This is a genomic window from Kocuria rhizosphaerae, assembly GCF_044462265.1.
Lineage (GTDB): Bacteria > Actinomycetota > Actinomycetes > Actinomycetales > Micrococcaceae > Kocuria > Kocuria rhizosphaerae.
Window position 1 is genome coordinate 1 of the sequence record NZ_JBISWL010000145.1, and the last position, 54,883, is coordinate 54,883.

Genomic DNA, 54,883 nt, shown 5'->3' on the forward strand with positions numbered 1-54,883 from the left:
TTCGCGCCCCTGCCGCCGGGCGGCCTCGCGGTGGCCGCCCGGCGTCCCGGGGTGAGCGTGGCCGGGTGCGGAACCCGGTCGGCCCGCCTCAGACGCGTGAGAGGTCCGCGTCCTCGTAGCGGACCATGCGGCTGCCCGTCACGATCCGGTGTCCGGCCCACAGGGCCAGGAAGATCGGCAGGCCGATGTAGGCGGACAGGGCGGCCAGCAGGTCCATGTCCCCGACGAACGCCTGGTAGTTCTGCCCCAGGATCACCACGGCGCACAGCGCCAGGGCGATCATCGGTCCGAGCGGGTAGAGCCCGGCGCGGTAGGGGAGGTCGGCCAGGTCGTGCCCCTGGGCCGTGTACGCCCGGCGGAACCGGTAGTGGCTCCAGGCGATGCCCATCCACACGATGAACCCGGCGAGCCCGGAGGCGCTGACCAGCCAGACGTAGGCGGCGCCGTCGCCGATCAACGTGGTGAGGAAGCAGGCGGCGCCGACCGTGGTGGTGGCCAGCAGCGCGTTCATGGGCACGCCCCGGCGGTCGACCTTCGCCAGGAAGCGCGGGGCCTTGCCGCTCTCGGCCAGGGCCCAGAGCATGCGGGTGGAGGCGTAGAGCCCGGAGTTGCCGGCGGAGAGGATCGCCGTGAGGATCACCGCGTTCATCACCGAGGCCGCGGCCAGGACCCCGGCGTTCTCGAAGACCAGGGTGAACGGGGAGATGGAGATGTCCTCGACGCCGCTGCCCAGGAGGTGCGGGCTGGTGTAGGGGATGAGGAAGCCGATCACGGTGATGGCGCCCACGTAGAAGAGCAGGATGCGCACGAACACGGTGCGGATCGCCCGCGGCACGGTCTTCTCCGGGTTCTCGGCCTCACCGGCGGCGACGCCGACGAGTTCGGTGCCCTGGAAGGAGAAGCCCGCCACCATGAAGATCGCCAGGATCCCGGCCCCGCCGCCGACGAAGGGCGCCTCCCCGGTGGTCCAGTTCTCGAAGCCGGGGGACTCCCCGCCGAGGATGCCGACGATCATCAGGATGCCGAGCACCAGGAAGAGCACGATGGTGACGACCTTCACCAGCGAGAACCAGAACTCGCTCTCGCCGTAGGCGCGGGTGCTCAGCGCGTTGAGCGCGAACAGGATGGCCAGGAACAGCCCCGACCAGATCCAGGAGGGGGCGTCGGGGAACCAGTAGCGCATGATCAGGGCGGCGGCCACGAGTTCGGCGGCCACGGTGATCGCCCAGTTGTACCAGTAGTTCCAGCCGATGGCGAAGCCGAAGGACGGGCTGACGAAGCGGGTCGAGTACTCCTCGAACGCGCCGGAGACGGGCAGGTAGGTGGCCATCTCGCCCAGGCTCTGCATGAGCAGGAAGACCATGAAGCCGATGGCCACGTAGGCCAGCAGCGCGCCCCCCGGTCCGGCGGTGGCGATCGTGTTGCCGGAGGCCACGAACAGGCCGGTGCCGATGGCGCCGCCCATCGCGATCATGGTCAGGTGCCGGGGCTTGAGGGTGCGCCGGAGCCCGTGCTGGGCCTCAGGGGTGGGCAGGTCGGCTCTGGTCGGTGCGATGGTAGCCATGGGTACCTTTCCTAGGAGGTGGCGGGTCTGCACGCTGGGAGGAGGCCGGGCGGGCCGCCGTGTGGGGGGGTCTTACCCCGCTCCGGCTTGGCTCAGTCGTTGACGTAGAGCAGGCGCTTGTTGACGAACTCGTCCATGCCCAGGGGGCCGAGTTCGCGGCCGTAGCCGGAGCGCTTGACCCCGCCGAAGGGCATCTCGGCGCCCTCGGCCTCGGCGGCGTTGACGTTGGCCATGCCGGCCTCCAGGCCCTCGGCGATCCGCCGGGCCCGGTCGGGGTCGGTGCTGAACACGGCCCCGCCGAGCCCGTAGGGGGTGTCGTTGGCCAGGGCGAGGGCCTCCTCGTCGGTGTGCACCCGGTAGACCACGGCCACGGGGCCGAACAGTTCCTGGTGGTGGGCGGCCATCTCCGGGGTGATCCCGGTGAGCACGGCCGGGGCCAGGTAGGCCCCGGGACCCTCGTCCAGGGTTCCGCCGGTGTGCAGGGTGGCCCCGGCGGCCACGGCGGCCTGGATCTGGGCGGCCAGTGTCTCGGCCGCGGCACGGGAGGACATCGGGGCGTAGGTGCCCGGGGCGCAGGCGGCCGGATTCCCGGGCGTCAGGCTGCGGGCCCGGCGGGCGAGCTCGGCCACGAATTCGTCGTAGATGTCGTCGGTGACGATCATCCGCTTGTTGGAGTTGCAGGACTGCCCGGTGTTGGCCATCCGGGTGGTGAAGGCGGCCCGGGCGGACTCCTGCACGTCGTCGGTGTCGAGCACGATGTAGGGGTCGGAGCCGCCCAGTTCCAGGACGACCTTCTTCAGGTGGCGTCCGGCGATCTCGGCGACCTTCGCCCCGGCCCGCTCGGAGCCGGTCAGGGACACCCCCTGGATCCGGGGGTCGGCGATGATGTCCGCGACCTGGGCGTGGGAGACGAAGACATTGACGTAGGCCCCGGCCGGGACCCCGGCCTCGTCCATGAGGCCCTGGAGGGCCAGGGCGGCCCGGGGGCAGGACTCGGCGTGCTTGAGCACGATGGTGTTGCCCAGGACCAGGTTGGGGGCGGCGAAGCGGGCGACCTGGTAGTAGGGGAAGTTCCAGGGCATGATGCCCAGCAGCACCCCGACGGGGCGTTTCTGGATCACCGCCCGGCCCCCACCGGAGGCGGTGATGGGCTGGTCGGCGGCCAGGGCCGGGCCCTGGTCGGCGAAGTAGCCGAAGATCTCCGCGCAGAAGGCCACCTCGTCGCGGGCCTCGGCGATGGGCTTGCCCATCTCCTCGGTGATGATCGCGGCCAGCTCCTCGGCCCGTTCCGCGAACAGGGCTCCGACGCGGGCGGCGACGGCCGCCCGCTCCTCGATGGGCACCTCCCGCCAGGACCGGTAGGCGGCGTCGGCGGCGGAGAGGGCCTCCTGGACCTGGGCGTCGGAGGCCGTGGGGTACTCGGCCACGATCTCGCCCGTGGCGGGGTTGGTCGAGCGGTAGGCGGGAGGGTCGGTGGCCGGCCGGGTGGGCAGGGACGGTGCAGCAGTCACGGTGGTTCTCCTTCGTAGATGTGGACGGGCTCGTGCCGGGAGCCGTGGTGGTGATGAGCCGCGGCGGGTGGGTGGACGAAGGGCAAGAGCGCGCGCGGTCAGCCGGTGAGCTCGATCAGGGCCCTGCCCCGACCGGGCTCGCCGTCGTCGGCCGGACGACCGAACTCTCGCTCGCGGAGGTCAGGTCACCGGGGCGAGCTCGGACCGCATGGCCGCCAGGAACGCGTCGACGTCCTCGGCGGTCGTGTCGAAACTGCACACCCAGCGGACCTCACCCTTCGCGGAGTCCCAGTCGTAGAACCGGAACCGCTGACGGAGGCGGTCCGCGACACCGCCGGGCAGGGCGGCGAAGACGGCGTTCACCTGGGTCTCCTGCGTGAAGGTGACGTCTTCCATCGAACCGTCGGCGATGCCCGCTTCGATGCCCTCGCGCAGGCGCCGGGCCATCGCATTCGCATGGCCGGCAGTGCGCAGGTACAGGTCCCCGTCCAGGAGCGCCAGCAGCTGGGCGGAGACGAATCTCATCTTCGACGCCAGCTGCATCTGGTGCTTGCGCAGATAGACCAGGCCCTCCGAGGCGGCGTCGTTCAGGACCACCACCGCCTCGGCACCGAGGGCCCCGTTCTTGGTCCCGCCCAGGGAGAGCACGTCGACGCCGGCGTCGGTGGTGAAGGCGCGCAGGGGCAGGCCCAGAGCGGCCGCCGCGTTCGAGAGCCGGGCCCCGTCCAGGTAGACGGACATGCCGTTCGCGTGGGCGTAGTCGGCAAGGGCACGAATCTCCCCCGGCCTGTAGAGGGTGCCGAGTTCGGTGGACTGGGTGATGTGGACGACGAGGGGTTGGGCGCGGTGCTCGTCGCCCCAGCCCCATGCCTCCGCGGCGATCAGTTCCGGCGTGAGCTTGCCGTTGCCCGCAGGGACGGGGAGGAGCTTGATGCCCGCGGACTTCTCGGGCGCGCCGCCCTCGTCGACATGGATGTGCGCCGTGTCCGCGCAGATCACGGCGCCCCAGCGCGGGAGCATCGACTGCAGTCCGACGACGTTGGCGCCCGTGCCGTTGAACACCGGCCACACCGAAGCGCCCCGGCCGAAGTGCTGCACGATCACGTCCTGCAGACGTGCCGTGTACTCGTCCTCCCCGTACGCGGTCTGATGGCCACCGTTCGCCTCGGCCAGCGCGTCCAGGACCTCCGGGTGGACCCCGGAGTAGTTGTCCGAGGCGAATCCCCGCAGCTGCGCGTCATGGAATCTCTTCATGAGGGGCCTCATCCTTCCTGCTGGAGGTCGAGAATCGAGTCGTTGAGGTCGGAGGCTTCGGCATCCCACAGCCGCGTGTAGGCAGCCCCGAGCCGGTCCTCCAGGCCGGCCAGGGACTTCACCCGGAAGATCACGGCCGCGGCGCGCAGCGGTTCGCCGGCGTCGCGGGCGGCCTTCGCATATCCCTGGGCCACCGCCCGGGTCCAGGCCTCGCTCGCCGCCTTGACGGCGGCGTAGTTGGCGCCACCCGCCAGCGGGCGGTCGACGGCGGTCGAGGAGACGATGGCCAGCCGGCCCGCGGGCGAGGCCCGCAGGTCGTCGTCGAAGGCGCGGCTCAGGTGCCGCAGCGCGGTGAAGGGGGCTTCCAGCGCGCGGTAGTCCTCCTCCGTCTGGCCTGCGAGCCCACCGCCGCCGCGCCAGCCGCCGACGAGGTGGAGGAGGCCGTCGATCGACAGACCGTCGCCGCGCAGCCTCCGGCCGAGTTCGACCACGGCGGACTCGTCCGCGAGGTCCAGGGTTTCCACGCGGGCCCCCAGCGCTGCCAGGGGAGCGAGCTTCTCCGCGCTGCGGCCCGTGGCGACGACGCGCGCCCCGGCCGCGGTCAGAGCACGCGTCGCCGCCAGACCGGAGGCGCTGGTGGCGCCCGCGATCAGCACGGTGCGGCCGGTCAGATCGGTCATGGCTCAGTCCTCCGTGGCACGGATGCCGGTGGTCGATGCGATGACGCTCTTCATCTTCTGGTGGAGCGCTTCGAAGAACATGGAGAGCGGGAACTCATCATCCATCACCAGGTCCGTATACCCCCTCGGCGGCCCGGCCAGCACCTCAGCCGGGAGCCCCTCCGCCCAGACCGACGCGGGGTGGGGGGTGACGACGGAGGCGACGAGCTCGTACGCCTTGAGCCAGTGCGCCGTCTTCGGCCGGTCGATCGACTCCCAGTACAGCTGGTCGATGGCATCGCCGAGCTCGACCACCGAGTCGGCGACCCGGTCCCAGTCGAAGCTGAGCTCGACGTCGCGCCATTCCAGGACGCGCTGCTGATGGAGCCATGCGAACAGCAGCTGCCCGCCCAGCCCGTCGTAGTTGCGGACGCGCGAACCGGTGATGGCGAAACGGAAGATCCGGTCGAAGATCACGGCGTACTGCACGAGTCTCCCGTGCCGGCAGGTCTGCTCCTCGAGCTCGGTGAGCACGTCGCCGGCCGCCTTGCGCGCCTCGAGCGCACGCTCGATCCTGACCGATTCACGGAACGCCGTCAGGTCGCAGCGCAGTTCCTCCAGGGAGTACAGGAAGAACGGCATCCGCTGCTTGATCATGAACGGATCGAACGGCAGGTCGCCTCGCATGTGCGTGCGGTCGTGAATGATGTCCCACATCACGAAGGTCTTCTCGGCGAGGTCCTGGTCGGCGAGAAGTGCGGCAGCTTCGTCGGGCAGGTGCAGCTTCGTGATCTCGGCGGCCGCGGCGACCACGCGGCGGTAGCGCGCCGCCTCGCGGTCCTGGAAGATGGCGCCCCAGGTGAACGGCGGGACCTCCCGCACGGCGACCGTCTCGGGGAACAGCACCGCCGAGTTCGAGTCGTATCCCGGAGTGAAGTCGACCAGCCGCAGGGACACGAACGCCGTGTTGCCGTAGTTCCCGGCCTCGAGCTCGGCGATGAACTCCGGCCAGATCGCCTCGACGATCAGAGCCTCGACATGCCGGTTCGCCGAACCGTTCTGGGTGTACATCGGGAACACGACGAGGTGCCGGATGCCGTCGACCCGGTGCTGCTGAGGCTGGAACTCGACGAGGGAGTCGAGGAAGTCCGGCTCCCTGAAGCCGCTGTCCGCCCAGCGCGCGAAGTCGCCGGGCAGGGCCGCCAGGTACGCGGAGTCGTGCGGGAACAGCGGAGCGAGTTCCGCGATCGATGCCACGATCACCCCGACATGCGCGCGCGCCGCCGGGTGATCGGCGGGCTCGGGGATCGAACCGTCCTTGACCTGCAGAGCCTGCAGAGCTGTGGCCGCCGACTTGAGCCGGAGCCAGGCAGCGCTGGACTCCACGGCGCGGGCGTCCTCGACGACCTCAGGTTCGCCGATGATGGTCTGCGCCGTCTGCAGTGTCGTGGACATTAAAACCCTCCCGCCATGGTATCTACGTAAATTTTATGGTGATCGTGCTGATGCACAGGAAGATTTACACGACACTGGGGGTCTGTCAAGCCCTCGGCGGGGCCAGCTGATAGCCTTCGGCCCATGACCGACCCTGTGGACGTACGGCTGGCAACGGAGGTTTCCCATGACGCGCGCGCCACTCTCGCCCAGCTCTCCGAACGGGTCGGCCTCTCCACGTCGGCCGTGCAGGCACGGCTGCGGAAGCTCGAGAGCAGCGGTGTGATCGTCGGATACCAGGCGATTCTCGACCCCGAGGCCATCGGCAAGCCGCTGGCGGCGTTCATCGAGATCACGCCGCTCGATCCGCGTCAGCCGGACAACGCCCCCGAACTCCTGGAGCCGCTCACGGCGATCGAGGCCTGCCACTCGGTGGCCGGCGACTCCGCGTACATGCTGTTCGTCAGGGTCGGCTCGCCGAAGGAGCTCGAGGAACTGGTCAACACGGTCCGCCATACGGCGTCGGTCAACACCCGCACGACCGTGGTGCTGCAGAGCTTCTACGAGCATCGGCCGATGCTTCCCGCCACTGAGGCCTGAGGCGCAGGTCGGCGCCCCTGTCCGAGGCCGGGGTCACCCCCGCTCTTGGAGTCGATGTGGCCGGGGCCGGCGCGAGCAACCGCCGAGCCCTGTGACTCCGTGTCTGAGTGAACCGGCACGATCGTGCCGCTTCTGTCTCTTGCGGTACCTTCAGGGGTCACCAGGAACGGAAGCGGCAATATATTGCCGATTGTCGCTCTTCTCGACCACAATGAGGTGGAATCGGAGAACATCGGCAGGATCCTGCCGCATGAGGAGGGCCATGAACGACGTCGAGTCGGTGGGCCGGGAGATTCGTACTGCCCGCAAGGCGGCTGGGCTGACCCAGAAGGACCTGGCCGACCTGGCCGGCATCTCCGAGCGCACGGTCCGGGCGATCGAGACCGGCACCGGCAATCCCGCGCTGGCCGCCGTGGCCGCCGCGGCCGGCGTGCTCGGCCTGCGCCTGGTGGCCCAGTGATGGCCGACCTGCACCGGCTGCGGTTCGTGGCCGTGGCCGACGTCTACAAGGCCGGCCGGCTGGCCGGACGGCTCGAGCGGACCTCGGACGCGGGCACGGCCTTCACCTACGACCAGGCCTACCGGGCCGCCGGTCACCCGCCGGTGGCCGTCACGCTGCCCCTGAGTGCAGACCCTGTCATCGTCCCCTCGGGCGGGGTGCCGCCGTTCTTCGCCGGGCTGCTGCCCGAGGGCCACCGCCTGACCGTCCTGAAGAACGCGGTCAAGACCAGCCTGGACGACGAACTCTCGCTGCTGCTCGCCGTCGGCGCCGACGCCCCCGGGGACGTCCAGGTCGTTCCCGCCGGCGAGCTGCCGGTCGAGCCCGAGCCCCTGGTCGATTCCGCAAGGGCGCAGGAGCTGGACTTCACGGTGCTGGCGGAAGCGGTGGACCTGCACGCCCTGCCGGGGGTGCAGGACAAGGCCAGTGCTTCCATGCTCACCGCGCCCCTGGCCACCCGGGGCAGCCGGCTGATCCTGAAGCTGGATCCGCCCCGGCATCCGCACCTTGTCGAGAACGAGGCCTTGCACCTGGCCGCGGCCAAGGGTCTGAGGATCCCGGTGGCCCGGGGAGCCGTCGTCGTCGACCGTCACGGGCGGTCCGGTCTGCTGGTGGAGCGCTTCGACCGGGTCCGCGACGGAGAGGACTGGGTGCGGCTGCCACTGGAGGACGCCGCCCAGGTCATGGGACTGTCCCCGGCCGCCAAGTACAACGTGGCTTCCGAGGACGTGGTGCAGGCCCTGGCCGCCGTGTGCAAGGCCCCGGTGGTCGCGGTGCGGAACCTGTACCTGCAGTTCGTCTTCGCCTGGCTGACCGGCAATGGTGACCTGCACGCCAAGAACGTCTCCGTCCTGGGCGGCCGGCACAGCGGGTTCGTCGTCGCGCCGGTCTACGACGTGCCCTGCACCCTGTTGTACGACGACGACAGCATGGCCCTGCCGGTGGACGGGAAGGTGAAGAACCTGCGGGCACGGCACTGGGCCGCCTTCGCCCGGGCGATCGGGCTGCCGGAACGCGCCGCCCTGGCAGCCAATGCCCTCGCCCTGAAGGCGGCCTCGGCCGTGGACCTGACGGCACTGCCGTTCGAAGGCTCCCCGCTGACGCGCACGGAGCGGGAACTGCGCCACCGCCGCGGCCGGCTCGAGGTGTGATGCCTGCAGCTCTACGAGACTGTCAGCGGTCGGTGAGACTTCCTGGTCGGTGGCGCGTTCGTCGGGCTCCAGGGTGGTTCAGCGCTGGCTCCCTGACGCGGTGGCCTCCTTGTCGGTGGCGGCCAGCATGTCCGTGAAGGTCGCCTTCAGCATCTTGTCGATCAGCGGGCCCGTGATCCGGCCGAGCGGGCCGCCCCGGGGCACATACCGGTAGTCGAACGCGACCAACGTCCCGCCGTCGGCGGGCTCGAGCGTGAGCGTGGACTCGGCCTGCTTGAACGGCACCGACCAGTTCGGCTTGTTCTGAGTGTCGATCCTGCGACCCTCGTCCCACGTGGTGACGGTCTCTTCCATGCTGCCGACCGGCTTCAACTCGACGCGGCGGCGAGCGCCCACACCGCCGGTCCGGTCGCCGATGGCTCTCGTGGCCCTGAGGCCGTTCCAATGGTCCGCGAGATTCGGGAAGTCGGCGTACAGGTCCCACACGGAACCCGGGGATGCAGACATTCGACGTTGCACCGCGATGTGACGTGCGGACATGACAACCACTCCAAGCATTCAGCCGGCGGCAGGGCAATGCGGTATCCCCGTCTCCAGGGTCCCATAAGGCGGCGGGACGACGTCATGGGCCGGACGGAGAAGTACGGGCTCTTCGTCCTGGTACGAGGTAGTCCCGAGGTAGTCCCGAGGTAGTCCCGAGGGGGTCCCGGGCTGACCGCTGGAGGCAGCCGGCCGGTGGTCCCTCCGTGGGGGCAGCCCGGTGGTTCAGGTCGCCGCGCTCAGACGACGGCGCAATTCGGTGACGGCACTGCTGTCCGCAGAGCCCTCCGGAAGAGGGCCGCGTCCCCACAGCCACAGGATGACGTCGTCGGCGCCGCCGGTGACCCTGCCGGCCGGTGAGGCGCAGCGCTCCCGCGTGACCCGGGCCGCCGGCGGCTCAAGGGTGACGCACCAGGCCTTCCCGTCGCTCTCCACGGACACGGCGGCGCCGTTGGCGGCGTCGTCCGGCCCCCCTCGCCCGAGCATCACCGTCAGGACCTCGTCGATCCCGTCGACCGCCAGCTCCGCATCGATCGGGGTGGGCGTCCCCAGAGCTGCTTCGAGGTCGTAGCGGTGGATCGCGGTCTCGTGGGCGAGGCGGCGGATCCAGAAGCCCACCGTCTGGTCCTCCGCCACCCAGGACTCCGCAGGGTCGGCCGGTTCGTGCTCGTCGAACTGTTCGGTGAGCCGCTCGTAGCCGAGGGCGAGCAGGTCGGCCACGTCCATGCGCCGCAGCTCCTCCGGCAGCCACTGTCCCCGTGGGTTCCTGCCGGTCCGCACGGTCTCGGCCTTCCGCAGGTAGAGCAGGGCGGTGTGGCGCACCAGCTCTGCACCGTCCCAGCCGGGACAGGCGGGAACGGCGGCGGTGCGGGCCGGACCCGCCAGTTCTCGCATGCGTGCGTGGTCCCCGGCCATCAACTCCCGGTATCGGGGGAGGGGCAGGGCGTAGGGGTAGGTCGCGGTCATCCAGCGATTATAGGAAGGCGCCGTGGGTCGCACGTCTGCTCCGGGCTGCGGCTGAACCAGAACGCGCGGCGTCCATCCGAGGGGAGCGAGGAGGTCGAGCGGCTCCGACGCTCGACCCGAGAGTCGCAGGCGCTCGACGCGACCCCGGGGCGTCGCCCGGAGCCTCCCGGACGCGTCGTCGCCCGAGACCCATACTTGGGCCANCCAGGGCGACGACGGGTCCTGGTTCCCCCACCGGTGCCCGCCCCGGGAGACGAGGTGAGCAGATGACCGCCGTGATCGTGCGGGGCGTGCTGATGATCATGGTGCCGGTCGCGGTGTACCTCGTGGTGTCCGCGGCCGCCACCGGGAGGCTGCCCCGGAACAGATGGGTGGGCTTGCGCACCACCGCCAGCCTCTCCTCGGAGATGGCATGGCGTGCCGGGCATCAGGTGGCGTTGCGCAGGCTCCGGTGGTCCGTGGTCGCCGGGGTCGCGGGAGGGGGGCTCATCTTCGGGAACCTGTTGCTCTCCGACGACGACAGCGCGGGGCTCCTCCCTCTGGGGCTGCTGATCATGATGCTCGTGACGATCTTCCAGGCGGCCGGCCGGGGCATCCGGGCGGCGGAGATGGTCGCCGCAGCCCAGCGCTGAGCGCCCTGTCATCGGCTCCCGGCAGCCGATGCGCTCGAGCGGTCCGGGTTCCGGGGAAGGTGGCCCACCGCAGCGTGGGCTGCTGGTCGGGGCGTTCGTCGGGACTCATCGTCCACCCCGAACCCGCCTGGGCGCCAATACCACGATGCTAAAATTTGGGTCAACCCCTTGATCTTGTGCGCCCCATCACGCAGACTCGCTGAGTACAAAGTATCTTAGTGCCAAGGTATCTACCCGGCACTCTGACCAAGGAGTACAGATGGAATTGTCTCGATCTGCCGCTGTCGTGCTGGCTGTGGGTGCTGCCCTGTCCGTGACCGCCTGTGGGGGCGGCGGGGGCGTGTCCGCCTCCGCGAGCGACGGCGAGCTGGAGAAGACCGAGGTCACGGTGGGGGCCTTGCCGCTGGCCGACTACGCAGCCGTCTACTGGGCCAAGGAGCAGGGCTTCTTCGAGGACGAGGGCCTGACGGTCACGCTCGAACCCCTCCAGGGCGGGAGCATCGGTGCCCAGCGGGTCGCCTCGGGGGAGCTGGACTTCAGCTTCTCGAACACGATCTCCACCGCTCTGGCCACCCAGTCCGGAATGCCGATCAAGACGGTGGCGCTGACCAGTGCCCTGGGGGACGACACCCTGTCCGTGTACGTGAAGCCGGATTCTCCGATCCGGTCCATGGAGGATCTCGACGGCAAGAACATCGGCATCAACACCACCAACAACATCGGTGACGTGACCTTCCGTGCCCTGGCCGCCAGCGAGGGGGTGGATGTCGAGCCGACGTTCGTGGAGGTGCCCTTCAACGAGATGCTCGCCGGCGTGGAGGCCGGCTCGATCGATGCCGGCTACGCCCCGGAGCCCTTCGCCTCCGCGGCCGAGGAGGCCGGGATGCGCGAAGTCGTGGACCTGTCCAGCGGCCCCAACGCCGGTCTGGCCGTCTCCAACTTCGTGACCAGCGACTCCTTCATCAACGAGAACCCCGACACCACCGACGCCTTCATCCGGGCCGTGTACGCCGCCGGCGCGGACATCGAGGCGAACAAGGACGAGTTCAGGACGTGGCTGCCGGAGATCGCCAACGTCCCCGCGGAGACCGCCTCCTCCATGGCCCTGCCCACGTTCCTCGAGGAGACCGACGTGGACGAGATCCAGAAGGTCGCCGAGATGATGATCGACCAGGGCATCCTCGAGGAAGGCTACGACGCGGCGGAGCACACCTATGTCCCCGCGGAGTCCTGAGCACGGTCCTGCAGAGCAGCCGAAGGAAATCCTGTGAAACTTACGCACGAACCACTGAGCCGCCGGCAGAACGTGCTGTACGGCGCCGTCGGGGTCCTCGGAACGGCCGCCGTCGCAGAGCTGATCCTGCGCAGCGGGCTGATCGACACGCCGGGGCTGCCGGTGCCCAGCGGGGTCCTCGAAGGCGTCGGGTCTCTTCTGGCGGACACGACGTTCTGGAACGAGTTGCTCTTCACGCTCGGGGAATGGATGCTCGCCCTGCTGATGGCTGTCGTCGTCGGGGTCGTGGTGGGGGCGCTGATGGGTGCCTTCCGCCCGGTCTTCACCGCTCTGGAGATCCCCGTGGAGGTCTTCCGCGTCCTTCCGTCGATCGCCGTGGGGCCGATCCTCGTGATCATGCTGGGCTCCGGCGTGCTGCCGCTGTCCGTGACGATCGCGCTGTCCTGCGTGTGGCCCATCCTCCTCAACACCATGTACGGGGTCCGCGCCACCGACGTCACGGCGGTGCAGACGGCTCGGACGTTCGGCAAGGGGCCGTTGGAGATCGTCCGTCAGATCAAGATCCCCAGTGCGCTGCCCTTCGCCTTCACGGGGATCCGCACCGCGGCCTCCATCGGACTCATCGTCGCGGTCAGCGCCGAACTGCTGATCGGCAACGGCCGGGGCATCGGGGGATACATCCTGCTCAACAGCACCAACGCCTCGAACCTGAACCTCGTGTACGCCGCGACCCTGGTCGCGGGCATCCTCGGCGTGCTCGTGAACGCTCTCCTGTCCATGGTCGACCACAAGTTCTTTGCCTGGAAGAAGGGGCTCGCGCAGTGATGACCACGACCACCCAGTCCTCTGTGACACCCACAGCCGCCCTGCGGAGCCGCACGCACCGCGAGGAGCGCGCCCGCGGCCGCCGCTCGACCTCCGTTCCGGCCGGCGATCAGTACCGATCCCGGCTCCGCCCTTTCCTGCGGCAGCTGGCCCTCCGGCTGATCGTTCCCGTGCTCCTGCTCGCCGCCTGGTGGGCGGCCTCGCAGTCCGCGGTGGCGGGAATGGTCGTGGCCGACCCGGCGAGCTCGTTCGGCCGGTTCGTCGAGGAGTTCGTGGTGGGTTCCTCCACCGCGGAGCACCTGCTGCCCAGCGTGGGCCGCGCCCTCAGCGGGCTCCTCCTGGCCGTGGTCGCCGGCGTGCTGATCGGTGTCCTGCTGGGCAGCTCCAGGATCCTGGCCGCCCTCTTCCAGCCCCTGGTGCACCTGGGGCGCTCGCTGCCCAGCGCGGCGCTGATCGGGGTCTTCTTCTTCGTCTTCGGGATCGGGGACTACCCCAAGATCTTCCTGATCGCCTTCACGGTCGTGTGGCCCATCCTGCTCAACACCATGGACGGTGTGTCCTCGATCGGCGAGGTCCGCAGCCAGGCCGCCCGCGTCTTCCGCATCCCGGCCCGGGACGTGTTCACCCACATCGTGCTTCCGGGGGCCGCGCCCAAGATCTTCGCGGGCGTGCGCACCTCCATGTCCCTGGCGCTCATCATCATGATCATCTCCGAGCTGCAGAAGTCGGACAACGGCCTCGGCTACCAGCTCGTCTCGTACCAGCGGATCTTCGACTTCGAGGGCTTCTGGTCCGTCCTCATCGTCCTGGCCATCGTCGGCGTCCTGTTCAACGTCGTCTTCACCACCATCGAACGCCGCATCCTGGCGTGGCACCGAGGAGCAACTGCCCAAAATGACTGACACCCTGAACACCCAGTACGCAGAAGGACAGGCCCCGGAGCTCGTGCTCGAGCACGTCTCCCGTTCCTACGGGCAGAACCTGGCCGTCCGCGACATCACCGCCGGCGTCCCGGCCCACAAGGTCAGTGTCATCGTGGGCCCGTCCGGGTGCGGCAAGTCCACCCTGCTGAGGATGATCAGCGGACTGGACCTGCCCACCAGCGGGGTGGTCACCTTCGAGGGCCAGAAGGTCACCGGTGTCCCCGAAGGCCTGGCCATGGTCTTCCAGGACTACTCACGATCCCTCTACCCGTGGATGCGGGTGGACAAGAACGTGGCGTTCCCCCTGCGCCACCTGCCCCGGCAGGAGCGCGACCGGCGAGTGCGTGAGTCCATCGACGCCGTGGGGCTGAGCGGCCGGGAGAAGCTGTATCCCTGGCAGATGTCCGGCGGCATGCAGCAGCGCGTGGCGATCGCCCGGGCGCTGGCCTCCCAGCCGAAGCTGCTGCTCATGGACGAGCCCTACGCGTCGGTGGACGCCCAGACCCGCGCCGAGCTCGAAGACCTGCTGCTGGAGATCCAGGCCGAGCTGGGCATCACCGTGCTGGTGGTCACCCACGACATCGACGAGAGCGTGTACCTGGCCGACCACATCATCGTCCTGTCCAAGCCTCCGAGCGTGGTGGCGGAGACCATCGAGGTCGACCTGCCCCGGCCCCGGGACCAGATCACGACCAAGAACGACCCCCGGTTCGTGGAGCTGCGCACGCACGTCACCCGCCTGCTGCGCGGCGTGGAGGAGCCGGCGGCGACCGCACGGAGCACGGCTTGACCGTGCCGGCGCAGACGGCGGGCCGGGACCGGGTCCGGGTGGGCGTGGTCGGCTTCGGGGCCTTGGGCCGCGGCGTGGTCGACCGGCTGTGGCACGGGGTGGTTCCACGGGCCGAGCTCGTCGGTGTGGTCAACCGCAGTCCCGTCTCGGGGTCGCCGGTGCCGCGATGGAGCCTGGCGCAGGCGGTGGAGTCCTGCGACCTCCTGATCGAGTGCGCGGGCCAGGACGCCGTCCGCGAGACGCTGGAGGCCGTGGCAGGGCTGGAGCGCACCGTGGTGGTGACCTCGGTGGGGGCCCTGCTGGATCCGGAGCTGCGGGACCGGCGCGGGAGCGCCGAGCGGGTCGTGCCGACCCATGGCGCGATCGGCGGGCTGGACATCCTGCAGTCCGCGGCCCTGGCCCATCCCTTCGACCGCGTTCAGGTCAGCTCGAGCAAGCTCCCGGCATCGGTGCTGCGCCCGTGGATGAGCCCGCGCCGGCAGGAGGCCATCAGGCAGTGCGCGGAACCCGTGCTCGTCTTCGAGGGCGGAGTGGACGAGGCGGCCCGGCTCTTCCCCGCCTCGCTCAATGTGGCGGCCGCGGTGGCGCTGGCCGTGCAGGACCCGGACGTCGTGGAGGTCCGGCTGTGGGCCGACCCCGGGGCCGTTCGTACGGTGCACCGCATCGTGGCGAGCGGACCCGTGGGCGACTACGACGTGCGGTGCGAGAACGTCCCCAGCGCGGACAATCCCCGCTCGAGCGCAGTGGTGGTGCACTCGGTGCTGCGCACGGTGAGCACCCTGGTCTGAGCCCCACGAGACTCCCAAATATTTTTAGGCTAAGACTCTTGCGCTGAAACATCTTATAGCTCAGAGTCTTGTATAGAAGATGAACTCGACGACGAAGGCGGCAACGCAGTGAACACTCCAACAGGGGCGGTGGCACTCTCCGAAGAGGGTCTGGGGCAGTTCAGCCCGGTCCCGGAGCGCGGGGGCGTGACGGTGACCGGCGAGCTGCTGCGCGACGAGATCTGCGTGGCCGGCCGGTGGCGCACCGGGACCGGGGCTCGCATCGACAGCGTCGACCCGTCCAACGGGCAGATCTTCGCGACGCTGCGGGGAGCCACGGTGGCGGACGTGGAGGAAGCCGTGACCACCGCGGCCCTCCGGGTCCAGGACTCCGGATGGGCGGAGCTGATGCCCCACGAGCGGGCCCGGGTGCTCCACCGCATCGGTGAGCTGATCGAGGCCAGTGCCGGACGCATCTCCCGGCTGCAGACCCTCGACACCGGCAAGACCCTGGCCGAGACGGAGGCCCTGGCGCGCAGCGCCGCGGGCACCTTCCGCTTCATGGCCGCCGCGCTGGAGACCATGCAGGACGTCCTGACGCCCCCTCGCGGCCCGTACCTCACGGTGGCGACCTACGAGCCCATGGGCGTGGTGGGGGCCGTCACCCCGTGGAACTCGCCCATCGCCAGCGACGCGCAGAAGATCGCCCCGGCCCTGGCCGCCGGCAACGCCGTGGTGGTCAAGCCCCCCGTGTGGGCGCCGTGGGTCACGCTGTTCCTGGCGCGGCTGTGCGAGGAGGCCGGCCTGCCCGAGGGGCTGCTCTCCGTCCTCCCGGGACCCGGCCGCACGGTGGGGGAGGCGCTCGTCGCCCATCCGCTGATCCGCAAGGTCTCCTTCACCGGGGGCACGAGCACGGGGCGGCACCTGGCCCACGTCGCGGCGGAGAAGCTCATGCCCATCACGCTCGAGCTCGGGGGGAAGTCCCCGACCATGGTCTTCCCGGACGCCGATCTGGACCAGGCCCTGGCCGGCGTCCTGTACGGCATCTTCTCCTCCAGCGGCCAGAGCTGCGTCGCCGGGTCCCGTGTCTTCGTGCACCGCTCCGTGTACACCGAGTTCGTGGGCCGGCTGGTCTCCGCCGCCCGGCAGCTGCGGGTGGGGCCGGGGGAGGACCCCGCCACCCAGGTGGCCCCGATGATCACCCACGAGCACCGGGACCAGGTGGCCGCCGTGGTCGAGGCGGCGCGCGCCGCAGGCGCCACCGTCCTGTGCGGCGGCACGGCGCCGGAGGACCCCGAGCTGAGGGCGGGCGCCTACTACCTGCCCACCGTCATCACCGGCGTGCGGAACACCGACCCGATCTGCCAGGAGGAGATCTTCGGACCCGTGGCCGTCGTCCTCCCGTTCGACGACGAGGACGAGCTGGTCGAGCAGGCCAACGACACGGTCTACGGGCTCGCCTGCGGCATCTGGACGAGCGACTTCCCCACCGCCTGGCGGACGGCGAAGCGGGTCCAGGCCGGGACCGTGTGGATCAACACCTACAAGCAGTTCAGCATCTCGACCCCCTTCAGCGGGGTCAAGGACAGCGGTCTGGGCACGGAGAAGGGGCGGGACGGCATCCGCTCCTACATGCACCAGAAGAGCATCTACGTCGACACCTCCGGCACCCCGCTGCCGTGGGCCGGCGCACGGAAGGACCAGCCATGAACCCGCACCCCTACAGCCCCGCCTACCTCGCCGGCGGTTTCGGCTTCGTCTCCGGCGCCCTGTCGGTGGACGAGGACGGGCGGGCCGTCAGCGGCCGCCTCGAGGCCGTGGAAGCGGCCACCGCCCGGCTGGCCGAGCGCCTGCAGACCGTGGGCCTGGACCTGACCCACGTGGTCAAGACCACCTATTTCGTCACGGACGTGAGCCTGCGAGAAGAAGCCAACCGGCACTACGAGCTGGCCTACTCCGATCCCCGCCCGGCCCGGTCCTTCGTCGAGGTCGCCGCCCTGCCCTACGGGGCGACGGTCGAGATCGAGGCCGTCGCCCACCAAGACCCGGCGCGCAGCATCCCCTCCGGATCCTGACCCGCCACCGTGCGGATCCTCCCGATCCGCGACCACCCAGAAAGGCAACGACCATGACCGAGCAGCAGACCAAGAACGACGTCGACCTCGATGCCCTGATCGACTCCTGCATCGCCTCCCGCGAGAGCCGCCTCGAGGACTGGAACGCCCTGGGCTTCCAGGCCGAGGCCGGCGGCGACCGTTTCCGCCGGGCCCAGATCCGGTACATCGGCTCGGGCGCCACCGGCAACCACGACACCGACCAGCGCATCCTCCCGGCCGAGCACTTCACGCTCTCCAACATGCGCCTCCCGGCCGGTGCCGTGGGCCCCGAGCACACCCACCACGACGTGGAGGAGGTCTTCTTCGTCCTCGAGGGCGAGCTGGAAGTGGCGGTGCACGACGTCGAGGACGGCACCAAGAAGGCCGTCCGCCGCCTGGGCTACCGCGACCTGATCCGGGTTCCCGCCGGCGTGCCCCGCAGCCTGGCGAACGTGGGCGAGACCGATGCTCTGTTCGCCGTGATCATCGGCACGCAGAAGCCCCAGCTGCCGACCTACCCGCCGACCTCCGAGATGTACGGCGTCACCCGCTGATCCCGGACCACTGACAGGGAACGGAGCCACCACCATGGAGAACACCATCACGGACGAGTCCGTACGGCGCGTGCTGCGCGTGCACCAGAAGTCCTGGGAGGCGGAGGGCATCACCAGCATCACGCTGGTGGATCCCTCCGGCAGGTCCCTGCCGACGTGGCAGCCGGGGGCGCACCTGTCCCTGCACCTGCCCAACGGTCTCGTCCGCGAGTACTCCCTGTGCTCCGACCCGCAGGACACCCGGACGTGGACCGTGGCCGTGCTCAGGACCGCGGACTCCCGCGGCGGCAGCTCGCACATCCACGACCAGCTCCCCGTGGGCGCCCTGGTCGAGGTGGAAGGCCCTCGCAACGCCTTCCACCTCGACGAGGGGTCCACGTACTACCTGATCGCCGGCGGCATCGGCGTCACCCCGATCATCTCCATGGTCCGGGCCCTGCAGGCGCGCGGCGCGGACTGGTCCGTGCTCTACACCGGCCGCTCCCGGGCGGGCATGGCCTTCCTCGAGGAGTTCGCGACGCTGCCCCGGGAGCGGGTCCACATCCACATCAACGACGAGGAGGGGTGCCTGGCCGACATCCCCGGCCTGGTCCGGGCCCAGGACCCCCGCACGCTGGTCTACTGCTGCGGGCCGGGCCCGCTGATGGACGCGGTGTCGGAGGCGATCGAGGACCCCACCAGGCTGCGCCTGGAGCGGTTCAAGGCGCCGACCCCCGTCGTGGACCCCGACGCGGTGGAGAGCGGCTTCGAGGTGGTCGTCCAGAGCTCCGGTCAGCAGATCCCGGTGGGTCCGGAGGAGTCCGTGCTGGAGGCCCTCGAAGAGGCCGGCGTCGAGGTGGCCAAGTCCTGCACCGAAGGCATCTGCGGCACCTGTGAGACCCGGGTCCTGTGCGGCGAGGTGGACCACCGCGACTTCCTGCTGAGCCCCGAAGAGCACGAAGCCCAGGGAACCATGATGATCTGCGTCTCGCGCAGCCGGTCCCCGCAGCTCGTCCTCGACCTCTGACGACCACCCCACCCGAAAGGCAGGATCACATGCTGTATGCGGAAAACCCGGTGTGCAGGCTGCGCGGACTGCGCTCCGTCACCCTGGGCACGCCCGACCCGAGCATCTCCAAGGACTTCTACACCGAGGTGTGGGGACTCTCCGCCGTGGACGAGGACACCGACCGTTTCTGGTTGCGCGGCACCGGCGAGGAGCACCACATCCTCAAGCTGGAGAGCGCCCCCCGGAACGCCATGGGCGGGGTCACCTTCGCCGTCGACACCCCCCGCGACGTCGACGACGCCGCCCGCTCGCTGGAGGCCCTCGGCATCCCGCTGCTGCGCGAGCCCGGGGTCCACGACGAGGCCTCCGGCGGCTACAGCCTGGCGCTGGTCGACCCGGAGGGCCGGGCCGTGGAACTGTCCGCCAACGTCCACGCCGTCGTCAACCACGAGCCCGCGGGACGCCGGGCGCTGCCCCGGAAGCTGGCGCACGTGGTGCTCAACACCGTCGACATCGACCGGGCCACCGACTTCTACACCCAGGTCCTGGGCATGCGCGTCTCCGACTGGTCCGAGCACCAGATGGCCTTCCTGCGGTGCAACTCCGAGCACCACGTCATCGCCTTCAACCAGGCGCCGTGGACGTCCATCAACCACGTGGCCTACGAGATGCCCTCGATCGACCACTTCATGCGCGGGATCGGCAACCTCAAGGTCCACGGCATCGAACCCCAGTGGGGTCCGGGCCGGCACGGTCCCGGGGACAACACCTTCTCCTACTTCACCGACCCCGGGCAGCTGGTGTGCGAGTACACCTCCGAGGTCATCCAGGTGGACGAGGACGCGTGGATGTGCCGGACGTGGAAGCGCACGCCGGAGCTCTCCGACCAGTGGCGCACCGCCGGCCCGCCCACCACCACGGTGCGCAGTGCCATGGCCGGGATCGAGGACAGCGGGTTCCGCCACCTGGTCGAGCCCGCGCGGGAGGACTACTTCCTGAGCGGCGCGTCCCTGAGCGGTGTGTCGTGACCGCCGCCGGGACCGCCGTGCGCGGCCAGCGCCGCTGGATCAGCAGCGTGGGAGTCTCCGTGATCTCCTACCCCGCGGCCCGTGCCACCGGCACGCCCGTGCTGATGCTCCACGGGATCGGAGGCAGTGCCGAGTCCTGCTCGGCGGCCGCGCACGAACTGAGCAGCCACGGCCACCCGGCCTACAGCTGGGACGCCCCCGGGTACGGCGAGTCCGCCGACCTCCCCGAGGACGCCGACCACGCCGCGACCGTTATCGCCGTCCTGGACCGGCTCGGCCTCGAGAAGGTGCACCTGTTCGGCACGTCCTGGGGCGGGGTCGTCGCCGCCCAGGTCGCCGACCGGGTCCCGCACCGGGTCGCCTCCCTGATCCTGGCCGACAGCACCCGCGGCTCCGGGACGGACCCTCAGGCGGCCGCCGCCATGCTGGCCCGCAGCACGGAACTGGCAGAGCTCGGACCCCGGGAGTTCGCCGGCCGGCGGGCCCCGAGGCTGGTGGCCCCGCAGTGCCCCCCGGCGGTCGGCACCGCGGTGTTCGAGCAGATGACCCAGGTGCGGCTGAGCGGCTACACCGCCGCGGCACGGATGATGGCGGCCACGGACAACACCGAGCTGCTGACCCGGCTCACGGTCCCCACCCTCGTCCTGGTGGGGGAGCTCGACGTCGTCACCGGCGTCGCGGAGTCCGAGCGGCTGGCCGCCCTGGTGCCGGGCGCCCGGCTCACCGTCGTGCCCGGTGCCGGTCACTGCGCCGTCACCGAACGGCCGGCGGCCGTGGCAGGTGCCCTGCGCGAGTTCTGGGCGGAGACACCGTGACCGCCCGGGTGGCCGTGGTCACCGGGGCAGCCCGGGGCCTCGGCCGGGAGATCGCCCAGCGGCTGGCCCAGGACGGCGACCACGTGGTGATCGCCGACCTGCGGGCCGACCTCGCCGAGTGCACCGCCACCGAGCTGCGCAACGACGGCCTCGAGGTCACCGCCGTGGCCACGGACATCACCGACACCGCCTCCGTGCGGGCACTGGCGGAGACCGTCGCCGGGCTCGGCGGGGTCGACGTCCTGGTCAACAACGCCGCCCTCGCCGACGGGGTCGGCGGGGACACCTTCTGGGAGCTCGACGAGAAGGCCTACCTGGACGTCATGACGGTCAACACCTACGGGACCTGGCTGGCCTGCAAGCACCTGGTGCCCCAGATGCTCGAGAAGCGCTCCGGCGCGGTGGTGAACATGGCATCGGACGCCGCCTTCTACGGCTCGCCGAGGCTCGTCCACTACGTGGGATCCAAGGGGTCCGTGCTGGCCATGACCCGCAGCATGGCCCGCGACGCGGGCCCGTTCGGTGTGCGCGTCAACGCGGTGGCACCGGGCCTGGTCCGTGTCGAGGCCACCGAGGGCGTCCCCGACTCGCGCTACGAGCTCTACCGGAACCAGCGCGTCCTCCCGCGTGACCAGACCCCCTCGGACGTCTCCGGGGCGGTGTCGTTCCTGCTCTCGCAGGACGCGGCCTACCTGACCGGCCAGACCCTGGTGGTCGACGGCGGCTTCGTCATGACGACATGACCGGCACCTGACCCGAACCCCGTCAGACAGACCCACCCAGCCCTCGGCAGCACGCCGGAGCAACGAACAAGGAGAGTGAACACAGATGGACCTTCGTCTTCGCGGACGGACCGTCATGGTCACCGGGGCCAGCTCCGGGGTCGGTCTGGCGACGGTGCGCCACCTCGTCGAGGAGGGCGCCCGCGTCGTGGCCTGCGCCCGCGACCTCGAGCGCCTGGAACGGGCGACCGGGGACATCGACGGCGTCGAGCCCGGGCAGCTCCACCTCGTGAGCTGCGACGTGACCGACCGGGATCAGGTGGAACGCATGGTCTCCGAGGCCGTCGAGGTCATGGGCGGGATCGACGGGCTGGTCTGCAACGCGGGCCGCTCCCTGATGGCACCGCTGTCGGAGACGACCGACGAGCAGGTGCGGGAGGAGATCGAGCTCAAGATCTTCGGGGCGTGGAACGTCATCCGCGCGGCACTGCCGGCCCTGGCCGCCTCGGACGCCGCCTCGGTGGTGGTGATCAACGCGATCCTCGCCAAACAGCCCGAGACCCGGCTGGCGGTCACCTCGGCGGCGCGGGCGTCCCTGCTCAACCTCACCAAGACCCTGTCCGTCGAGCTCGCGGCCGAGGGCGTGCGCGTCAACTCGGTGTGCCTGGGCCTCATCGACACGGGTCAGTGGCGGCGCCGCTTCGAGGCGGCCGGCACGGAGCTGGGCTACGAGCAGTGGAGCGCCCGGATCGCCGCGGAGCGCGGGATCTCCCTGGGGCGCTTCGGGGCGGCCGACGAGGTCGCCTTCCCCATCGTGTCCCTGCTGTCCCCGCGCAGCAGCTACACCACCGGCATTTCACTCGACATCGGAGGAGGGGTGGCGCGTCATGTCTGACACCACCACGGCAACACAGGGCGGCGTCTCGACGGTCGACCAGCCCGCACCCGCCCGGCGTACCGGCGGCGACGTGCTCGTCGAGGTCATGCGCCGGCACGGCATCGACACGGCCTTCGGGGTCATCAGCATCCACAACCTGCCGCTGGTCGAGGCCGTCGCCCGTGACCTGCGCTTCGTGGAGGTCCGTCACGAGGCGGCCGCCGTCAACGCCGCCGACGCCTACGCGCGGGCCACCGGCGGCATCGGCGTGGCGCTGACCAGCACCGGCACCGGCGCCGGCAACGCGGCCGGGGCCATGGTCGAGGCGCTCACCGCGGGAAGCCGGGTGCTGCACGTGACGGGACAGATCGAGAGCGAGTTCCTCGGCAGCAACCGCGGCGTCATCCACGAGGTGCCCCGGCAGCTGCAGATGCTGGAGGCCGTCTCCTCCTACGCGGCGACCGTTCTCGAGCGGGACCGGGTCGAGGAGGAGCTCGAGCGCGCCGTCGAGCACATCCTGCAGGCCCCCCACGGACCCGCCAGCGTGGAGTGGCCCACCGACCTGCAGTACCTGGCGAGCCCGGAGAACCAGCTCTCGTTCGAGCCCCGCCCCCGGCGGCTGGAGCCGGTGGACGAGAGCGCCCTGGAGGAGGCCGTCCACCTGCTGCGTGCCGCGCAACGCCCCCTCATCTGGGTCGGCGGCGGGGCGGCCGGTGCCGGCGAGCCGCTGGAGGAGCTCCTGCGCCTCGTGCACGGGGGCCTGCTCACCAGCAACTCCGGGCGGGGGATCGTCCCCGAGGACCACTCGCAGGTGATCGGCAACTTCGCCTCCGACCCCGGCGTGCGGGACCTGCTGGCCGACGCCGACCTGCTGCTCAGCGTCGGCACCCACTTCCGGTCCAACGAGACGAAGAGCTACCATCTGCAGCTGCCCACCCCTCACGTCCAGATCGACATCGACCCGGCCGCGCTGGGCAGGGTCCACCCCGCGGACGTCGCGATCCAGGGCGACGCGTACCTGGTGCTCAACGCCCTGGTCGAGCGGCTGGACGGCACCGCCGCCGGCCCCGGGTGGCGGACCCGGGTGCGCGAGACCCGCGACAAGGTCCGGGAGGACCTCTTCGCCTACATCGGGGGCTACGCCGACATCTGCCGGGGCATCCGGGAGGTGCTGCCCCGGGAGTCCGTCGTCGCCCGCGACGTCACCATCCCGTCCAGCCAGTGGGGCAACCGTCTGCTGGAGTTCTACCGGCGGGAGAGCAACATCTTCCCGGTCGGCGGCGGCATCGGCCAGGGCCTGGCCATGGGCATCGGCGCGTCCCTGGGGCGCCCGGACGTCCCCACCCTGGTGATGGCCGGGGACGGCGGCCTGGCCGTGCACCTGGGCGAGCTGGCCTCCCTCGCCGGAGCCCGCCCCTGGTGCACGGTGGTCGTCTTCAACGACGGCGGCTACGGGGTGCTGCGCAACATGCAGGCGGCCAACGGCTTCGAGCGCCACGGAGTGGACCTGTTCACCCCCAACTTCGGCGCACTGGCGCACTCCCTGGACCTGCCCCACTGGCTCGTCAAGGACTCCGTCTGTTTCGCCGACGCCCTCCGCGAGGCGGTCGGGACCAGGGGCCCCGCGATCATCGAGGTCGACGTGGAGTCGCTGAACCCGCCTCCCGGACCCTTCGTCCCCCCGGTGCACATTCCCCGCGACACGGAAGAGGCATGACATGGACCACTCCGCAGCACTGATCGACGAGCTCTCCGGCGAGGACACGGCCGGAAACCGGCTCCGCGACCTCGTCCTGTGCCTGGACGGGACCCCCGGACAGGGCTCCCAGTTCCTGGACCAGACCGGCTTCCTCCGGGCGGGCTACTGGGCCCCCGCGACCGCCGGCTACGACATCCACGACCGCGCCGGCGTGGAGCAGTGGGTGGAGAACGCCGCGGCGCACATCCGCGCCGAGGGCATCGCCCCGCTGCACGCCCTCGTCGCCGGCGACGTGGCCTACGGGGCGCTGCTGCTGGGGGCCCGCCACCCGGAGCTGCTGACCAGCCTGGTGATCTCCGATCCCCTGGTGGACGAGAACGACGAGCAGTACTGGGACACCCTGCGGGACGTGCACGTGCCCACCCTCGTCATCGCCTCCGCCCCGGAGCCGGACACGGACATCACCAAGCCCCAGACCGTGGCCGGGGGCGTGGACAACGGGGTGTTCGTCATCATCGACGGAACCTCAGCTCCCGCCCACCGGACCCGTCCCGCCTCGTTCAACGAGTGGGCGTCCTCATTCATGACCATCGCCGAAGGGCTCCGCGCCCTCCACCCCGCCGAGTAGGAGAACAGCCATGACCTCCCCATACCTGGAGAAGAACCAGACCCACCCGCACCCGATGACCCCCTACGAGACGAAACTGGCCGGTTCCGTCATGGAGGTCTTCGGACGCGGTGTCCACGACCTGCACGGACTGGTCGAGGGACTGAACAACATGGGGCTGCACGCCCCGGACGGCGGGCCCTGGACCGAGGAGAACTTCCGTTCCGAGATGCGACGACTGGGAGCATGATCATGCCCGACACCATCAACGTCAAGAAGACCCGCAAGCCCAAGAACGTCGTCGGCACCCGCCGGGTGCTCGACGCCGAGGAGATCGCCGCCACCGGCCTGCGGGACCGCTGGTACCCCATCTACCCGTCCCGCTTCGTCCAGGGCGGCGACATGGTCCGGGTCAAGCGCCTGGACGTGAACTGGCTGCTCTTCCGTGACGCGCAGGGGCAGGTCCACATGATCGAGGACCGGTGCCCGCACCGCAGCGCGCCGCTCTCGGTGGGCCAGCACCTGGGCGACCGTGTGGCCTGCATGTACCACGGCGTCCAGGTCAACGGCGCCGGCAGGGTCGTCTCCGTGCCCGGTATGCCCGGCTGCGCGCTCGAGGGCAAGCAGGCCGTTCCCTCGCTGAAGGTCGTCGAAGCGGCCGACACGATCTTCGCGTTCGTCCCGCTGACGGAGGACTCCGAGCCCACCGAGTTCACGCTCCCCGATCGGCTCGATGACCCGGAGGTCTCCTGGTTCTCGAACTACGCGGAGTGGGCCGGGCCGTGGCGCTTCTACATGGACAACGTCCTCGACCCCATGCACGGCGCCTTCCTCCACCGCGACTCGCACTCCATGTTCGGCGGGGATACCTCCGCCCGGTTCCGCATCCGGGAGACCGACCGCGGGTTCTTCTTCGAGAAGACCGATCAGCGCGGCGTGAACTTCGACTGGGTCGAGTTCTGCCGCGAGGCCATGGATTACGTCGACCTGGAGATCCCCTACGCGCCCAACGCCGGCCCGGGCGGGGTGTTCGGCATCGTCGGGATGTCGACCCCGATCGACAAGGACAACTCGGCGATCTTCCACTGGCGGACCCGTCGCGTCACCGGCTGGGAGCGTGAGGTCTGGCGCTTCCTCTACCGCGTGCGTCTGGAGGCCAACCACTGGAACGTTCTGGAGCAGGACCGTGCCGTCCTCGAGGTCCTGGCCGCGGACGCCGACGTCGACGAGCACCTCTACCAGCACGACCTCGGCGTCGCCCGGATCCGTCGGATGTACCGCGCGGACGCGCAGAAGCAGGCCCAGTCAATGGTCGGGGCCGACCAGTGACCGAGACCTCGGGGGAGGGCACCATGATGCTCACGGTGTTCCTGCGCCACGACCAGTCGCAGAACCTGGAGCAGCTGCAGGGGAAGCTGGACGGCAGCGACTGGTGGCACGGTTTTCCCCCCGAGGGCTGCGAGATCGTGTCCTGGGTGGTCGCCATGGGCGTCGGCCAGATCGTGACCCTGCGACTGCCGGCGGAGGACCTCCACCGGGTCAACGTGGAACTGGAGCGCCGCGCGTGGGGTGTCTTCAGCACGGAGTTCTACCCGACGTACGACTTCCTGCCGGTGCGCGAGAGGCTGGCCCGGGAGTCGGACGAGCGGCGAGCGGTCGTGGCCCGGTGACACGGGCCGTCGCTCCGACGGTGCCGGAGCCGCCCCGGGAGCGCATGTTCAGCAACGCCCGCGTGCACGGGGACCACGTCTTCCTCTCGGGCATGCACGCCGGGTCTCCGGAGGGCGTCGTCGGCGGCGACGACGCCTACCTGCAGGCCCAGGAGGTCTTCCGCCGGCTGAGTGCCCTCGTGGAGGCCTGCGGCGGATGCCTGGACGACCTGCTCACCCTGCGCGTCTACCTCACGGACATGACGGACAGGTCCGCCGTCGGACGTGCACGGGCGGAGGCCTTCACCGGCGACTTCCCGTGTTCCACGATGGTCGAGGTGTCCGCCCTGGTGGACGAGGGGCTGCGCGTGGAGGTCGAGGCCCAGGGCATCCTCGGCTCGGCCACCGGTGGCTGAGGTCGGGCCCGGCTGGCGATAGTATCGAAGGATCTCCTGCGGGCCGTGAACGTGTCCCATGCCGAGGTCCTGATCAACAAATCCCGTTAGTGAATGGTGCTAAGCATGAACGGCAAATCTCTCTCCCCGCGTCCCGACGGCGTGGACGCCATCGTGGGCCGGTGGAGGACCGTGCGGCCCGAGCTCGACGTGTCCGCGATGCAGGTCTTCGGGCGCCTGCACCGGACGTATCTTCTCTACCGGGAGCACATCAACGAAGTGTTCGACCACTACGGCCTCAACGACGCTGGGTTCGACGTCATGGTGGCCCTGCGCCGTGAACCCGACTTCACCCTCACGGCAGGAGACCTCGCCCGCCAGACCCTCGTGACGACGGGTGGCCTCACCCTGCGGGTGCGTCGGCTCGAGGAGGCGGGCTTCGTCACCCGTGACCGGGATCCCCACGACGCCCGGGTGGTGTTCGTGACGCTCACCGCCAAGGGACGCGAGCTGATCGACGAGGTCTCCGACGCCCACTTCGACAACTGCCTCCGGCTGCTCGAGGATTTCGACGAGGAGCGCCGTGAGCAGCTGGCGGACCTGTTGGCCGATCTGGAGGTCTCTCTTCGGAACGCCCCGATCGTGCCTCGACTTCTGCGCTCGAACACCACGGAGAGCCAGGCGGCGTCGACGGCCTCATGACCACGCCGCGGGTGGCGCCACCGCCCCGGGTCCCGTGACGGCGCAGGCGGCGACGTCGTCCGCTCAGTGCCAGCGGCTCGGATAGTCCCGCACCAGCTGCTCCACGACGTCCGGGTGCATCGCGAAATGGGTGCTCTCGGCCTTCATGGCGCTCTGGGGGCGATGGCCCCCGTGGGGCGCGAGGTGGTCCTCGTGCCCCTGCTGGATGGCAGCGCGCGCGGCGTGCTCGGGGACCACGTAGATGCGCGGCTCGGCGGAGGCGTCCACGAAGGCCCAGAACCGGTCCGAGTGCAGATCTCCGACGAAGGGCTCATTGGTGATGCTCGTCTGCCAGGTGCCGGAGGACTTCGTCGACCATCGAACCGTCCGCTTGATGCCGCCCCGGTCCACCACCAGGACAGGCAGGTGGCCGCGCGTGGATTCCCGGACCCGCCAGCCCTGGTCCTCGAAGTGGCGCCTGAGAAGTGGTACGGAATTTTTCAAGGTGTTTGAGGCCAGTGGGTGTCAGGCGGTTGCGGGTTGTGCGGTCGCTGGCCGGTCGAGGCCATGGGTTGCGACAGCCGCCGGATTCCCGGCCGAGGCGGTTCAGATGCTCGTCCGGGTGAAGGTCATATGGGTGACTCCACTGGGTGAAGAGGTGGCCTCGACCTGGTAGCCCGCTTCCAGACCCTCGAGCCCTTCCCAGAGGCGCACGCCACGGCCCAGCAGGATCGGGACGACCACCGCGTGCAGATGATCGATGAGCCCGGCCGCGAAGAAGTCGCGGACCGTGGTGGGGCCTCCGCCGATCCGCACATCCTTGCCCTCGGCGGCCGTTCGGGCGGTCTCGAGCGCCTCCGCGGGTGAGGCGTCGATGAAGTGGAACGTCGTGCCGCCCTCCATCTCGATGGAGGGGCGCGGGTGGTGGGTGAGGACGAAGACGGGCGTGTGGAACGGTGGGTTGGGACCCCACCAGCCCGTCCATCTGGGGTCATCGTGCCAGCCGGGATAACCGAATTTCCCCGCCCCCATGATCTCGGCGCCGATCCCCACGCCGTGCTGCTGGGCGAAGGCGTCGTCCACGCCACCGCTGCCGCCGGGATCCCACCACCGGGTGGCGAACATCCATTCGTGCAGCCTCTCTCCGGCGTGCCCGAAGGGGGCGTCCTGGCTCAGACCTTCACCGGTGCCGTATCCGTCGAGGGAGATGGAGAAGTTGTGGACGCGAACCCGTGACATGGCTGGTGTTCCTTCGATCTCGGTGACTTCGTCGTTCGACGATGATGACTGTTCGGCGCACCCGAGAGAAGAGGAACATGCCGCCGACGCGTACGCGGCCGTAGGCCTGGGGCTGTCGCGCTTCTGCCGCGTCGACATGGGGGCGCTGCTTCCAGCGCGCTTCATCGCCAAGCTGCTTCGTGGGCGACATGCGTCGTCGGCCCGGGATCACGTCGTGTGAGCCGAGATCGGCCGTTCAGTGCCAGCGGCTCGGATAGTCCCGCACCAGTTGCTCCACGACGTCCGGGTGCATCGCGAAATGGGTGCTCTTGGTCTTCCTGGCCTTCTTGGCGGTCTTGTCGGTCTTGGCGGGATGGCCCCCGTGGCGGGCCAGGTACTCCTCGTGCCCCTGCCGTATGGCGGTGCGGGCGGCGTGCTCGGGCACCACGTAGATGCGCGGCTCGGCGGAGGCGTCCACGAAGGCCCAGAACCGGTCCGAGTGCAGATCCCCGACGAAGGGCTCATTGGTGATGCTCGTCTGCCAGGAGCCGGAGGACTTCGTCGACCATCGCACCGTCCGCTTGACGCCGCCCCGGTCTACCACCAGGACCGGCAGGTGGCCGCGCGTGGACTCCCGGACCCGCCAGCCCTGGTCCTCGAAGTGGCGCCTGAGCAGTGGTAGACCGCGTTCGCGGACCGATGTCATGACGTGCTCCTCCTGTGGGGTGATGCGGTGACCGGCAGGCCGGCTGTCCACGATCCCTGGTCCGGCACCTGGGCGACGACATCTCGGCCCGTCTCGACAGGCACGTCGATCCCTCCTCGTGGGCGCCTTCACGGGTCCATTGTGAGTCGTTCCGCTCTCCGCGGCCACGATGAATCCCTGCCGGCATGGCACCACACGACGCCGGAGGCCGGTCCGGGCACGGCAGTGGCCGGAGCCCTCGGGGACGAGGGCCCCGGCCACTGCGGACAGCACACGAGCCTCCGACACCCGGAGGAGGCGGCGGGACTGCCGGGAAGGGGCGGCGCGTGCACCCCGGGTCCATGTGCGCATCACCGCTGTCCGGGGGCGGTCACTTCCCGAGCTCGGACAGGCGGTTCGCCACCACGGCGGGGATGTCGTAGTCGGTGTGGGCTCCGAGGGTGGTGATGCGCTGGGTCTCGTCGTAGCCGGCGTCCCGGTACTCGGCCTCGGCCTCGGCGGCGGCCGCCTTGGCCGACCAGGACCCGGAGCCGGTGGCGTAGGCGCCGTCCTGGTCGCCCACGACCCAGCTCAGCCCGGTGGCCGCGGTGGCCGAGGTGGCCTCCGCGATCGGCTTGCCGTACGTGCCGCCGCCCCCGATGAACGCCGCCCCGGACCCGGCCGGCAGCCAGTCCATGCCGTGGCGCAGCAGGCTCCGGGAGAGGAACTCCGCACCGCCGGAGTAGCCGGCCATCAGCACTCCGGCGTCGGTGGTGGGGGTGATGTTGGTGGTGGCGAACTCGCGCACCGCCTCGGCGGTGGCCGCGGTGTCCCCGGCCCGCCAGCTGCGGGTGCCGTTGGGTGCTTCGACGAACACGAAGGCCCGGTTGGTGTCGGCGGCGACCTCGGCCAGGCGGGCGGCGAAGCGACCCTCGGGCTGCTCGGCGCGGGTCGTGCCGTCCCCGTCGAAGTAGAACACCGCCCCGGCCGGACGGTCCCAGTCCACGCCCTCGGCGTAGTAGTGGTAGTTCAGGGTGACGCCGTTGTCCGCGTGGAACGTCCGGTCGGTGCCGCTGGTGGGGTGCCAGCCGGCGGAGCTGGTGATCACGGCCTGGGCCGGAGGGGCGCTCAGGGCCAGGACCGCGACGGCCAGGAGGCCGGCACCTGCTCGAAGCGCCGTCGTTCGCACACGGCGGCGGGCCGGGGTCGTGGCGTGGTCCGGACGGGGGGAGATCATGGTGTTCGCTTTCTTTCTCGGGAATGGGCGCTGAGGGTCCTCAGGGGGCGCCGACAGTCAGGGCAGTGCCGGACCCCGGGGAGGGTCCCGACCGCCCGGGACAGTCTAGGGGGTCCATTCCGAGGAAGGTAATTGTCGTGCCTAGTGGGAAAGGGGAGGCGTCGGACTCTTCCGGGCCGCGCCGCCCTGTCCGAGCCGGTGCCGCAGGTCCCGCGGGGCTGTCGCTCCCACACACCCGGGTGTGCGGGGCGGACCCGCAGGGCGCGTGCGGACGTGAGTCAGCGGCATCGGTTCCCGGCGCCGGGCGACGTCGTCGCAGGAGCGGGGCGCCTTGCTCAGGACGTCCGGCGCTGATGGAGGATGAGCAACCGCGCGTAGCCGTCCACGAGACGGTCGATGAGGTCGACCTTCAGGTACTCGTCCTCGGAGACCCGGCGCACGGTGTGGAGGGACACTCCGTCGTACTCGACGGGAGGCGGCAGGCGGAGCGCACCGCCGGGCGGCTCCACGTCCAGCCGCCAGGCACCCAGGTCCTTGTGCGGTGTGGGGTCGGCGACCCGCCGGCGTGCCCACAGCCGGCCGTCCGTGCCGACGACGACGCCGCGGACCACGTGCCACCCGTCGCCGCACCTGACCCCCGAGAACGCTTGACCGACCAGGGGGTAGGACCTGGCGCCTTCCGGGACGTACACGAGCCTGGCCGGCTTCAGGCCCTCCGTGCGCAGCAGCTCGCTCGCCTCGATCCCCATCTGTCGGACGGCCTCCAGGGCCCGTTCCAGGCCGGCCGCTCGAGTGCTGCGGGTGGCCGGGGGTCGCCCGCCCGGCTCCTGCCCGTCCGTCCCGACGGCAGCAGGCCGGGAACGACGCTCGTCCTCGATGCTCATGCCGACCCCTCACCTCGGCGGCCAAGACTCTGTGTGCCACCTCACTCGAGGGTCGATCCTAGACGACAGGCAGTGACCCCTGGGCTGCGCGGGGTCACTGCCTGTCGTCCGGGGAACCAGCCACGGTGTCCGCCGCGGCCGCGTTACAGCGCGCCGTTCTCCCACGGGCCGGTGACGGCGTAGGTGGTCCCCGGGCTCTGCGCGTTGAAGAACAGGATCCGGCCGTCCGGGCTGAAGGTGGCGCCGGCCAGCTCGCTGGTGTTGGGGCTGTTGAGCTCCACCAGGTCGAAGATCAGACCCTCGGTGGTGACGCCGCGCAGCAGGTCCTTGCCGCCGCCGTCCTCGCACAGGACCAGACCGCCGGTGTTCGGGGACACGCAGAGGTTGTCCGGGGCCTGCAGCACCTCCGGGTCGGTCGACTCGTAGACCAGCACGAGCTGGCCGCCGGAGTTACCGCGGGGCCGGTACTCCCACACCTGGCCGAGGCCGGCGTCGCCGCCGCTGGTGGAGTTGATGTAGATCGAGCCGTCGCCGTACCAGGCGCCCTCGAGCCGGGCGAAGACCGCCCCGCCCTGCCCGAAGCCCTGCTTGAACACGGCGAGGGTGTCGGAGCTGTCCGGATCCGGGTCCGCGATGTCGACCCACTCGGCCGGCAGAGGGGTGCCGACGCGCTGGCTGAGACGGGTGTCGTAGCGGGGGCGGTCCTTGACGGCCAGCATCTGCAGCCGCCCGCCGGCGGCCAGGTTCTCGCGGTCGTCCGGGATGAACCGGTAGAACCCCGAGGTGCCGCGGTCCTCGGTCTCGTAGACGATCCCGCTCCGCGGGTCGATGGCCACCGCCTCGTGGACGAAGCGGCCCATCGCCGTCAGCGGCACCGGGTCCACGGGCGCGGTGGCGTCGGCGGGGACCTCGAACACGTAGCCGTGCGGGTGCTCCACGTCCAGGCCGGTGAACGTCTCCTCGCAGGTCAGCCACGTCCCCGCCGGGGTGGGCCCGCCGGCGCAGTTGCGAATGGTGCCGGTCAGCGACGGGTGGGTGCTGACCAGCGCCATGGTGGCCGGGTCGAAGACCAGGTTGGTCGTGCCGCCGGCGGCGTTGGGGTTGTAGCTGCGCTCGCCGAAGGCCGGGCCCTCGGCCTGCTCGTGGTTGCGCACCAGGCGGATCGTGCCGTTCTCGCCCGGGAACGCGGCCATGCCGTCGTGCTTTCCCGGCGTCGGCGTGCCGTCGCTCATGGGGGTGCCGGTGTGGCCGAAGGCCACGTAGCTGAAGCCGGCCGGCAGCAGCAGCTCGCCGCCGGGTGCCGGCTGCAGCGGCCCGTAGCCGCCGTTGTCCGGCGCCTGCATCGTGTCGTTCCCGTGCCGGCGGCCCTCGGCGGCGTGCGCGGTGTTGCCCATCAGCGCGGACAGCGCGGCGGCGGCGCTGAGCGCACCACCGGCCTTGAGGAGTCCGCGGCGGCCTACGGGGGTCGTCGTCCGTGTCGGTGCTGTCGTCATCTCGGTCGTGTCCTCACTGGATCGCTCGGGTGCTTCCGGTGACCGACTCCAGTCGATGAATCCGAACAGACGACCAGCGTGAGGTGAATGCGGCGCGTCGAGCACGTGGCGAGCTGCTCGGGGCGGACGAGCACGACGCGGGGCACGACGTCAGGAAGCTCCGGCACGGGCACCATGGGCGCGGAGGCCGCCGGTCCCGGCCGTGGTCAGGTCAACGATTGAGCATGTAGCCCCAGTCGGCCGCCCGGTGGAGGTGTGCCTCGACGAACCCGGGGTGGTTCTGCCGCAGCCACCGGATCTGCCGGCCGTCGTCGTCGGAGAAGTACGCGCAGCGCTGCCCGTCGTCGATCAGGGCGTCGGCGCGGGTCACCGCCTCGTTGATCTGCTCGCGCGAGTACAGGTCCCCCAGGGCGTCGACGAGGTCAATCCGGCCCAGGCCGTACTCACCGACGTGCCCGGAGAACCGCTGGTTGAAGTAGTGGAGGGCGAACACCGCGTTGAGCATGTCCAGCTCGCGGGCCTCCGCCACGTGCTGGGCGCGGCGAGCCAGCACCTCGACCCGGCGTTCGTCGATCCGGGCCAGCGCGTTGTCGAGCTCGGCCTCGTAGCGCTCCGGCGGAAAGCCCGGAACGGTGCCGCGCATCCGCTCGAGCGCGGCACCCCGGAGCTGCCTGCCCTCCACCATCCGGCCGCCGTTGTGCATGGCGGCCGAGCGCAGCCTGGACTCCCGGTGCTCCGGTGTCTCCTCCCGGCGGTGGTCCGCACGGCCCACGGGTGCTCGGACCGGTGTGCGGCGTTCGGTCCGGCGGTCCCGGCGCCGGCCGACCCACCAGCCGACTCCGACACCGCAGCCCGTGCCCACGGCGATCCAGAGGATCTGCCCTGTCATCGACCAGACCGCCGTGCCGAACACGACCCCGGCGACCAGCCCTTTCTGACGAGGCTCCAAGCGCCTCCAGGCGTCCTCCCTGAACACGCGTCGTCGGCGGGTCATCGGATCAGCGCCCTGCGCTCGGCGTGGACCACGGGCCGGATCTGGGTCATCGGACTCCTCGCTCACCGCCGGGCTGCGCCCGGCTGGACCCCTGGACATTCCCCGTCCCAGGAGCAGGACCGGGTGCGCCGGCCATGGCGAACGCTAGCGGACACCGGCGCCGGGGACGCGGATGGCGGTCCCTGCGCGCCGGATGCCCCTGAGCCGCGGCTGGGCTCCGGGAGAACCGCACGGGCCGCGTGGGCGCCGGGACGGTGTCCGGCGACGGACATCCGGATCAGGACGCGGCGCAGCGTCTGCGATCCACCGGGGGTGGGGCTACCGTGAGAGCCACGCGACGACGTCGCGTTCCCCTGGTCCGTCGTGAAAGGTCCGCATGCCCTCCGCCCCCGGCGCCGCACCGCGCCGTCGTCCCGTGCTCCCGGCCCGTGCGGCCTTCTGGGTGCAGGCGTCCGTGCTCGTGGTGCTCCTGGCCGCCTCCAGCGCACCCAGTCCGCTGTACCCGGTGTACCAGGACCTGTGGGGCTTCCCGCCGGTCGTGCTGACCGTCATCTTCGCCGCCTACGTCGTGGCCCTGCTCACCGCCCTGCTCACGGTCGGGTCGCTGTCCGACCACCTCGGGCGCCGCCCGGTGCTGCTGGTGGCCCTGGTCCTGGAGATCGCCGCGATGGTCGTGTTCGTGCTCGCCGACAACGAGACGGCCCTGGTGGCGGCCCGCGTGGTCCAGGGCGTGGCGACCGGCACCGCCACCGGTGCCCTGGGCGCCTACGTGATCGAGCTCGAGCCGGTGGGCCGCCGGGGGCTGGGGACCGTGCTCACCGGCGCGGGACCGATCCTGGGCCTGGCCGGCGGGGCCGTGGCCTCGAGCCTCATCGTCGCCGCGGCCCCGGGGAGGATCCACCTCATCTACCTCGTGCTGCTGGGGCTGCTGGTGCTCCAGGTCGTGGGCACGGCGCTCGGCCCCGAGACCGTGAAGCGTGCTCCCGGGGTGCTGGCCTCGCTGCGGCCACGGGTCCAGTTCCCGCCTGACGTGCGGCGCCCGGCGGTGTGGGTGCTGCCCGCCGCGGCGGCGTGCTGGTCCCTGGGCGGGCTGATCATCTCCCTCGGCCCCAGCCTCGTGCGGTCGCTGACCGGGTCGGACTCCGTGGTCCTCACCGGGCTCGTGGTGGCCGCCCTGACGGGGACCGGCGGGATCGCGATCCTCGTCTTCGGTTCGACCGCACCCCACCGCCTGCTCGCCATGGGCATGAGCCTGCTCGTGGCGGGCATGGCGGTCACCATCGCGGCGCTCGTCGTCGGCTCCGTCGGGCTGTACCTCGCGGCCACGGTGCTGGCCGGGGTCGGCTTCGGCACCGGCTTCCTCGGGGTGCTGCGCACACTGCTGCCCCGGGCTGCGGTCCACGAGCGGGCGGGGCTCCTCTCGGCGATCTATGTCGTCAGCTACCTGTCCCACAGCATCCCGGCCGTGGCGGCCGGTGCCGTCGCGGGCGCGGCCGGCCTGGTGCCCACGGCGATCGGCTACGCGGTGATGGTGATCGTGCTGGCCCTGGTCGTGCTCGTCGGCCTCGGCCGCCGGAACGGTTCCGCGGCCTCCGGGAGGCGCGTGGCCGAGGGCTGACGGGGTCCGCGACGTCGGCCCGGTCGCCGACCCTCCTCGCACCCGCTCTGCCCGCGATGCCACCTTCCGGCGGACCTGCTTCGCGGACGACGCCGACGTCCGGAACGCCGTGTTCTCAGGGGGCGTGCAGCAGTGGTACTCCCACCGGATCGGCTGACCTCGCCCGCGGACCCCCGCTACGATGCTCCCGTCACCGCGTTCGCAGACGCGCCGGCCCGCCGGCCGGGACACGACGAGAGGGGAGGACCCGATGATGTCTTCGACACCGGGCCCGGTGGTGCTGGGCCGGATCGACGAGTCCTTCCACCAGGTCGCCGCCGCCGTGGTGGAGGAGGTGCTGCTGCGGCTCGGTCACGACGTCGAGGTGCGCGAGGGGCCGCACCCGCAGATGTATCCGCTGCTGGCCGAGGGGGAGCTGCACCTGTTCGCGGACAGCTGGCTGCCCGGTGGGCACGGCACGTACTGGGAGCAGATCAGTGACCGGGTCGTCGAGGTGGCCCCGCTGTTCGAGGGGGCCCGGTTCTTCTGGGCGGTGCCCGGCTACGTGCCCGCCGATCAGGTCGGCGAGCTCTCCGACCTGGCCCGCCCCGAGGTGACGGCGCGGATGGCCACACTGGTGGTGCAGGGCACCACGGCGGGCGCCGGGCTGACCATGCGCTCCGAGAAGCTCGTGGCCGACTACGGGCTGGACCAGGCCGGATGGACCCATCGGATCGGCGACATCCACGCGATCATCGACACCGTCAACGCCCGGATCGCCGCCGGGGACTGGTTCGTCACGCCCCTGTGGCAGCCGCAGTACCTCAACGACGTGCACGACCTCCGCCCCCTGGCCGATCCGCTCGGTGTCTTCCCGCCCCCGGACCGCGCCTCCCTGGTGGCCCACCGCGAGGCCGTCGGCCGACTGCCGGACCGCACCCGGGAGGTGCTCGGCCGGATCCGCTTCACCCTGGCCGCGGTGAACGCGATGGACCGTGCGGTCAACCTCGACGGCCTCGCCCCGCTGGACGCGGCCCGGCAGTGGATGGACGAGCACCCCGACGCCGTGGCCGCCTGGCTCGTCTGAGCGACCTCACGGGCCGTCCGGGGAGCCGCCGGTCCCGGGCCCCCGGGCGGTGCGGCGCTGCGTGAGCCCGGCGTATCTCACATCTCGATCCGCCGCGCCTGCTGCAGGTTCGCGAAGCGCTCGGGGTTGGAGGTCAGCACGATCACCTGGGTCTGCTCCCCGGCGGCCGTGATGGCCTGTCCGAGCCGGCGGAGCCGCTGCGGGTCGGAGTGGCCGAGGGCGTCGTCGAGCAGGACGGGCACCCCGTCCTCGGGGTCCACGAGCAGGGCGGTGGCGAGCCGGATGAGGATCACCATCTGCTCCTTGGCGCCGGTGGACAGCGCGGTGAACGGCAGCCAGTCGCCGTCGAGCCGCCGCTTCACGATCTCCAGGGACTCGCTGACCTCCACCTCGAAGTCCGGCCCGTACACGGAGCGGCCCAGCCGCTCGACGGTGGTGCGGAACGGTTTGACGTACTGGGCGTGGGCGCGCTCCTGGTGCCGGCGCAGGGTCCGCTCCAGGAGCAGGGCGGCCTCGGCCCGCCGCTCGACGCCGGCGAGGTGGCGCCGGGCCGCCGCGAGCGCCGTCTCGGCCCGGTCGTGGTCGAGCTGCACGCGGTCGCGGCCCATGCCCTCGAGCCGGCCCTCCAGGGAGCTCCGCCGGCTCCGCCGCTCGGTCAGCAGGGAGTCCAGCCCGGCGATCTGCTGGGCCACCAGCTCGCGGTCGTGGAGCACCTGCTGCGCGTCCAGCCGGGACAGCGTCGCCTCGTGCGCGTCGATCTCCTCCTGGACGGAGTCGACGGTCCCGGTGGCCGTGGTCACGGCCCGGTCGAGGTCCTCGTCCGGCACGTCCCCGCGTGCCTCCCCGAGCGCGGTCCGGGCGCCGGCGAGCGCCCGCTCCTGCTCGGTCACGGCGCCCTGGAGCGAGTGCAGCGCCGTCTGGCGGGACTGCAGGGTGCTCCGCGCGGCCTCGGCGGCGCCGTCGGCGCGGCTCGAGGCCTCCTCCGCCTCGCGCAGGGCCGTCTCGGCCGCGTCCACCCGCTCCTGGGCGACGTCCACCGAGGCGGGAAGCGGGACGTCGTCGGGCCGCTGGGCGGTGTACCGGTCGATCGAGGCGCTCAGACGCTCCCGGTCGTCGCGCAGGCGGCCCTCGTCCTCTCCCTCCAGGAGACGGTCGCGCTCCGCCTCGGCCGCGCGGACCTGCCGCGCGGTCTCCTGGGCCTCCCGCCACACGGCCCGGGCCTCGGCGACGGAGCCGACCCCGTGCCGCTCCAGCAGTGCGGCGAACGCCCCGGCGGCCTTCCGGGAGGCCTCCCGGCGGGTCTCGATGCCCTGCTCCGGGGAGATCCGCACGTGCCACTCCCCGGGGATCTCGACCTCGACGTCGCCGGTCACCGGGACGGACCACGGCTCCTCGGGCGAGACCTCCTGCGGGGAGCCGTCGCGGAGGAGCGACCGCGTCGTGCCGAGCGCGGCGAACTCGACCCGGGCGCTGCCGGCCGCCAGCTCGGCCTCGGCGCGGTCGGCGGCGCGCTCTGCCTGCTCGAGGACGTCCAGGACGTCCTCGTCCAGGTCGGTGCCGGGCCGGGAGCGCAGCTCCGTCAGCCGCTCCCGGACCGTCCCGAGGGACTCGAGGGCCGCCGTCACGCGGCGGTGGCGGTCGACGTCGTCGAGGTGGGTGCGGTCGTCCCGCGCGGACCGGTGGAGCGCACGGGTCTCTTGCACGGCCCGCTGCGCCGCGGCACGGCGCTCCTCGGCCTCGGCGCAGTCGCGGCGCACCGGCTCGAGCTCCACCTCTCGGGCGCGCAGCTCGTCGGCGAGCGCCGCGCCGCGCTCCTCGGCGTCGGTGACCGCCGCCACGAGTTCCGCGCGGCGCTGCCCGCGCTCGCGGGCGCGCTCGAGCTCGACACGGGCGCCGTCCCGGCGGCGCTGCGCCTCCTGCAGCTGCTGCTGCACGGCGCCGATCTGCTCCGCCGAGCGGTCCAGCCCGGACTTCTCCGTGCGGAGCGTCCCGAGCCTGGCCGTGGTGGAGGCGATCTCCTCCACGAGGTCCGCCAGCTGCTCCTCGACCTTCGCGATCTCCCTCAGCTGCGCGGCCGCTTCCTCGGCCGTCGCCTCGGCCGTCCGGCAGTCCGTCTCGGCCTGGACGTACTTGGCGTTCTTCCGGCGCTGCGCCGTCCAGTACTTCTCGCACTCCTCGCCCACGCGCTGCAGGAGCGTGGTGACCTCCCGGTCGTCGCCGCCGGTCCGGCCCGCGTGGGACTCCAGGGCCCGGCGCAGGGCGGCGCTGTCCGTCAGGGCGCTCTGGGTCAGGCCGCTCGCCTGGAGATAGCGCAGCGCCTCCCAGAGGTTCGTGTCGGCGGTGGCCCAGAGCTGCTCGGCGGCGTCGTGGGCGTCGCGCCCGGTGAGCGCGTCGCCCGTGCGGGGGCCCGCGACGTGGCGCAGCGTCGTGCCGGCCTTCTTCAGCCACTGCTTGGCGTAGACGACGCGCACGGCGCCGATCGAGAACTCCGCCTCGACCCCGACCGGCACGTCCTGGCCCGTGGGCTGCGCCTCGGTGATCACGCGCTTCCTGCTGCTGTCCGGCAGGCTGATCAGCGCGTCCAGGGCGTCGATCATCGAGGTCTTGCCGACCTCGTTGCGGCCGGCCACCACGACGACGCCCGACTCGGGCAGCTCGATCTCGCGCGAGGACACGCCCCGGAAGTTCTCCAGCTTCAGGCGGTGCAGCTTCATCGGGGGGCTCCTCCCACGAGGCGGTACAGGAGTCGGAGCGCGTCACCGGCGGTGGCCGCGCTCTCGGCGTCGGAGGCGGCCAGGTCCCGCAGCTCCGCGACGGCGTCCGCGGCGTAGCCGCCGACGTCGAGGTCCTCGAACTCGTGCTCGTCCGGGACGACGGCCAGGTCGGTGTGCCGCTCCCACGCGTCGAGGCTCGCGAAGACCTCCGCCTGCTGCTCGAGCAGGGCGTCCAGGCGTGCGGAGTCGGTGAGGTTGAGGGTTCCGGTGAAGACGGTCTTGAGGATGATCCGCTCCTTGGGCGTGAGCGCCGACAGCTCGGCGCGCAGGGCGTCGACGTCGTCGGGCCCGTCGAGCTGCCACCGCAGGACACGGTGCTCCCAGCGGCCCACCTCGTGGGAGGTCACCTCCGCGGTCGTGCCGTCCAGGGCGACCTCCAGGACGTGCCCGCGGCCGTGCTCCCGGAAACCGGTGGACTCGTGGGTCCCGGAGTAGTGGATCGCGCCGCGGTCGTCCTCGGGCCAGCGGATGTGGCGGTCGCCCAGGGCCACGTAGTGGATCGCCCCGCGCTCCAGGGCCTCGTCCAGGGGCGCCCGGCGCACGGTCGCCAGGGACGTGCGGTCGGGATCCAGTTCGTCGAGCATGCCGTGGCCGACGACGACGCGCAGCCTGCCGTCGGCGTCCAGGCCCTCCAGCGCCGGGGCGACCGGGTCCGTGTCGGGACGCTTGCTGCGCCAGGGCGCGGCCACCAGCTCGACGCCCTCGGCGACCGGCCACGGGCCCACCCCGTCCAGGAGCACCACGTTGTCCGGCTTCAGCTCGCGGAAGGCCTCCTGGGAGTAGATCGACCCCGGCCCCAGGGGGTCGTGGTTGCCGGGCAGCAGGTACATCGGCAGCTCCACGGAGCCCATCGCGTCCAGGGCCCGGCCGACGTCCCGCCGGCTCAGGTTGGCGTGCTCGAAGACGTCGCCGGCGACCACCACGAAGGCGCACTCCCGGGCGCGGGCCAGCTCCCCGATGCGGCGGATCGTCTCGACCCGGTCGCCCGTGTAGCGGGACTGCGCCTCGCCCTCGAGGTAGTGCCGGGTCATGCCCAGCTGCCAGTCGCTCGTGTGGAGGAATCGGATGCTCGTCATGGAGGTTCCTCGGTCGGTCGCGGGGTCGCTGCCCGTGGTTGCAGGTCTCCCGCCACGCTATCGGTCCCCGCCGACACCCTGGGCCACAGCCGACGCGACGCGTCCGTCCGGGTGGCCGGGTCCACGGTGGCGGGGTGGTGGGCGTAGCTGCGCCGGCGCGGCTCCGGGGTCGCGGTCAGGCGGGGCACTCGAGGGTGCTGCACCGCTGTTGTCGAGCTCATGGCAAGTCTCCTTCGCCAGCGCCCCGGCCCGCGTCCCGTCGTGCGCGCCGGCAACGGCCACCCATGAGGCGAGGCTGCTCCCGGTGAACTGGGCGAGCATGGAGACGAACTGGGTGGTCGCCCTTGTGCGACGACCGCCCAGGAGCATACTGACGGTATGACCGATCGCGATGAGTTCCTTGCCTGGGTCAGGACGGAGTTGTACGACGCGGAATTCGCGCTCCACAACGGCAACTGCGCTCCCCGGAGGGCGCTCTGGTCGCGCAACGAGCCCGTGACCGTCCTGGGTGCATGGCGCAATGCCAACGGCCAGCATGAGATCGACGAGCTGTTCAGTGCCCTCGGCAGCAGCTTCTCCGACTGCACGTCGTACGCCGTGGACCTGCAGGCCTACGACGTGGTGGGCGACATGGCATTTACGGCCGGCCTCGAGCACACCTCGGTTTCGGTGGACGGTCAGCCGCGTACCTACACGTTGCGAGTCACTCAGGTGTACCGCCGCGAGTCCGGTGAGTGGAGGGTTGCCCACCGGCACGGTGACGCATCCACCGTGTGACGGTGCCCGACCCGGAGGGTAGCGGTGCCGGGGCCGGGAGGATGTACCAGGAGCGCCAGGAGGAGACCCGGGAGTCCAAGCTGGAGTTCCGCAGCCGGGTCGGGGAGCTGCTGCGCATCAACCGGGCCACGCTGCGCAACCGGGTCCAGCGCGGAGGTCGACACCGGGGCGCCTTCGACGGAGAACGAGATCCTCACGACCGCCTCGGCGCTTGTCGCAGCGGCGGAGCGAGACCACCTCATCGAGTGATCATCGACTACATCGACGACTGTCGGCGTCACCGGGCATTCAGCTCCCACCCTGCACATGATGGCCACCGTGACGGGCGAGTCCAGCCTCTACATGATGGTGTGGTTGACCGACCCCATGGACCTGCTCAGGGTGGAGCAGCAGCTGCTGGACGGCTTCGACGGGGTGGCCATCCTGGACCGCCGGATCATCATGCGCACGTTCAGGTACCACGGAGTGCAGCTGTCGGAGGACGGCCGGTTCGCGGGAGTAGTGCCGATGGCGTACTGATGCATCCGGTGCCGCGGTCATCCGGATGGTCGCCGGCAATCCGCACCGCCCGGGGAACCACGGTCAGGACGAGTCCGGGCGTTCAGAGGACTCCGGCGAGGCGGTAGAGGAAGGCGGCCATGACGTCGCGGTCCACGGCGGTGTGGGGGCGGTATTCCTTCCGGCCCTCGCCGATGTCCCAGCCGCCGGAGATGTTGTTCTCGGCCATCCAGGCCATCTCCCGGTAGAACGTGGTCGTCGCGGTGATGTCCACGAAGGGCGACTCCACCGGCGGGGTGTACTCGGGGGAGCCGGCGAGGCGGTAGAGGAAGGCGGCCATGACGTCGCGGTCCACGGCGGTGTGGGGGCGGTACTCCTTCCGGCCCTCGCCGGTGTCCCAGCCGCCGGAGATGCTGTTCTCGGCCATCCAGGCCATCTCCGGGTAGAACGTGGTCTCCGGGGTGATGTCCACGAAGGGCGACTCCACCGGCGGGGTGTACTCGGGGGAGCCGGCGAGGCGGTAGAGGAAGGCGGCCATGACGTCGCGGTCCACGGCGGTGTGGGGGCGGTACTCCTTCCGGCCCTCGCCGGTGTCCCAGCCGCCGGAGATGCTGTTCTCGGCCATCCAGGCCATCTCCGGGTAGAAGGTGGTCTCCGGGGTGATGTCCACGAAGGGCGACTCCACCGGCGGCGTGTATTTCGCGACATCGGTCCAGAAGGAGACGCCGGTGGTCTCCGTCCCGCCCACAACGTTGTGCGCCGTCACCTCGAGCCGGTACCGGTGACCGTCGACGAGGGGCACGGCCGCATTGTCGAGGAGCGGATCCTGCACCGCCGTGGTGTAGACGACGTCCCCGGAGACGTCCTCGATCTCGACGACGTACCGGCTGATCGGTGCGCCATTGGCCTCGGGCACGGACCAGGACGCCGTGAGCCCGCCACTGTCCGTGGACGTGACCTGCACGTCGCTCACCGCATCCGGCGATGCGGCGTACGTGAAGTACCGCTTGCCGAAGAAGCTCGGGTGGTACAGGTCCGCCGAGTTGCCCAGGGTGTCCGAGAGGGGATAGATCGTGGCGTCCCATCCGCCGAAGGGCTGGTGCCCCATCTCGGTCGCGGGGATGTCGAACGACACCTCGTAGACGCCGTCCTGGCAATCGCCCGACGTCCGCGCGGCCCACTCGGGGCCTGCGTAGACGTGGCCCATGGCGTCGGAGAGCAGGATGTTCGGGTCGTAGGCGTCCAGGCACGTCTCGTCCGTGATGTGCATTTCCGCCGTGACGGTGCCGCCCACGCGGGCGTCGACGAGCGAGAGGGTGACCTCGAAGCTCACCAGCTCCGGGGGCGTCGTGTCCTCCTCGACGGCGTGGGCGGCCGTCGCGCCGCTCGCGAGCAGCAGTGCCGTCACGCCCGCGGCGGTGCCGGTGATCTTCTGGATGTCCATGCGGCTCTCCTGGGGGGAAGGAGTGAGAGGTGCTTCCGGCCATTGTCCAGTGACAACGGGCGGCCTCGCCGCTGATGCAGCCCCACGGCGGGTCCGTGTCTCGTTCCGCCGGTGCCTCCGGGCGCTCCCGCCTGCGCCATCCCCTGCACTGCGCCCACGGCGCCGGCGACGACGCGCAGGCGGCGCCCGCCCTGCCGGCCCATGGGGCGGTGCATCAGGGCAACGACCACGTCGCTCGCGGATCCCGTGCGGACTTCCCGCTCCACCGCACGAGACCGTTGTGCTCGAGGGCCCGGAGCTGCTTCGTCACGGTCGGACGGCTGCTCCCGACGGCGTCGATGATCTCCCCGGTGCTCAGTGGCCGGCCGGCGGTGCGCAGAACATTGAGCAGGGGCTCGGCACCCCTGGGCAGGGAGGCGAGGACGTCGTCGTCGATGCTCTTCAGCGCAGAGAGCGTCAGGTGCACGCCCCCGGACCTCTGCCGGTACACCGGGGGGGCGCAGGCCATGGGAGGACATCTCGTCGAAGATGCGGCGGATGCCCTCTCCCAGCTCCTGGCCGAGGCGCAGATCCGCGCAGGTGCGGGCGATCCGGGGGTTGCGGGCGTAGCGGCTGATGTCGAGGGGGCGAGCGGTGTCCACGAGGCCGGGGAAGCGCCCGGGGCTGGTGATCTCGACGCGGTTCGGGAAGATCTCCACCCGGATGTGGTCGCCGGCCATGCTGTAGGAGCGGTGGACGACGGCGTTGACCAGGCCCTCCAGCCAGGCGTCGCGGGGGACCAGAGGAATGCCGGAGAACTTCCCGTCCGGACCGAGAGCGCGCCGTTTGGGCGCCCACCGGTCGATCAGCTCGGCGGCGCCGTGGATCATGCGGGGAACGGAGCCCTCGACGCGGCGGTCTCCGGCGTCGTCGAGGATGAGGCCGGCGCCGCTGCCCCTCTCGTTCTCCGTGTACTTGAGGACGCGGACGTGCGCGTGCGGCAGCCCGGTCTGCGGAAGCTCCGCGAACAACAGCCATGCGGCCACGGTGACCTCGCCGTGGCGTCCGAGGAGGCCGCGGGCCCGGAGGACATGCTGCCCGTCCGTGCGGGAGCCGGTGGCCTGCCGGAACAGCTCCACCTGCTCATCGTCCAGGTCCGCCGCGGTGAGGCCGGGAAGCGGTTTGCCGTCGAAGTGGCTCTCACCCCGGTCGTAGTGCAGTTCCTGGCGCTGGGCGAAGGTCAGCTCCCGCGACTCGTCCCCCACCCTCAGGAAGCACTTCCCGTTGACGTGCTCGTGGACGGGGTCGCTGGGGTCCACGCGGGCGACGAGCAGCGTCCCGTCCGGATGGGCGACCTCGGAGTAGTGGGTGCGCACCGGCGGTGTGGTGTAGTCCAGGGGGGCCTGGCGGAGGTCGTTGAGCGCCTTCGGCGATGGACTTTCGGCCTTGCCGTCGTGCAGTCCGACGACGATCGTCCCTCCCTCCGCGTTGCCCATGGCCACGAGGGTCACGGCGAAGTCCTTCGGTCTGATTCGTGCCGACTTCGGCTCGAACCACTGGTCCTCGGGCAGGGAGCAGAGCGTCTCGACGATCTGGTCCGGAGGAAGTCCGAGGGCGGCGTCGACGGCATTGGAGGACATGCAAGCCACTCCAAAACTTTCAGAGTAGCTTTCGAGTAGATCTGCCTCGCGTGAACTTCCGCGGTCGCCGGCAGTGGGCGGCGGGCGCACGTCCTCCGGTGGGCGTGGTCGGCCGGTCGGGCCCGGCAGGCCGGTGCGCTCAGCGGCGCGGCAGGTCCTCGAGGTAGGCCCGCTTGAGCTCTCTCAGCGCCGGGCCGTGCACGGTGCCGTCGGTGTTGAGCACGGGCTGGTGCGCGTCGATCCAGCGCTTCTCGAGGGCGTCGACGTCGTCCTTGCTCTCGCACGGCACCCAGCCGAGGAGCAGGTGCTCCTGCAGCCACGCGGTGAGCCGCTGCTCGGCGTCGTCGTCGAGCACCACACGGTCCCGGCTGTCCAGGGCGGCGCCGTCCCGCCAGGCCGGGTCCCCGGGCAGGAGCACGGCCAGCAGGGTCCGGCGCAGCGCCGAGGACCGGGTGCGCCTCAGGTGCTGGCCGAGGACGCGCCGGTGGAGGTTGCGGCGGGCGCGCCCCACGTAGAGCAGCTCCGCCCCGCCGGAGTCGTGCCGCAGCCGTGGCACGCCGGGCGGAAGGCGCAGGCCGGCGTGCTCGGGGGAGGGGAAGCGGGAGGTGTCCAGCCACCAGGAGTAGACGCCGCGCACCCGGCCGATGTGCGCCTGCAGGGGCCGGGTCAGGGGCAGGCCGGCGAGGTCGGGGACGTCCACGTCGAGGTCCATTTCACCAGCGTAAACGCGGAACCGGGCTGTGGCGCGCACCCCGGGCCTCACTCCTCGATCTTCTTGGCCCTGGCCTCCCAGGCGGCGTGGGCGTCCCGGGCCTCGGTCGAGCGCTGGGTCTCCCGCAGGGCCCTGAGCGCGGCGTTGCGCTGCTGGGCCACGGCGTCGGCCGCGGCCTTGGCGGCGGCGTCCTCGCGGGCCTGGGCGCGGGCGGCGGTGACGGCGTCCATGATCGACTCCACGCCCTTCGCGCCACCCTCCAGGTAGGCGGCACGGACCTCCCGGTCCGGGTGGTACAGGTACTGGTCGCTGTTCTGCCCGAGACGGGTGTCGAAGTCCTCGTCCGTCCGGTCCGAGATCATGGCGGCCACCCGGTCCAGGCGCGCCTCGACCTCCCGGTGCAGAGGCGTGTGGCGGGCACCGTCCTGGACGATCCACACGGCCCGCCCGTGGGACCGCAGCTGCTCCAAGGTCCACGGGGCCTTGGGGACCACGGCCAGCCGTTCCCTGATCGAGTCGGGGTCCGCCCGGTGGAGCTGCGGCGGCAGGGGCCCGAACTGAAGCGTCATCCAGGCGGTGCGCATGTCCGACTCCCCGGTCCGCCGGGCCTCCTGCACCGCCGCCCCCCGGGCCTGCCGCTTCCCCACCGTGCCGCGGACCAGCGCCCTGAGGCCGCCGACGACCACGACCAGACCGGCGACGACCAGGGCCGCGGTCAGGAAGAACTCCCAGTGCTCGATGACGAAGCCGATGATCGCCAGGACGATCCCCAGGCCGATCAGCAGGACGCAGCCGACGGCGTTGTCGGAGTCGTTGCTCTGGGTGCTCGCCATGGTCTCCCCCGAGGGCCGTTGTTGCTTAAGAAATCACTGTAGCGAGGGGCTCCGACGCAGGAGCGTCTGTGACCGGACGGTGTTCGGGGACGCGATGGAATCCGGGACCTTCGCACGGGGATGGTGCCGATGGGGCGGGATCGGCCGGATCGGGAGCGAACGCGACGGCCACCATGGGCACGGGGCCGACCTGTGGGGGTATATCGCGGATTATGGGGTTCTTCCCATACGGTGCTCACCTCCGGTAGATGGAACTCCACCTCAACCCGTACGACCCTGAACCGGGCCGGCGTCCGCGCGTGATGGGCGTCCGCCGCGGTCGTCAGCCGCAACGGTGGGCGACAGCTGGAGCCGGAGTCGTTTCCGGCTCCCGCGCCTTGCCCCCGGCGGGACAGCGGATCACCATAGGAGCAACCGGGTGGGGGTGGGTCATGCGGATCGCACTGGTCGGCGACGTCATGCTGGGCCGGCTCGTCAACAAGCGGCTGAGGCGAGAGGACCCGGCCTACCCGTGGGGAGACGTCCTGCCCCTGTTCCACCAGGCGGACCTGCGGTTCGCGAACCTCGAGTGCGTGATCGCCGACGGCGGCGAGCCGTGGCCGGACAAGGTGTTCCGGTTCCGGTCGGACCGCAAGAACGTCGCGAGCCTCGAGGCGGCGCACGTCGACGTCGTCTCCCTGGCCAACAACCACGTGCTCGACTACGGCGTCCCGGCGCTGGAGGAGATGCTGCCCCTGCTCGACGAGCGCGGCATCCTGCACGCCGGGGCCGGCCCGGACGCGGCGGCGGCGCGCGAGCCGGCGGTCGCCACGACAGGCGGCTCCGCGGTGGCCTTCATCGCCTTCACGGACAACGAGCCGCGCTGGGCGGCCGGGTCCGGCTCGCCCGGCGTCTTCCACGTGCCCACCCGGCTCGGTGACGCCCGCGCGCAGCGGCTGCTGGAGCTCGTCCGGCGGACCCGGGAACACGCCGGCTTCGTCGTCGTCTCCGCCCACTGGGGCCCCAACTGGGGCGTCGAGGTGCCGGAGGACCACCGCAGGCTCGCCCACGCGCTGGTCGACGCCGGAGCCGACGTCGTCTTCGGGCACTCCGCGCACATCTTCCGCGGCGTCGAGGTCCTCGACGGCCGGCCGGTGGTCTACAGCGCGGGAGACTTCGTCGACGACTACGCGGTCGACCCCGAGGAGCGCAACGACCAGTCCTTCCTCTTCCTGCTCGAGGTCCGGGACGGGCTGCCCCGGACGCTGCGGCTGCACCCCACCGTGATCGAGGGCTACCGGGCGGTGCGGGCCGGTCGCGAGGCGCGGGCGATCGCCGGGCGCATGCAGGCGCGCAGCGCGGAGCTGGGCACGGTGTGCCGGTGGCTCGAGCAGGAGCGGTGCCTGGAGATCGCCCTGGCCTGAGACCGGGTCACTCCTCGATCCGCTTGACCTGCTCGTCCCAGGCCGCGTGCGCGTCCCGGTCCCGCGTGGGCCGGTAGGTCTCGCGCAGGGCGTGGAGCGCGGCGTTGCGCTGCCGGGCCAGGGACTGTGCGGCGGCCTTCGTGGCGGCGTCCTCGCGGGCCTGGGCCCTGGCGGCGGTCACGGCCTCCATGATGGCCTCCACGCCCATGGCCCCGCCCTCGAGGTAGGCGGTGCGGACCTGCCGGTCCGGGTGGAAGAGGAACTGGTCGTTGACCTGGCCGAGGCTGGTGTCGAACTCGTCGTCGGTCAGGTCGGAGATCGTGGCGACCACACGGTCCAGGCGGGCGTCGACCGGCTCGAGCAGTCCGTGCACCCGTGCGCTGGTGCGCAGGGACCACAGGGCCCGGCCGTGCAGCCGGAGCCGGTCCACGTCCCAGTCCGGCTGGGGGGCCACGGCCAGGGTCCCGGTGAGGAGCCGGGGGTCTCGGTTGTCCTCCTGCTCGGGCAGGGACTTCAGGTGCCACGAGATCCAGGCCGTGCGCATGTTGGACACCCCGGTCCGGCGGGCGTGCTCCACGGCCCGGGGTCCGGCCCGCCGGCCGTCGGCCAGGAGATCGGCGCCCGCGGTGTCCCCGAGCGCGGCCTCCGGGCCGGGGCGGTCCTGGCTCCTGGTGGCGTCGATGTTCAGCCAGACGACCAGGGCCACCACGGCCAGGCCCACGACGACCAGGCCCCCGACGACGAGGAACCGGAACAGGGCGATGAATACCACCGCGGCGGCCAGGACGAGGACGCCGACCGCGACGTTGTTGCGCTCGTTGCTCTTCATGGTGGACCCCCGAAGACGTGTGTCCTGGACCACAATTCTACCGCCCGCCGGGATATCCGGATCTGTGGGATTGTCGTCCGTCCGGACGGGGCGGACGTGGCCGATGGCCGACCGCCCGCGGACCACCTTCGGCACCATGAACGACGACGTGCTCGCCCACTTCGACCCGGATTTCCGCCGGGAGGACTTCGTGCGGATCATCCAGGACAGCTCCTGGCCCGCGCGCACCGCGACGTCCTGCTGGACGCCGAGGCCCTCTTGGTCGAGGACGAGGGGCGGTCGGGGGCGCCGCCGCTCCGGGGGGAGGAGCTGCGCATGTGTCCTGGATCACGAGTTCTTCCCGGTCACCGAGAATGAGGATTGTTGGGCCCCGGGGAGCCCGTCACAGTGGGAAGCCAGGAGGTCGCAGAGATCGTGGCCCGGGAAACGGCGGTCAACGACTCCGGCGCAGACCCAGTGCCGACGGACCCCGTCGGCGTGGTCGGGCGGCTCCGCCGCGACGTTGCACACAGGGACTGTGCGCAGAGGAGGAAACAGGTGTCGATGGGGAACAGCGAATCAGTGAGGACGACCGTGCGGTCGTATGACGCCGTGGTCGTCGGGGCGGGCTTCGCCGGGGTGTACGCCCTGTACAAGCTGCGGCGGCAAGGGCTGTCGGTCAAGGTCCTGGAAGCCGGTGGAGGGGTCGGGGGCACCTGGTACCACAACCGGTATCCGGGAGCGCGCTGCGACATCGAGTCCCTGGACTACTCGTACTCCTTCTCGGAGGAGCTGCAGCAGGAGTGGTCCTGGTCCGAGCGCTATGCGAGCCAGCCGGAACTCCTGGAGTACATCAACCACGTGGTCGACCGGTTCGACCTCCGCCGGGACATCCAGCTGGACACCCGGGTGGTCTCCGCGGAGTACCGGGACGGCGACTGCCGCTGGGCCTGCGGGACCGAGGCGGGGGAGCGGTTCGAATCCCGGTACCTGGTCATGGCGACCGGCGTCCTCTCCATGCCCCAGGTGCCGAGCACGGCCGGCCTGGAGGACTTCCGGGGGGAGTGGTACCACTCCGGCGACTGGCCGCACGAGGGTGTGGACGTGCGGGGCCGGCGCGTGGCGGTCATCGGCACGGGCTCCTCCGGGACGCAGATGATTCCCCTGCTGGCCGAGGAGGCCGAGGAGCTGCTGGTCTTCCAGCGCACCCCCAACTACTGCATGCCCGCCCAGAACCACCCCATGGATCCCGAGGTCGAGCGGGAGTGGAAGGAGAACTACCCGCAGAAGCGCGAGTTCGCCCGGCAGTCCGCCTTCGGCCACAACCAGGTCTCCAACCCCCACGCGGGCAAGGACCTCACCCGGGAGGAGCGCCTGGCGGAGCTCGAGAACCGGTGGCGGCTGGGCGGCCTGTACATGATGCGGGCCTTCAAGGACATCCTGCGGGACCAGGACGTCAACGACGAGGCGGCCGAGTTCGTCCGCGAGAGGATCCGGCAGACCGTCAAGGATCCGAGGACGGCCGAGGCCCTCTCCCCGCACGACCTGCCCATCGGGACCAAGAGGCTGTGCTCCGGAACGGAGTACTACGAGACCTTCAACCGGGAGAACGTGGAGCTCGTCGACGTCCGGCAGGAACCCATCGACCGGATCACGGCCCGCGGAGTGCGCACCACCGCGCAGGAGCACGAGGTGGACGTCATCGTCTTCGCCACCGGCTTCGACGCCATGACCGGAGCCCTGAACCGCCTCAACCCGGTCGGACGCGGCGGCCGCCGGTTGCGTGAGCACTGGGCGGACGGCCCCGCGACCTACCTGGGACTCACCGTGCACGGGTTCCCGAACATGTTCGTCATCGCCGGTCCGGGGAGTCCCTCGGTGTTCAGCAACATGGTGAACTCCATCGAGCAGCACGTCGAGTGGATCGCGGACGCGGTCGCGTACCTGGACTCACAGGGATACGCGGCGATGGAGGCCACGGCCTCCGCCGAGGCCGGCTGGGTGCGGCACGTCAACGACGTCACCGAGGGAACCTTGTACCGGGACTCCCGCGCAACGTGGTTCTACGGGGCGAACACCCCCGGGAAGCCTCAGGTCTTCATGCCCTACCTGGGCGGCGTGGGTTCCTACGTGCAGCGGATCACCGCGGTGGCCGACTCCGGCTACGAAGGCTTCGAGCTGCGGGAGAGGGCCCTGGCCGGCACCCCGACCTGAGCCGGGACCCGACCGGGACACCATCGGACATCCGATTTCACTGGGGTGGGAGATCTGCGGTGCACAGAGGCTCCGCGATCCACACCCGTCGAGAGGAAGACATGAAGACCATGACCATCCAGAAGAACTCCGTCGCCGCCGCGGCGACGGTCTCCGCGCTGCTGCTCAGCGCCTGCGGGTCCGGCTCCCCGGACGCGCAGGCGGGGGAGAACGGCGAGCCCGAGAAGGCGACCATCGTCGTCGGGACCCAGCCGTTCGCCGAGCTCGCGCCGCTGCACATCGCGATCGAACAGGGCATCTTCGAGGAGAACGGGCTGACGGTGGAACTCGCAGATGCCACCGGAGGCGGCGCCGGCCTGATCCCGGGCATGGTGGCGGGCGACATCGACGTCGTCTACAGCAACTACGTCTCCCTCCTGCAGGGGGCGTCCAAGGGTCTTCCGCTGCAGGCCGTCCGGGAGAACGACCGCCCCGGGGTGCAGGCGCTGTACGTGATGCCGGACAGCGGGATCAGTGAGCCGGAGGACCTGGCCGGCAAGACGGTCGCCATCAACGGACTGGGCAACATCATGGAGCTCACCTCCCGGGCCGTGCTCGAGTCGCACGGCGTGACGGACGTGGATTTCGTGGAGATCCCGCCGCCCAACATGGAGGCCGCGCTGGCCGGAGGCCAGGTCGACGCCGCGTGGCTGGTGGAGCCGTTCGTCACCACGGCCACGGAGAATCTCGGAGTCACCCCGGTGGTCAGCGCGTTCGAGGGGCCGACGGAGGACCTGCCGGTGGCCGGCTGGGCCGTCCGCGAGGACTTCGCCGAGGAGAACCCCCGGACCGTGGAAGCCTTCGTGGAGTCCATGGACGAGGCCATCGGGATCGCGGAGGAGGACCCCGAGGCGGTCGAGGAGGCCCTGCTGAGCTACACCCAGATCCCGGAGGACGTGGTGGGCCGGCTGTCCCCGATCTCCTTCGCCGCGACGAGCGACTTCTCCCACCTGGACAAGCTGAACCAGCTGATGGTCGAGCAGGGACTGATCGAGGAGCCCGTCGACCTCGACTCGTTCATCGCCGACGTCGGGTGACGCGACTCCGGTCAGGATCGAGGAACGGGGCCGGGACCGGTCCCACGGACGGAGAAGGAGCAGCGGGACGATGAATGATCTCGACAGAGGGACAGACCGGCAGGACCGGGCCGTCCGGCACGTGCGGACCGGAAGCTTCGTCACCCGCTTCCTGGAGGCCGGCGACGAGCACCCCGACACGGTGCTGCTGCTCCACGACGGCGCGTGGGGCGGCTCCAGCGATGTCAGCTGGTCACGGTGCATCCCGCTGCTGGCGCAGCGGTACCGCGTGATCGCACCGGATTTCCTCGGCTTCGGCGGCAGCGACAAGGTCTCGTTCTTCGACCGCTCCCCGTACGAGCCCAGGATCCAGCAGGTGGAAGATCTGCTCGACGCGCTCGGGATCACGGAACCCGTGCACGTCGTGGGGACATCCTTCGGCGGATCCGTGGCACTGAGGCTGCTGGCCGGCCCGCCGGACCGCTCGGTCAGGGCGCGCTCGGTGACGTCCATCGGGGGCTCCGGAGGACCGTGGAAGACGGCCGTCATGCTCGACCAGCTCGGCCGGTGGGACGGGAGCCGGGAGGATCTCGCGCGCGTGCTGCGCTTCCTCATGGCGGAGGAGGACGGCTTCGACGCCCAGCTGGCGGCCCGTCATGCCACGGCGACGCAGCCGGGCCACTACCGCGCGGTGGCCTCGGCGGCCCTGCCGGTGCCGGAGCCGCTGAAGCAGCAGACCGCGGATCCGTGGCCGGTGGGCCTGCGCGGAGCCCAGGCGCCCACGATGCTCGTCGCGGGAACGCACGACGAGCTGTTCGAGCGGGACTGGCCCGAGCACATCGCCGAGGAACTTCCCGGGGCCGTCATCGAGCGGATCGGCTCGCGCCACTCGCCCAACCTCGACCGGCCCCAGGAGGTGGTCGACGTCCTGCTGGAGCACTTCCGGCGGGCCGGACGGTGCGAGGAGACCGAGTCGGCGCGACTGAGCACCCCGCGGTGACCCCCGCCCGTGCCACGATGGTGACATGAAGCGCAGGACACCGGGGGAGACGGGCCTGAGCAGAGTGGTGAAGGTTCTCGAGTCCTTCGACGCCGGCCGGTCCACGCTCAGCCGCGCCGAGATCGTCCGGAGGACCGGCCTTCCGGCCGCGAGCACGTATCGGCTCATCAACGAGCTGATCGAGGTGGGGTTCCTCGACGAGGCGGACGGCGGCGTCCGGACGGGGGTGCGCCTCTGGGAGCTCGCCTCGCGGGAGTCACGCACGCTGAGCCTGCGCAACTCGGCTCTGCCCTACATGGAGGACCTGCAGAACGTCATCCGGCAGCACACCCAGCTGTCCGTGCTGGACGGGGTCGACATCCTCTACATCGAACGTCTCTCCGTGCCGGACGCGGTCGTCAACATCACCAGGGTCGCCGGGCGGCTGCCTGCCGTCATCACGGCCCCCGGGCTCGTCATGGCGGCGTTCGCCGACCCGGCGACCCAGGAGGCGGTCCTGGCCACGGTGCCGCCCCGGTACACGAGCCGGACTCCGACCAGCACCGCCGATTTCGGTCGCATCCTGGCCGAGGTCCGCCTGCAGGACTACGCCCGGACGGACGGGTGGATCGACGAAAGCGTCTCCGGGGTCGCCGTTCCTGTCCGTGATGACCAGGGCGCGGTCGTCGCGGCGCTGTCTGTCCTCCTGCCCAACGACGGCAAGACGCCTCGGGTGGCGCTCCCGGCGGTGCGCATGGCCGGAGCCGGCATCTCACGCGCTCTGGGCTGGACCTCGTCCCGTTCGTCCTGACCCCCTGGGGGCGACGGACCTCCTGCCGACGCGTCAGCCCGGCCGACCGCACGATGGGCCGGTGGTGGCCGGAACCGCCCGACGACCTCGACGTCGGCGGGCACACCGTCGAGGTCACCGCGGGGCGACGTCCGCCGGGCCACCCGGACGACGACGGTACCGCTTCGCGGCTGCCGACCGGAGTCGCACTCAGGCCGCGGGCCGCAGCGCGACCTTCTCGAACAGGGCCGCCGTGCCGATGCCGCCGGCGGAGCTGATCATCGCCAGCAGCAGGCTCCCCTCGGGCAGGTCCCGTGACCGCGCGAGCAGCCGCACCACGGACACCGCACCGGAGGCGCCGTAGGCGTGGCCCAGCGCGAGAGCGCCGCCCTCGGCGTTGAGCACGGCCTCGTCGAGGCCCAGGAGGTCGACGCAGGCCAGCACCTGCCCGGCGAAGGCCTCGTTGAACTCGGCCGCGGCCAGCGCCGCCACGGGCACGCCCTGCTCGTGGAGCAGCTGCCGGGCGGCCACGGCGGCGCCGATGCCCAGCCGCGCCGGGTCCACCCCGGCCGTGGCCGCGCCGCGGAAGGCGAGCCCTGTCCCGAGGCCCAGCCCGCGGGCGGTGGCCGGGTCCGTGACGAGCACGGCGGCCGCGCCGTCGGCGTCGCCGCAGGAGTTGCCGGCGGTGACCGTCCCGCCGGCCTCGAACACCGCCGGGAAGCGCGCCAGCAGCGCCGCGGTCAGCGCCCGCCGCGGGCCGTTGTCGGCCCGCACCTCGCCGCGCGGCCCGGCCACCGGCACCAGCTCGTCCTCGAACCGCCCCGCCCCGGCGGCGTCGAGGGCCCGCCGGTGGCTGCGCAGGGCGTAGGCGTCCTGGCGTTCCCGGCCGATCCCGTGCTCGCGGGCGACGGTCTCCGCGGCCGCCCCCATGTCGGGGTCGCCCAGGTGCTCCGGGGCGAACCGGGCGCGGCGGTAGAACTCGACCTCGCCGTCCTCCCGGCGTCGTCCGCGCAGCGGTGCCGTGCTGATGCTCTCCGCCCCGCCGGCGAGGAAGGCCCGGCCGGCGCCGGCCTGGGCGAGCCGGCAGGCCAGCACGACGGCGTCGAGCCCCGATCCGCACTGCCGGTCCACCGTCAGTCCCGGCACGGAGAGCGGCAGCCCGGCCTCGAGGGCGGCGAGCCGGGCGAGGTTGCCCCCGGCGCCGACGGCGTTGCCCACCACCACGTCCGCGAGCCGCTCCGGGTCC

Annotated in this window: 56 protein-coding genes and 1 pseudogene (1 of these 57 cut by a window edge); 34 read left to right on the top strand and 23 right to left on the bottom strand. The window is 71.3% G+C overall.

Annotated features, from left to right (window positions below):
• Positions 1–88: 88 nt before the first annotated feature.
• The 5 genes from ACH9EU_RS16920 to ACH9EU_RS16940 all read right to left on the bottom strand — a co-directional run bounded on the left by ACH9EU_RS16920 (position 89) and on the right by ACH9EU_RS16940 (position 6,443).
• A complete protein-coding gene (locus ACH9EU_RS16920) occupies positions 89–1,564 on the bottom strand; it encodes an amino acid permease (RefSeq protein WP_396415069.1) in 1,476 nt (491 codons plus the stop codon).
• A gap of 92 nt (positions 1,565–1,656) precedes the next feature.
• Positions 1,657–3,075, bottom strand: coding sequence for an NAD-dependent succinate-semialdehyde dehydrogenase (locus ACH9EU_RS16925; protein ID WP_396415070.1), 1,419 nt, complete (start codon positions 3,073–3,075; stop codon positions 1,657–1,659).
• Between the two features lie 180 nt (positions 3,076–3,255).
• Positions 3,256–4,329 (bottom strand): beta-eliminating lyase-related protein, encoded by a 1,074-nt coding sequence (locus tag ACH9EU_RS16930; protein ID WP_396415071.1) that lies wholly within the window; start codon positions 4,327–4,329, stop codon positions 3,256–3,258.
• 8 nt (positions 4,330–4,337) lie between these two features.
• Positions 4,338–5,009: an SDR family NAD(P)-dependent oxidoreductase gene (locus ACH9EU_RS16935; protein WP_396415072.1), complete on the bottom strand. Its 672-nt coding sequence runs from the start codon at positions 5,007–5,009 to the stop codon at positions 4,338–4,340.
• Between the two features lie 3 nt (positions 5,010–5,012).
• Positions 5,013–6,443 (bottom strand): DUF6421 family protein, encoded by a 1,431-nt coding sequence (locus ACH9EU_RS16940; RefSeq protein WP_396415073.1) that lies wholly within the window; start codon positions 6,441–6,443, stop codon positions 5,013–5,015.
• A 123-nt stretch (positions 6,444–6,566) separates the two neighbouring features.
• On the opposite strand from ACH9EU_RS16940, the gene ACH9EU_RS16945 reads away from it, so the two are divergent.
• From ACH9EU_RS16945 to ACH9EU_RS16955, 3 genes are all read left to right on the top strand, one after another.
• Entirely contained in the window at positions 6,567–7,022 is a 456-nt protein-coding gene (locus ACH9EU_RS16945; RefSeq protein WP_396415074.1) for an AsnC family transcriptional regulator, read from the top strand.
• 262 nt (positions 7,023–7,284) lie between these two features.
• The gene (locus tag ACH9EU_RS16950; protein ID WP_396415075.1) at positions 7,285–7,482 is read left to right on the top strand and encodes a helix-turn-helix domain-containing protein; all 198 of its coding nucleotides are present in this window, start codon (positions 7,285–7,287) and stop codon (positions 7,480–7,482) included.
• Complete coding sequence (locus ACH9EU_RS16955; protein ID WP_396415076.1) at positions 7,482–8,672, top strand: HipA domain-containing protein; 1,191 nt, start codon at positions 7,482–7,484, stop codon at positions 8,670–8,672. The genes ACH9EU_RS16950 and ACH9EU_RS16955 overlap by 1 nt, the downstream gene beginning before the upstream one ends.
• 78 nt (positions 8,673–8,750) lie before the next feature.
• Here the strand turns inward: ACH9EU_RS16955 and ACH9EU_RS16960 are convergent, their stop codons facing one another.
• Positions 8,751–9,230 (bottom strand): SRPBCC family protein, encoded by a 480-nt coding sequence (locus ACH9EU_RS16960; protein ID WP_396415077.1) that lies wholly within the window; start codon positions 9,228–9,230, stop codon positions 8,751–8,753.
• Between the two features lie 207 nt (positions 9,231–9,437).
• Complete coding sequence (locus tag ACH9EU_RS16965; RefSeq protein ID WP_396415078.1) at positions 9,438–10,178, bottom strand: maleylpyruvate isomerase family mycothiol-dependent enzyme; 741 nt, start codon at positions 10,176–10,178, stop codon at positions 9,438–9,440.
• Positions 10,179–10,444: 266 nt separating this feature from the next.
• On the opposite strand from ACH9EU_RS16965, the gene ACH9EU_RS16970 reads away from it, so the two are divergent.
• The 21 genes from ACH9EU_RS16970 to ACH9EU_RS17070 all read left to right on the top strand — a co-directional run bounded on the left by ACH9EU_RS16970 (position 10,445) and on the right by ACH9EU_RS17070 (position 27,481).
• Entirely contained in the window at positions 10,445–10,810 is a 366-nt protein-coding gene (locus ACH9EU_RS16970; RefSeq protein ID WP_396415079.1) for an SdpI family protein, read from the top strand.
• A 259-nt stretch (positions 10,811–11,069) separates the two neighbouring features.
• The gene (locus ACH9EU_RS16975; protein ID WP_396415080.1) at positions 11,070–12,044 is read left to right on the top strand and encodes an ABC transporter substrate-binding protein; all 975 of its coding nucleotides are present in this window, start codon (positions 11,070–11,072) and stop codon (positions 12,042–12,044) included.
• A gap of 33 nt (positions 12,045–12,077) precedes the next feature.
• Positions 12,078–12,869: an ABC transporter permease subunit gene (locus tag ACH9EU_RS16980; protein WP_396415081.1), complete on the top strand. Its 792-nt coding sequence runs from the start codon at positions 12,078–12,080 to the stop codon at positions 12,867–12,869.
• The gene (locus ACH9EU_RS16985; RefSeq protein WP_396415082.1) at positions 12,869–13,771 is read left to right on the top strand and encodes an ABC transporter permease subunit; all 903 of its coding nucleotides are present in this window, start codon (positions 12,869–12,871) and stop codon (positions 13,769–13,771) included. Before ACH9EU_RS16980 ends, ACH9EU_RS16985 begins: the two co-directional genes overlap by 1 nt.
• On the top strand, positions 13,764–14,582 hold the full coding sequence (locus tag ACH9EU_RS16990; protein ID WP_396415083.1) for an ATP-binding cassette domain-containing protein: 819 nt from the start codon (positions 13,764–13,766) through the stop codon (positions 14,580–14,582). The genes ACH9EU_RS16985 and ACH9EU_RS16990 overlap by 8 nt, the downstream gene beginning before the upstream one ends.
• A gap of 2 nt (positions 14,583–14,584) precedes the next feature.
• Positions 14,585–15,370 carry an aspartate dehydrogenase domain-containing protein gene (locus ACH9EU_RS16995; protein ID WP_396415138.1) on the top strand — a complete coding sequence of 262 codons (786 nt, stop codon included), beginning with the start codon at positions 14,585–14,587 and terminating at the stop codon, positions 15,368–15,370.
• A 129-nt stretch (positions 15,371–15,499) separates the two neighbouring features.
• A complete protein-coding gene (locus tag ACH9EU_RS17000; protein WP_396415084.1) occupies positions 15,500–17,059 on the top strand; it encodes an aldehyde dehydrogenase in 1,560 nt (519 codons plus the stop codon).
• Positions 17,056–17,424 carry a Rid family hydrolase gene (locus ACH9EU_RS17005; RefSeq protein WP_396415085.1) on the top strand — a complete coding sequence of 123 codons (369 nt, stop codon included), beginning with the start codon at positions 17,056–17,058 and terminating at the stop codon, positions 17,422–17,424. Before ACH9EU_RS17000 ends, ACH9EU_RS17005 begins: the two co-directional genes overlap by 4 nt.
• A 53-nt stretch (positions 17,425–17,477) precedes the next feature.
• Positions 17,478–17,999 (top strand): cupin domain-containing protein, encoded by a 522-nt coding sequence (locus ACH9EU_RS17010; RefSeq protein WP_396415086.1) that lies wholly within the window; start codon positions 17,478–17,480, stop codon positions 17,997–17,999.
• A gap of 34 nt (positions 18,000–18,033) precedes the next feature.
• Entirely contained in the window at positions 18,034–19,005 is a 972-nt protein-coding gene (locus ACH9EU_RS17015) for a 2Fe-2S iron-sulfur cluster-binding protein (RefSeq protein ID WP_396415087.1), read from the top strand.
• A 29-nt stretch (positions 19,006–19,034) separates the two neighbouring features.
• Positions 19,035–20,015: a VOC family protein gene (locus ACH9EU_RS17020; RefSeq protein ID WP_396415088.1), complete on the top strand. Its 981-nt coding sequence runs from the start codon at positions 19,035–19,037 to the stop codon at positions 20,013–20,015.
• Positions 20,012–20,830 (top strand): alpha/beta fold hydrolase, encoded by an 819-nt coding sequence (locus ACH9EU_RS17025; protein WP_396415089.1) that lies wholly within the window; start codon positions 20,012–20,014, stop codon positions 20,828–20,830. Before ACH9EU_RS17020 ends, ACH9EU_RS17025 begins: the two co-directional genes overlap by 4 nt.
• Positions 20,827–21,573, top strand: a complete 747-nt coding sequence (locus ACH9EU_RS17030) for an SDR family oxidoreductase (protein ID WP_396415090.1) — start codon at positions 20,827–20,829, stop codon at positions 21,571–21,573. Before ACH9EU_RS17025 ends, ACH9EU_RS17030 begins: the two co-directional genes overlap by 4 nt.
• Positions 21,574–21,658: 85 nt before the next feature.
• Positions 21,659–22,447 carry an SDR family oxidoreductase gene (locus tag ACH9EU_RS17035; protein WP_396415091.1) on the top strand — a complete coding sequence of 263 codons (789 nt, stop codon included), beginning with the start codon at positions 21,659–21,661 and terminating at the stop codon, positions 22,445–22,447.
• Positions 22,440–24,146, top strand: a complete 1,707-nt coding sequence (locus tag ACH9EU_RS17040) for a thiamine pyrophosphate-binding protein (protein ID WP_396415092.1) — start codon at positions 22,440–22,442, stop codon at positions 24,144–24,146. The genes ACH9EU_RS17035 and ACH9EU_RS17040 overlap by 8 nt, the downstream gene beginning before the upstream one ends.
• Before the next feature lies 1 nt (position 24,147).
• Complete coding sequence (locus tag ACH9EU_RS17045; RefSeq protein ID WP_396415093.1) at positions 24,148–24,756, top strand: alpha/beta fold hydrolase; 609 nt, start codon at positions 24,148–24,150, stop codon at positions 24,754–24,756.
• 10 nt (positions 24,757–24,766) lie between these two features.
• A complete protein-coding gene (locus ACH9EU_RS17050) occupies positions 24,767–24,985 on the top strand; it encodes a recombinase-like helix-turn-helix domain-containing protein (protein WP_396415094.1) in 219 nt (72 codons plus the stop codon).
• Positions 24,982–26,064, top strand: a complete 1,083-nt coding sequence (locus ACH9EU_RS17055) for a Rieske 2Fe-2S domain-containing protein (protein ID WP_396415095.1) — start codon at positions 24,982–24,984, stop codon at positions 26,062–26,064. The genes ACH9EU_RS17050 and ACH9EU_RS17055 overlap by 4 nt, the downstream gene beginning before the upstream one ends.
• Positions 26,061–26,405, top strand: a complete 345-nt coding sequence (locus ACH9EU_RS17060) for a hypothetical protein (protein WP_396415096.1) — start codon at positions 26,061–26,063, stop codon at positions 26,403–26,405. The genes ACH9EU_RS17055 and ACH9EU_RS17060 overlap by 4 nt, the downstream gene beginning before the upstream one ends.
• Before the next feature lie 44 nt (positions 26,406–26,449).
• Complete coding sequence (locus tag ACH9EU_RS17065) at positions 26,450–26,800, top strand: Rid family hydrolase (protein WP_396415097.1); 351 nt, start codon at positions 26,450–26,452, stop codon at positions 26,798–26,800.
• Positions 26,801–26,905: 105 nt separating this feature from the next.
• Complete coding sequence (locus ACH9EU_RS17070) at positions 26,906–27,481, top strand: MarR family transcriptional regulator (RefSeq protein ID WP_396415098.1); 576 nt, start codon at positions 26,906–26,908, stop codon at positions 27,479–27,481.
• Between the two features lie 63 nt (positions 27,482–27,544).
• Here the strand turns inward: ACH9EU_RS17070 and ACH9EU_RS17075 are convergent, their stop codons facing one another.
• Together ACH9EU_RS17075 and ACH9EU_RS17080 are read right to left on the bottom strand one after the other, a co-directional pair.
• Positions 27,545–27,964, bottom strand: coding sequence for a hypothetical protein (locus tag ACH9EU_RS17075; RefSeq protein WP_396415099.1), 420 nt, complete (start codon positions 27,962–27,964; stop codon positions 27,545–27,547).
• Between the two features lie 102 nt (positions 27,965–28,066).
• A complete protein-coding gene (locus tag ACH9EU_RS17080; protein ID WP_396415100.1) occupies positions 28,067–28,699 on the bottom strand; it encodes a dihydrofolate reductase family protein in 633 nt (210 codons plus the stop codon).
• Between ACH9EU_RS17080 and ACH9EU_RS17085 the strand changes: the two genes are divergently transcribed.
• Complete coding sequence (locus ACH9EU_RS17085; protein WP_396415101.1) at positions 28,698–28,919, top strand: hypothetical protein; 222 nt, start codon at positions 28,698–28,700, stop codon at positions 28,917–28,919. The two genes, ACH9EU_RS17080 and ACH9EU_RS17085, sit on opposite strands and share 2 nt — an antisense overlap.
• 15 nt (positions 28,920–28,934) lie before the next feature.
• Here the strand turns inward: ACH9EU_RS17085 and ACH9EU_RS17090 are convergent, their stop codons facing one another.
• From ACH9EU_RS17090 to ACH9EU_RS17110, 5 genes are all read right to left on the bottom strand, one after another.
• Positions 28,935–29,384 (bottom strand): hypothetical protein, encoded by a 450-nt coding sequence (locus ACH9EU_RS17090; RefSeq protein ID WP_396415102.1) that lies wholly within the window; start codon positions 29,382–29,384, stop codon positions 28,935–28,937.
• A gap of 370 nt (positions 29,385–29,754) precedes the next feature.
• Positions 29,755–30,600: a hypothetical protein gene (locus ACH9EU_RS17095; protein ID WP_396415103.1), complete on the bottom strand. Its 846-nt coding sequence runs from the start codon at positions 30,598–30,600 to the stop codon at positions 29,755–29,757.
• 335 nt (positions 30,601–30,935) lie between these two features.
• Complete coding sequence (locus ACH9EU_RS17100; RefSeq protein WP_396415104.1) at positions 30,936–31,484, bottom strand: hypothetical protein; 549 nt, start codon at positions 31,482–31,484, stop codon at positions 30,936–30,938.
• A 143-nt stretch (positions 31,485–31,627) separates the two neighbouring features.
• Complete coding sequence (locus ACH9EU_RS17105) at positions 31,628–32,977, bottom strand: alkaline phosphatase PhoX (protein ID WP_396415105.1); 1,350 nt, start codon at positions 32,975–32,977, stop codon at positions 31,628–31,630.
• 211 nt (positions 32,978–33,188) lie between these two features.
• Positions 33,189–33,926 (bottom strand): hypothetical protein, encoded by a 738-nt coding sequence (locus ACH9EU_RS17110; RefSeq protein WP_396415106.1) that lies wholly within the window; start codon positions 33,924–33,926, stop codon positions 33,189–33,191.
• 421 nt (positions 33,927–34,347) lie between these two features.
• Here ACH9EU_RS17110 and ACH9EU_RS17115 point away from each other — a divergent pair, with 421 nt between their 5' ends.
• Positions 34,348–35,589, top strand: a complete 1,242-nt coding sequence (locus ACH9EU_RS17115; RefSeq protein WP_396415107.1) for an MFS transporter — start codon at positions 34,348–34,350, stop codon at positions 35,587–35,589.
• A gap of 253 nt (positions 35,590–35,842) precedes the next feature.
• Entirely contained in the window at positions 35,843–36,655 is an 813-nt protein-coding gene (locus ACH9EU_RS17120; protein WP_396415108.1) for a glycine betaine ABC transporter substrate-binding protein, read from the top strand.
• A 77-nt stretch (positions 36,656–36,732) separates the two neighbouring features.
• Here the strand turns inward: ACH9EU_RS17120 and ACH9EU_RS17125 are convergent, their stop codons facing one another.
• Positions 36,733–39,369 carry an ATP-binding protein gene (locus tag ACH9EU_RS17125; protein WP_396415109.1) on the bottom strand — a complete coding sequence of 879 codons (2,637 nt, stop codon included), beginning with the start codon at positions 39,367–39,369 and terminating at the stop codon, positions 36,733–36,735.
• Positions 39,366–40,505: a metallophosphoesterase gene (locus ACH9EU_RS17130; RefSeq protein ID WP_396415110.1), complete on the bottom strand. Its 1,140-nt coding sequence runs from the start codon at positions 40,503–40,505 to the stop codon at positions 39,366–39,368. The genes ACH9EU_RS17125 and ACH9EU_RS17130 overlap by 4 nt, the downstream gene beginning before the upstream one ends.
• A gap of 378 nt (positions 40,506–40,883) precedes the next feature.
• Here ACH9EU_RS17130 and ACH9EU_RS17135 point away from each other — a divergent pair, with 378 nt between their 5' ends.
• Positions 40,884–41,282, top strand: a complete 399-nt coding sequence (locus ACH9EU_RS17135) for a nuclear transport factor 2 family protein (protein ID WP_396415111.1) — start codon at positions 40,884–40,886, stop codon at positions 41,280–41,282.
• 306 nt (positions 41,283–41,588) lie between these two features.
• The gene (locus tag ACH9EU_RS17140; protein ID WP_396415112.1) at positions 41,589–41,801 is read left to right on the top strand and encodes a hypothetical protein; all 213 of its coding nucleotides are present in this window, start codon (positions 41,589–41,591) and stop codon (positions 41,799–41,801) included.
• A gap of 82 nt (positions 41,802–41,883) precedes the next feature.
• Here ACH9EU_RS17140 and ACH9EU_RS17145 read toward each other — a convergent pair whose 3' ends face one another.
• The 5 genes and pseudogenes from ACH9EU_RS17145 to ACH9EU_RS17165 form a co-directional block, all read right to left on the bottom strand.
• Positions 41,884–43,224 (bottom strand): fibronectin type III domain-containing protein, encoded by a 1,341-nt coding sequence (locus ACH9EU_RS17145; RefSeq protein WP_396415113.1) that lies wholly within the window; start codon positions 43,222–43,224, stop codon positions 41,884–41,886.
• A gap of 214 nt (positions 43,225–43,438) precedes the next feature.
• Positions 43,439–43,732: a helix-turn-helix domain-containing protein gene (locus ACH9EU_RS17150; protein WP_396415139.1), complete on the bottom strand. Its 294-nt coding sequence runs from the start codon at positions 43,730–43,732 to the stop codon at positions 43,439–43,441.
• Positions 43,733–43,772: 40 nt separating this feature from the next.
• Positions 43,773–44,843, bottom strand: a pseudogene (locus ACH9EU_RS17155) (RNA-binding domain-containing protein); the annotation flags it as partial.
• A gap of 139 nt (positions 44,844–44,982) precedes the next feature.
• Positions 44,983–45,555: a GIY-YIG nuclease family protein gene (locus tag ACH9EU_RS17160; RefSeq protein ID WP_396415114.1), complete on the bottom strand. Its 573-nt coding sequence runs from the start codon at positions 45,553–45,555 to the stop codon at positions 44,983–44,985.
• 47 nt (positions 45,556–45,602) lie between these two features.
• Positions 45,603–46,388: a hypothetical protein gene (locus ACH9EU_RS17165; RefSeq protein ID WP_396415115.1), complete on the bottom strand. Its 786-nt coding sequence runs from the start codon at positions 46,386–46,388 to the stop codon at positions 45,603–45,605.
• A gap of 431 nt (positions 46,389–46,819) precedes the next feature.
• Between ACH9EU_RS17165 and ACH9EU_RS17170 the strand changes: the two genes are divergently transcribed.
• Positions 46,820–47,791, top strand: a complete 972-nt coding sequence (locus tag ACH9EU_RS17170; RefSeq protein WP_396415116.1) for a CapA family protein — start codon at positions 46,820–46,822, stop codon at positions 47,789–47,791.
• Between the two features lie 7 nt (positions 47,792–47,798).
• Here ACH9EU_RS17170 and ACH9EU_RS17175 read toward each other — a convergent pair whose 3' ends face one another.
• Complete coding sequence (locus ACH9EU_RS17175) at positions 47,799–48,620, bottom strand: hypothetical protein (RefSeq protein ID WP_396415117.1); 822 nt, start codon at positions 48,618–48,620, stop codon at positions 47,799–47,801.
• 573 nt (positions 48,621–49,193) lie between these two features.
• On the opposite strand from ACH9EU_RS17175, the gene ACH9EU_RS17180 reads away from it, so the two are divergent.
• From ACH9EU_RS17180 to ACH9EU_RS17195, 4 genes are all read left to right on the top strand, one after another.
• Positions 49,194–50,813 carry an NAD(P)-binding domain-containing protein gene (locus ACH9EU_RS17180; RefSeq protein WP_396415118.1) on the top strand — a complete coding sequence of 540 codons (1,620 nt, stop codon included), beginning with the start codon at positions 49,194–49,196 and terminating at the stop codon, positions 50,811–50,813.
• Positions 50,814–50,914: 101 nt separating this feature from the next.
• On the top strand, positions 50,915–51,889 hold the full coding sequence (locus tag ACH9EU_RS17185; RefSeq protein WP_396415119.1) for an ABC transporter substrate-binding protein: 975 nt from the start codon (positions 50,915–50,917) through the stop codon (positions 51,887–51,889).
• A 70-nt stretch (positions 51,890–51,959) separates the two neighbouring features.
• Positions 51,960–52,868, top strand: a complete 909-nt coding sequence (locus tag ACH9EU_RS17190; protein WP_396415120.1) for an alpha/beta fold hydrolase — start codon at positions 51,960–51,962, stop codon at positions 52,866–52,868.
• A gap of 25 nt (positions 52,869–52,893) precedes the next feature.
• Positions 52,894–53,658: an IclR family transcriptional regulator domain-containing protein gene (locus ACH9EU_RS17195; protein ID WP_396415121.1), complete on the top strand. Its 765-nt coding sequence runs from the start codon at positions 52,894–52,896 to the stop codon at positions 53,656–53,658.
• Between the two features lie 189 nt (positions 53,659–53,847).
• Here the strand turns inward: ACH9EU_RS17195 and ACH9EU_RS17200 are convergent, their stop codons facing one another.
• A protein-coding gene (locus ACH9EU_RS17200) for an acetyl-CoA C-acyltransferase (protein WP_396415122.1) crosses the window boundary here: on the bottom strand, positions 53,848–54,883 show its 3' portion. 149 nt of this gene lie beyond the right edge of the window; 1,036 of the gene's 1,185 nt are visible here — the last part of the coding sequence; its start codon lies beyond the right edge, outside the window — the gene reads right to left on this strand; it ends in the stop codon at positions 53,848–53,850.

Excerpts from the sequence above, each read along its gene's own strand:
- ACH9EU_RS17150 (WP_396415139.1), bottom strand. The coding sequence starts at position 43,732 with ATGGCCTGCGCCCCCCCGGTGTACCGGCAGAGGTCCGGGGGCGTGCAC.
- ACH9EU_RS17175 (WP_396415117.1), bottom strand. The coding sequence starts at position 48,620 with ATGAAGAGCAACGAGCGCAACAACGTCGCGGTCGGCGTCCTCGTCCTG.
- ACH9EU_RS17135 (WP_396415111.1), top strand. The coding sequence starts at position 40,884 with ATGACCGATCGCGATGAGTTCCTTGCCTGGGTCAGGACGGAGTTGTAC.
- ACH9EU_RS17090 (WP_396415102.1), bottom strand. The coding sequence starts at position 29,384 with ATGACATCGGTCCGCGAACGCGGTCTACCACTGCTCAGGCGCCACTTC.
- ACH9EU_RS17035 (WP_396415091.1), top strand. The coding sequence starts at position 21,659 with ATGGACCTTCGTCTTCGCGGACGGACCGTCATGGTCACCGGGGCCAGC.
- ACH9EU_RS17040 (WP_396415092.1), top strand. The coding sequence starts at position 22,440 with ATGTCTGACACCACCACGGCAACACAGGGCGGCGTCTCGACGGTCGAC.
- ACH9EU_RS16940 (WP_396415073.1), bottom strand. The coding sequence starts at position 6,443 with ATGTCCACGACACTGCAGACGGCGCAGACCATCATCGGCGAACCTGAG.
- ACH9EU_RS17115 (WP_396415107.1), top strand. The coding sequence starts at position 34,348 with ATGCCCTCCGCCCCCGGCGCCGCACCGCGCCGTCGTCCCGTGCTCCCG.
- ACH9EU_RS16955 (WP_396415076.1), top strand. The coding sequence starts at position 7,482 with ATGGCCGACCTGCACCGGCTGCGGTTCGTGGCCGTGGCCGACGTCTAC.
- ACH9EU_RS17170 (WP_396415116.1), top strand. The coding sequence starts at position 46,820 with ATGCGGATCGCACTGGTCGGCGACGTCATGCTGGGCCGGCTCGTCAAC.
- ACH9EU_RS17050 (WP_396415094.1), top strand. The coding sequence starts at position 24,767 with ATGACCTCCCCATACCTGGAGAAGAACCAGACCCACCCGCACCCGATG.
- ACH9EU_RS17070 (WP_396415098.1), top strand. The coding sequence starts at position 26,906 with ATGAACGGCAAATCTCTCTCCCCGCGTCCCGACGGCGTGGACGCCATC.
- ACH9EU_RS16960 (WP_396415077.1), bottom strand. The coding sequence starts at position 9,230 with ATGCTTGGAGTGGTTGTCATGTCCGCACGTCACATCGCGGTGCAACGT.
- ACH9EU_RS17160 (WP_396415114.1), bottom strand. The coding sequence starts at position 45,555 with ATGGACCTCGACGTGGACGTCCCCGACCTCGCCGGCCTGCCCCTGACC.
- ACH9EU_RS16935 (WP_396415072.1), bottom strand. The coding sequence starts at position 5,009 with ATGACCGATCTGACCGGCCGCACCGTGCTGATCGCGGGCGCCACCAGC.
- ACH9EU_RS17130 (WP_396415110.1), bottom strand. The coding sequence starts at position 40,505 with ATGACGAGCATCCGATTCCTCCACACGAGCGACTGGCAGCTGGGCATG.
- ACH9EU_RS16930 (WP_396415071.1), bottom strand. The coding sequence starts at position 4,329 with ATGAAGAGATTCCATGACGCGCAGCTGCGGGGATTCGCCTCGGACAAC.
- ACH9EU_RS17105 (WP_396415105.1), bottom strand. The coding sequence starts at position 32,977 with ATGACGACAGCACCGACACGGACGACGACCCCCGTAGGCCGCCGCGGA.
- ACH9EU_RS17190 (WP_396415120.1), top strand. The coding sequence starts at position 51,960 with ATGAATGATCTCGACAGAGGGACAGACCGGCAGGACCGGGCCGTCCGG.
- ACH9EU_RS16985 (WP_396415082.1), top strand. The coding sequence starts at position 12,869 with ATGACCACGACCACCCAGTCCTCTGTGACACCCACAGCCGCCCTGCGG.
- ACH9EU_RS17005 (WP_396415085.1), top strand. The coding sequence starts at position 17,056 with ATGAACCCGCACCCCTACAGCCCCGCCTACCTCGCCGGCGGTTTCGGC.
- ACH9EU_RS17185 (WP_396415119.1), top strand. The coding sequence starts at position 50,915 with ATGAAGACCATGACCATCCAGAAGAACTCCGTCGCCGCCGCGGCGACG.
- ACH9EU_RS17010 (WP_396415086.1), top strand. The coding sequence starts at position 17,478 with ATGACCGAGCAGCAGACCAAGAACGACGTCGACCTCGATGCCCTGATC.
- ACH9EU_RS16945 (WP_396415074.1), top strand. The coding sequence starts at position 6,567 with ATGACCGACCCTGTGGACGTACGGCTGGCAACGGAGGTTTCCCATGAC.
- ACH9EU_RS17120 (WP_396415108.1), top strand. The coding sequence starts at position 35,843 with ATGTCTTCGACACCGGGCCCGGTGGTGCTGGGCCGGATCGACGAGTCC.
- ACH9EU_RS17140 (WP_396415112.1), top strand. The coding sequence starts at position 41,589 with ATGATGGCCACCGTGACGGGCGAGTCCAGCCTCTACATGATGGTGTGG.
- ACH9EU_RS17020 (WP_396415088.1), top strand. The coding sequence starts at position 19,035 with ATGCTGTATGCGGAAAACCCGGTGTGCAGGCTGCGCGGACTGCGCTCC.
- ACH9EU_RS16965 (WP_396415078.1), bottom strand. The coding sequence starts at position 10,178 with ATGACCGCGACCTACCCCTACGCCCTGCCCCTCCCCCGATACCGGGAG.
- ACH9EU_RS17085 (WP_396415101.1), top strand. The coding sequence starts at position 28,698 with ATGGCTGGTGTTCCTTCGATCTCGGTGACTTCGTCGTTCGACGATGAT.
- ACH9EU_RS17100 (WP_396415104.1), bottom strand. The coding sequence starts at position 31,484 with ATGAGCATCGAGGACGAGCGTCGTTCCCGGCCTGCTGCCGTCGGGACG.
- ACH9EU_RS17055 (WP_396415095.1), top strand. The coding sequence starts at position 24,982 with ATGATCATGCCCGACACCATCAACGTCAAGAAGACCCGCAAGCCCAAG.
- ACH9EU_RS17095 (WP_396415103.1), bottom strand. The coding sequence starts at position 30,600 with ATGATCTCCCCCCGTCCGGACCACGCCACGACCCCGGCCCGCCGCCGT.
- ACH9EU_RS17045 (WP_396415093.1), top strand. The coding sequence starts at position 24,148 with ATGGACCACTCCGCAGCACTGATCGACGAGCTCTCCGGCGAGGACACG.
- ACH9EU_RS16975 (WP_396415080.1), top strand. The coding sequence starts at position 11,070 with ATGGAATTGTCTCGATCTGCCGCTGTCGTGCTGGCTGTGGGTGCTGCC.
- ACH9EU_RS17165 (WP_396415115.1), bottom strand. The coding sequence starts at position 46,388 with ATGGCGAGCACCCAGAGCAACGACTCCGACAACGCCGTCGGCTGCGTC.
- ACH9EU_RS16990 (WP_396415083.1), top strand. The coding sequence starts at position 13,764 with ATGACTGACACCCTGAACACCCAGTACGCAGAAGGACAGGCCCCGGAG.
- ACH9EU_RS16920 (WP_396415069.1), bottom strand. The coding sequence starts at position 1,564 with ATGGCTACCATCGCACCGACCAGAGCCGACCTGCCCACCCCTGAGGCC.
- ACH9EU_RS17145 (WP_396415113.1), bottom strand. The coding sequence starts at position 43,224 with ATGGACATCCAGAAGATCACCGGCACCGCCGCGGGCGTGACGGCACTG.
- ACH9EU_RS17080 (WP_396415100.1), bottom strand. The coding sequence starts at position 28,699 with ATGTCACGGGTTCGCGTCCACAACTTCTCCATCTCCCTCGACGGATAC.
- ACH9EU_RS17065 (WP_396415097.1), top strand. The coding sequence starts at position 26,450 with ATGTTCAGCAACGCCCGCGTGCACGGGGACCACGTCTTCCTCTCGGGC.
- ACH9EU_RS16970 (WP_396415079.1), top strand. The coding sequence starts at position 10,445 with ATGACCGCCGTGATCGTGCGGGGCGTGCTGATGATCATGGTGCCGGTC.
- ACH9EU_RS16950 (WP_396415075.1), top strand. The coding sequence starts at position 7,285 with ATGAACGACGTCGAGTCGGTGGGCCGGGAGATTCGTACTGCCCGCAAG.
- ACH9EU_RS17015 (WP_396415087.1), top strand. The coding sequence starts at position 18,034 with ATGGAGAACACCATCACGGACGAGTCCGTACGGCGCGTGCTGCGCGTG.
- ACH9EU_RS17125 (WP_396415109.1), bottom strand. The coding sequence starts at position 39,369 with ATGAAGCTGCACCGCCTGAAGCTGGAGAACTTCCGGGGCGTGTCCTCG.
- ACH9EU_RS17195 (WP_396415121.1), top strand. The coding sequence starts at position 52,894 with ATGAAGCGCAGGACACCGGGGGAGACGGGCCTGAGCAGAGTGGTGAAG.